A 57,671-nucleotide genomic window follows, 5' to 3' on the forward strand; every position below is an offset into this window, starting at 1 on the left:
ATCCGCGGCGGGGATCCGACTCCCCCCTGTCAGCCCCGCGCTTTATTGCGGGTTTGTTGCTGTATTCGATAACCGCTCCGGCGCCGCCGCCCGGGGGGCCCGCGGTCAAGACCAACCGCCAGACGATGCGCGGCTACGGCGCCTGAGGAAGAGACCATGATCCGCAAGCAAGACCGTCGCCTACGTGTCGGTGTGCTCGGCTGCGGGCCGATCGCGCAATTTGCCCATCTGGAATCCTGCGTGAAAGCCAGGAATGCCGACCTCTATGCGATCTGCGATGCCGCTCCCGACCTGCTGGCGCGCATGGGCGCGACTTATGAGCCCGAAAAAATGTATGGCGACTACGATGAGATGCTCGCCGACCCTGAACTGGAAGCGGTGATCGTTGCGACCTCGGACGCCTATCACGTTGCGATGTCGATCAAGGCGCTCGAGGCCGGCAAGCACGTGCTGTGCGAGAAGCCGATCGGCGTCTCGGTCGAGGAAGGTGAGACGCTCGCCGATGCGGTTAAGCGCTCCGGCAAGGTGCTGCAGGTCGGACATATGAAGCGCTTCGACCCGGCACTGGAAGCGGCGCGCGATTTCGTCCGCGACGAGATGGGCGAAATCCTGGCGCTGAAGGCCTGGTATTGCGATTCCACGCATCGCTACACCAACACCGACGCGGTGCAGCCGCTGCCCGTCACCAGCAAGCTGGCAAAGAAGCCGGCCGGCAATCCGAAGGCCGACCTCAGGCAGTATTTCATGCTCGCGCACGGCTCGCACCTTGTCGATACAGCACGCTTCCTCTGCGGCGAGATTGTCGCGGTGCGCGCCCGCCTCAATGAGCGTTTCGGCGCCTATTGCTGGTTCGTCGAAACTGAATTCGCCAATGGCGCGCTCGGCCATCTCGACCTCACCGTCGCCGTCCGCATGGACTGGCACGAAGGCTTTCAACTCTATGGCGAGAACGGCTCCGTGATCGCAAAGACCTTCAATCCCTGGTATTTCCGAGCGAGCGAGGTCGACATCTTTCACGAGAAGGATGCGACGGCGCGAAAGCCGCTTGGCGCTGACGGCCATTTCTTCAGGCGGCAACTCGAAGGCCTCGCCAACACGGTCCTCGACGGCGCGCCGCTGCGCGGCGCCGATGTCGAGGACGGCCTCGCCTCGATCCGCGCCATGGTGGCGATCGCCCGCTCGGTGGAGAGCGGGCTGCGCGTCGAGATCGCTGCCGTCACGGGAGCGGTCTGATGCAGGTCGGGGTGTTCGCCAGGACCTTCCCGGGCAGCGAGCCGGCCGGCGTGCTGGCGGCGGTGCGCGACGCGGGATTTGCCGTCACCCAGTTCAATCTTGCCTGCGCCGGCCTGCCGTCGATGCCGGACGCGGTACCTGACGGTGCCATCAGCGCCATCGCGGCAGCATCCGGTGCCTCCGGCGTCGCCCTGGTGGCGCTGTCGGGCACCTACAATATGGCCCATTCGGACAAAGCGGTGCGCGACGACGGCATGCGCCGGCTTGGCGTGGTCATCAAGGCCGCGGCGTCCCTTGCTGTTCCGCTCGTCACCCTGTGCACGGGAACGCGCAACGCGGACGATCAGTGGGCGTATCACCCCGACAACGCCGACCGTGAGGCATGGGACGACATGGCAGGCGAGATCGAAAAGGCGCTTCAACTCGCCGAGCGTCATGGCGTCGATCTCGGCATCGAGCCCGAACAGGCCAACATCGTAACCTCGGCGCAGGATGCGATGCGCCTCATCGCCGAGATGGGCTCGAAGCGGTTGCGCGTCGTGCTCGATCCGGCCAACCTGTTCGAACAGGCGAGCCCCGAGGAAGCAAGCGCCATCGTGGCCGCCGCCGTCGAACGCACTGCCGGCCACGTCGCCATGGCGCATGCCAAGGACCGCTTCGCCGACGGGCGCTTTGCCACCGCCGGCAGGGGCGTCGTCGATTTCCCGGATTTCGTCGCCAGGCTGAAGTCATCAGGCTTTGACGGGCCGCTGGTCACGCATGGCCTCTCGGCCGAAGAGGCACCAGGGGTTGCTCGCTTCCTGATGGGGCTGACCTGATGGCGCGCCTGGCCGCTCTGCTTCGCGACGACGCCACGCTTCGGATTTCTGATAATGGCAACGGGCTTGCCGTCGTCTTCCAGCATGGGCTGGGCGGCGGCGAGGCGCAAATCGCCCAGGCTTTCCCGGCCGGTGCCGACTTGCGGCGCATCACGCTGGAATGCCGCGGGCACGGCGCCTCCGGACTGGGCAGCCGCCGTCCGTTTTCCCTGAGCATGTTCGCGGACGATGTTGTTGCCGCCGCCGATCAAGCCGGTCTCGACCGTTTCGTCGCCGGCGGCGTTTCCATGGGCGCCGCCATTGCCTTGCGCCTTGCCTGTCGCCACCCGGACCGCATCGCGGGTCTGCTGCTTGTACGCCCGGCCTGGATTTTCGACAGCGCGCCGGTGAACCTGCGGCCGATCGCCGAGGTCGCCGGCCTCATCCTCGACCACGGCCCCGACAAGGCCAGGACGATCTTCGCGCAATCGGAAACCGCCGAGCGCCTGCAGCGCCACGCGCCCGACAATCTCGCCTCATTATTCGGCTATTTCGACCGGCCGGACGCCGCGCCATTCGCGCAGGTCCTCGCCGACATCGCCGCCGACGGACCGGGCGTTTCTGAAAGCAACGCCGCTGCCCTTGGCGTCCCCACGCTGGTTATCGGCAACGCCATGGATGCGGTGCATCCGCTGCCGGCTGCGCGCACGCTTGCCACGGCGATCCCCGGCGCAACCTTTGCGGAAATCTCTCCCAAGGCGCTCGACAGCGTCAGGCATTTCGCCGAGCTGCAGGCTGAGATCACGACCTTCCTTCGCGCTCACTTCAACATCCGGAGCCTTGTCCCGTTATGACGACCAAATCCCTGTCCGGCCCCGCTGCCATCGCCGCCCTTCCGCGCAACCGGCTGCTCGGCGAGTTTTCGCTGTGGTCGGCCGACCTCGCCAATATGGAGCGCGACCTGAAGCGCATAGATCCGTTTGTCGACCTCCACCACATCGACGTCGCGGACGCCCGCTTCACCCCCGGCTTCCTGTTCTTTCCGGACCTGGTGGCGCGGATTGCCATGCTGACGGCAAAGCCGATCCATGTGCATTTGATGGTTGAAGCGGAGATCGTCGAGGAGCAGGCGCGCCAATTCATCGAGGCCGGCGCCGATCTTGTCAGCGTCCATGCGGAAAACGGCGAGGCCGGCCTACGCGCCGTGCGGCTGGCGCGTGAGCTCGGCGTCGAGGCCGGGGTGGTGCTGAGACTGGAAACGCCGGTGGCCGCGGTCAAACCTTTCCTGTCGCAAGTGGCTTTCGTGACGCTTCTCGGCACATCCATCGGCGTCAAGGGCCAGAGCCTGTCCGACCAGGCCGGCCCGCGCCTGATCGAGGCACGGGCGCTGATGCGAAAAGCAGGTCGCGAGAACGAAATCATCTTGGCTGCCGATGGCGGCATCCGCCACGAAACGGTGCCCCGCCTGCGCGCCGCCGGCGCCGAAACCGTGGTGCTCGGATCGCTGGCATTCGGCGACCCCGACCTTGCGCAGCGCATGGCCTGGCTGCATGGGCTGGAGATTGCCGCCTGATGACAAAGGTTGCGCTTGCCTTCGATCTCGGCGGAACGGAGCTGCGCGGCGCGCTGGTCGAGAGCGGCGGCCACGTGATCGCCCATGTTTCGGCCCCGACGATGGCGATCGCGGGATCGGAAGCGGTGATCGGCCAGATCATCGCGCTGGCCGGGGACCTTCTGACACAGCACCCACAGGCCAAGGTTGCCGGCATCGGCGTCGGCGCACCGGGGCCGCTCGACCCCAAGGCCGGGATCGTGATCGCACCGCCGACACTGGCTGGCTGGCACGATGTGCCCTTGATCGACATTCTCGGCAAGTATTTCGGTCTGCCGGTGCGGCTGGAGAACGACGCCAATGCCGCAGCACTCGGCGAATGGCGCTTCGGCGCCGGGCGTGGCACCGGGTCGATGGTGTTCGTCACCGTGTCGACTGGCATTGGCGGTGGCGTCGTTGCCGAGGGTCACGTCTATCATGGCCGGCGCGGGCTGGCGGCCGAGATCGGCCACATGACCATCACCGGCGAAGGAGACCGCTGCTTCTGCGGCGCCGTCGGCTGCTTCGAGGCGGTCGCCTCCGGAACCGCGCTCGGGCGGCGCGCCACGGCGCTGACGGCGCCGGGCGACGGCTCGCTGCTGCGGCGCCTTTCGGCCGACGGCGACATCTCGGCCAGGCACGTGGTCGATGCCGCGCGTGCAGGCGACGGGCGCGCGCGCACACTCATCGAGGCGGAGGCGAATTGGCTGGGCATCGGCTTCACCAATCTGCTTCATCTCTATTCGCCGGACCTGATCGTAATGGGTGGCGGTCTCGCCAACGGTTTCGACCTCTTGGCTCCAAGCATCAGGGCGGTCGTCGAGCAGCGGGCGATGCCCGCCTACCGGGACGTACCCATCGTGCCGGCGCAACTCGGCAATCAGGCCGGACTGATCGGCGCCGCCAGCCTGATCCTGTGGGAAGGCGAACCAGGCGCGCCGCTGGCGATGGCGCAAGATGACGAAAACAACAACGACACGACCAAACGTGCCGGTGCCCGGGAGGCAAGCCATGGCTGAGCTCAAGCTGAGCGGCGTGCGCAAATCCTACAGATCCGTCGAGGTCATTAGTCCACGACCAGGCGACTCTGCTCGACTACACCGCTGGAGGTGCGCGCCATCGCAATGGGCGCATACAAGCCTTCTGGTAGTCGCGGCGAGACTGCGAACTGCCCAGCGGCGGCATGACCGTTCGAAGCAGGGCTCGGCCAGCGTCGCCCGTGCGGAGGCGTCATTAATTTTGCTGACAGATTGCCGATCTACATTGGTCGGCGGTGCCTGGCGGGCGGCTCGACTGTTGGTTGGGGACAAGGATTTCGACGTGGTTCGCGCTGGCTGCGATCGGCGCCGAGGTTACCTAAGGCGATGTGCCGGCGGCCGAAGCCGCATCCACCTTCTCGAGCTCGAGCTTCGGTGAGAGAAGTGACCGGGAGGAAACTCTTGGCTGCTACGGTCCTACCAGCACGTAAATCCCCCATCGACGGGTACGACGGCTCCGGTCATCAAACTGGCCGCGTCGGAAGCGAGGAACAGGACAGCGCTGGCGACTTCGTGCGCCTGGCCCATGCGGCCCATTGGCGTGTCTCGCAACCACGCTTCTATACGCGGCGCGTTTTCCGGAATCGCCAGGACCATCGGCGTTTCGATGTAGGTTGGCGCCACCGCGTTAACCCGCACGCCATGAGGCGCCCATTCGGCGGCGATCGAGCGGGTCATGTGATGCACGGCCGCCTTGGAGACATTGTAAGGTGTTTGCGGCTGCGGCCGGTTGCAGATCGTGCCCGACATGGAACCCAGATTGACGATTGAGCCGCGGCCGGCCGCGATCATGTGGCGGCCGAAAGCGCGCGAGCACCAGAAGACGCCGTTGATGTTGACGTTCATCATCCACAGCCAGAGTTCATCACTGATATCTTCCGACGAAATGCCGCTGCTGCCGACGCCGGCATTGTTGACGAGAATCGAAGCCGGCGTGCCCCGAGTGGCGAGCGTGTCAGCAATCTCGCTCATCCTTGTTGACGAAGTGACGTCACCGAGCATCAGCTCGGCCGAGTAGCCTTTCGCAGTCAGTGCATCCCTGCCAGCACTGCCGATCTGCTCGTCGGGCTCTATGATGACCACATGCGCTCCGGACTCGCCCAACGCTTCGGCGCATGCGAGGCCAATACCTCTGCCTCCGCCGGTCACCACGGCGATCTCGTTGTCCACCCTGAAGCGCGCTTGATACATGGCCTACCTCCCCGAATTTCGATGCCGAGACGCTACGTGTCAAATGTCGAAGTTGGTCGGCAGAATGACGATATCGCGAATTGTCACCGTTCTCGGCCGGGTCAGCATGAACAGCAGGACTTCGGCAATTTCCTTCGGCTCAAACAGATTTCCGGCCGCCATCGCCCGGTCGAGGTTCTCCTTCGGCCAGTCGGCGACGAGGGGCGTCAGTACCGGTCCGGGGGCGATCGCGCCGACACGGATGCCGTGCTTCGCCACCTGTCGCCTCAGCGCATGGACGAACGCTTGAACTGCGTGCTTGGAAGCGGTGTAGATCGGCTCCCATGGTATTGCGGTATGGCCGGCAACGGAACTGGTGACGACAATGTCTCCCGTGCCCCGCTCGATCATGTGCGGCAGGACCGCATGGACCGTTCGGAATACGGCATTGACGTTCAGGTTCAGCATCCCGTCAAAGGCGTCCGGATCACCATCAATGAAATCGCCGCCGATATAGGCGCCGGCATTGGCATGGAAGGCGTCGAGGTGACCGACCTTGTCCAGAATGCCGGGCATCATGCCTGCCACGCTTTCCGGATTGGTGAGATCCACCCTCAAAGGAATCGCGTTCTCGCCGAGATCAGCAGCCAGGCTGCGCAGTTTCTCATCCGCATAGTCGATCAGGACCACCCGCGCGCCAGCATCGAGACAACCACGGACACAAGCAAGGCCGATACCCGATGCCGCGCCCGTGATTGCAATGACCTTTCCAGAGAGTTGTTCGCTCATCTTCGTCCTCCAGCCGTCGGGTTGCTTTCGGTGTTGAGTGCCTCGCCCGTGCAGGCGAAGCGGTACTCGTCCAGGCTGCGCTGGATCGAGGCGATCAGTAACGAGGTAGGCTCGAGCGGTTTGCCTGCAAACGCCTCGAATGCGGGCAGATGCTGGCGAAACAGCGTGAGCGGCACCGTCTTGCCGTGCAGGGCCGCGGTCAGGCTCGCGACCGCTGCTTCCGCCTCCGGCTGGTTCCAGTAATACCGGATGCGGTCCGAGAACGAGTAGTGGCGCTGGATGCGCTGTTCGGCTTCCGAGCCGTGATAGTGGCCCTGCCAATTGCCGGGTTTGGCCAGCATCAATCGCTCCATGGCCTGATAGAGTGGACGGGCTCCGTAGTCAGGCAAAAGATCGGTCGCGATAAGGTCCAGCGCGTAGAGCGCCTCACGCAGGACGAAGGTCAATTCCGGCCCCACTTTCAGGATCGGGAAGCCGTCCTCGACCAATTGGCGCAAATATGTTCGTCCCTGGTAGTCGGTTGAATGCGCCTCGTAGACCAGGCCAGGCTCCTGCTCGAGCAGCCGCGTCAGCCCGCGTGCCCTGGCGGAATCGTAAAGGACCACATTCTCATTGCCGAACTCCACACCGGGCTGGACCACCAGTGCGATGACGCGTGAGAACGCATCGGCCAAGCCTTGCTTCAGGAACAGGTCGCGATGAACATCGATCGTGTGCGTCGCCGCCGCTACGCTGGTCGGCTCAATGTCGCTGATTGCATGGTTGGCGCCGCCGGGCGTCGGCACCTCGGTGCCGATGATGTAGACCGGGGCCTCATCTCCTGCGGCGCGCGCCGCGCGCTCTGCCGCCAAGGCCAGCCGCGCTGCACGCTCCGCCGTTCTGGCGTCGTCGAGCGCGGCAGGCTCGCCGGCGCATCCCATCGAAGCATCGAGGTGGATCTTTCGAAAGCCGGCGGACACGTACGCCGTGACCATCTCTTCTGCCTTCGCCATCGCTGCGCCGGCATGTTCCCCGCGCCACGGATTTGGCCCAAGGTGATCCCCACCGAAGATGATCCTTTCCATCGGAAGCTTTTCTTCTGCCGATATGTGCTGGACGAGACGAACAAAATCGCTGGGCAGCATTCCGGTGTAGCCACCGAACTGGTTGACCTGGTTGCAGGTTGCTTCGATCACAAGCATGTCGGAGAAGCGTGCAGCATTGCGCGCTGCTGCCCGAATGACCAATGGATGCGCTGAGCAGACAGACGTGACGCCTATCGGCGAACCATTGCGCCGCGCCGCCGCCAGGCTTTTGAGGAGACCGGTCATCGAGCGTTTCTCGGGGTCACGGCGATGAATTCGTCAAGCTGCCGACGCGAGGCGGCACCTTCCATCGGACCTTGAATAGTAACGTTGCGGGCTCCCGCGGCATTGGCATACTCTAGGGCTTTGAACACAGGCATGCCGAGACGGCGGCAAGCGACGTAAGCGCCGCCGAAACAGTCGCCAGCGCCCGTCGGATCAATTTCCGCAACCCTGAACGCCGAGCAATCAATACGCGAGCCGTCAGCACCGAAGAATGTTGATCCGTGTTCGCCGCGTTTAAGCGCAATCTCTGTCACACTGCGCCCAAAGAGCGCGATGACCGCGGCAGATTCACCATCAACTCCAGCTGCCATGAACAATTCGTCGCCGGAGGGCAGGATAAGGTCGGCGACATCGACGAGCTTGGCGAAGCGCTCCTGCGTCTGCCCGAGCCCGAGCAATTCCTTGCGCAAGTTCGGGTCAAGTGAAACGGAGCCGCCGCGCCGCTTGATGACGCCGATGGCATAATCCATCGTCTCCCAGATACCCGGGATGGCAAAAGCGCTACCCATGACGTGGAGGTGTCCAGCCCGCTCGAAGAGCGCCTTCGCTTCAACCGTCAGGCTCACCAGGGCCGCCGCCGATTTTCCGATGTTGAAGACAAAGTCGCGCGAGCCGTCATTGCGATAGCGAACAAACGCGCTTCCGGTCGGATAATCCTGGCTGACCGAGATGGCCGATACGTCCACGCCGTCAGACCGGAGCCGCTCGATGTTGATGCGGCCGAAATCGTCATCGCCGACCGAGGCGACAATTGCCGCCGACCCGCCGATCTTGGCGCATTGATCGATGAAAATCGCCGGCGCGCCGCTGGGAAAGGGGCCGATAAGCTCTATCGGCTCGAGAAAGCCGTCGCCGCGACTTTTAGCCATGATCTCCACCAGGATCTCGCCGATGACCACCGTCGGCCCTAGTGCGTTGGGTGCGAGCTTGGTCTGACTTAAAATCGCATCTGCGGGCATCATACAACTCGGCTAGCGCACATCTTTTGACTGGAGCACGCGCCTGGAGGTTGCGGCCGCTCGCTCCACAGCGAACGACAACCCGAGACGGCCACGATGGGAATGCGGGATGCTCCTCCAGAGGCTACATTAATTCTGTTTGTCGCTTTATGCAACATATTAATCAATCGAGACGGACACGCCACAATGGCGTTCTAAATCGCGATCAGACGGGTAGCCCGAGCAGCAGCATCGGTTCGGCAGTGCCGAACCTGGACATTAGTCTTCGTCTTCCTCTGCCCCTTCGAGTTCCGCCGTACCGTCGGCGAAACGCTGGCTTTGCAGAGACAAGTATCGCTGATGTAACATGCAGGCCGCACCGAAGGCGGAACCGACAGTTCCTTCATCATTCATTGTGATCGATGGGAACGGGAAACTGGATTCCTGTATGGCATGGATGTGTGCAGCGACCCTGGCAGCCATCAAGGGATAGAGTGCGGCGACCGAACCGCCTAGCACGATCTTGTCGGCGTCGATGATTCGGCAAGTCTGCACCAGGCCTATTGCCAAAGCCCTTGCCCAGTCCTCGGCTGTTGAGACGGCGCTGGGCAACCGGTTTTGGACATCGGAAAGGAAGTTGCCGAATGTCGGATCACTGAGGGCGGAGGTCTTGCGATAATCGGCCATAATGTTTTCAAGGCCGATTAGTTGTTCGAGATTGCGGCGCGGGCCTGGCGCGTCGCTGATAATCAAGTGCCCAATCTCCCCCGCCAGCCCGTTGGCGCCGCGAAAAAGGCTGCCGTCAACGATAATTCCGCCGCCGACACCGCTCTCCATAACGAGAAAAAGCGTGACGCCGGAATGCACCTCGCTGCGCCCGTAAGTCGCGCCGATCGCGAATGCGTTGGCATCGTTCTCGGCAAGGACCGGAACACGAATCGGCAGGGCGTCTCTCACCAGCTTTGCAAGGTGAACATTTCGCCAGCCGAGAAGCGGCGCAAAGTGGACGAAGCCATTCTTATCCATTTGCGCCGGGGTTGATACGCCAACGCCTTCACATCGCTCCAGTTTTGACACAGGAATAGATTGGAGAGCCAGCCTCACGGCGCGGTCGACCGCGGCCTCTACGCTGATCGACGGACCATCAAACGGTTCCACATTCGTCGAAACGATATTGGTTCCAAGATCGATCTCTACCGTACTGATATGCTCGACACCGATCTCGACCCCAAGGAAGAAAATAGCATCCGGCACAAGCTCCAGCATGATGCCGGGACGGCCGGCTCGGGCATAGCCCGCTTGTTCAGGCAGATCCTCAATTGCTTCGCGCACCAGACCGTCAGCCGTCAGGCTCGCGATGATATGCCCCGACGAAGAGCGGTTAAGCCGTAACTTGCGCGCGAGTTCGGCTCGAGTGAGACGTCCAAATTGATGAAGGGCTCTTAGAGCCGCCACTTCATTGTTTTGTCGAATCCTGCGATTTGAACTGGCGGTCAGCGCCGGGTCATTCACTTAGGTCTCTCCAGGTTACCTGCGGTCCGCAAGCCGAACGCAACCACAACGCGCTCACTTGGTACACGCCGCGCAGGCGTGCAGCAACTGGCGCGATCTTATTGAACGCGCATCCCCCGAAGCTTCTGTCTCACGGATCCGAGGCTGCCGATGAACAGCGAAAAAACCGCAGCACTACAGCGCTGAAGACCGCGGAGCAGGGCGCCTTAGGCAGAGGGTCCGCACTGCCGCACAATCAGATTATCCTCGACTTATGGACGGGCATTCGTCGTTCGCCGACGAACCGCCTCTTGCATTTTCAGGTCGATGAAGGCCTTGGCGTGCTTTGCCAACGGCATGTTCTCGGTCCAGGTATCGCGCCATATGGCGCATGCGAGGGACAGACCCTCATCGACCACGGCGCTGGAGAACGATTCAAAGGTGATGTCGCGGTTATAGCCGATGTCTAGCAGCGCGTCGAAGATGCGATCGAAATCGATCACTCCATCGCCGAGGTAGCCGCGATTGCTTTCGCCGATGTGAAAATAGCCGATCTTGTCGCCGGCCAGACGAATGGCCGCCGCTGGATTGGCCTCTTCGATGTTCATATGAAACGTGTCGAGATGGAGCGTGACGTGATCGGAGCCGGTCGCCTTGATGAAGTCGAGGCCCTGAGCCGCCGTGTTCAAGAGATTCGTCTCGAACCGGTTGACGACCTCCAGGACCAGATCGACGCCGGCCTTCTTTGCTGCGTCAGCCGTCTTGGCAATGGCTGCAATGCTGTTCTTGCGGCCGCGATCACTCGGCATTGTCGAGTATTTCGTATGCGCGGAATAGAGAATGCCCCCGAGCTTGGTGCCGCCGATGTCCCGCACCGCCGCGACTGCATTCGCGAGTAATTCCTCACCTGCCTTCACGACAGCGCCGTCCTCGCTCGACACATCGGCGCCCAAGGGCAGGCCCATGGTGAGGGCGATTCGAGATCTAACGACTGAGCCTTCTTGGCGAGGCGATGGATGTCGAACTTTTCGGGTTGAAGATACGCAAACTCGATCAGCCGGTAACCGCACGCAGCCGAATTCTCCATCGCTTCTTCAAGCATGGCCTGAGTGCCACCGCCGGTCCATACGAACGAATGAATGCCCAATCTGCGCATCGGCTGTTTCCTCCTGGGTACTGGCGACTCTATAAATGTTGACAATGACAACAAAAATGCCCCCATCGTGACAAATGTCAAGGTCCTCGACGGCGCAACCAATGCTTGTGCGCGCGGCAACTCCTAACCGGATCGAGCATCATTCACGCAAATATGCAGAGGATAATACGCGGAATCCCGGGGCCGTTGCCTCGGCGGGTTTTTTGGCTTGACAGAATTCCCGTACCGTTTAATTTGTTGCCAAGAACAACATATAACGCTGCCAACCAGCGAAACGTGGAGGAGGAAATTAACTTGCCCTGATCCAATTTCTCCGCTCTTCGCGACAGATGGGCTGATAGCGCTCTTCTGTGCTCGTTCGCATGAATATGGCCAACTCGGTCCGTGAGTTGAGACCAAGCCGGCAATTCGAAACAGCAGAAAATGTTGCCTCCCAAGGCCGGCACCTGAGGGGAGTTTTCTGCTCGGGTGCGGGCACGAAAAGCGATGAATCTTCATAGGGCCAGTGCCCGTGCGTTGGCGTCTTAAATTTGGATCAAGCCGGGAGGCGCCACCGGGCCGATTGGAGGAAATCGCGGAGGCGGGGCCCCCACAATGCCTTTGATGGCCAGGAGGTTTCCGGTCTGGCGAGAAGGAACATTGCCATGACTGCGAAATGACGGACTGACATTCAAGATTCTTTGGAGGAGTGAAAGATGAGACATGAACTCGGAATAGGCCTTGCCGCATTGGCAGTGGGGCTAACGACCAGCGTGATGCCTGCCATGACGTATCAAAGGTTACAATGAGCACATCATATTTTGACATAAAGATATGTTTATGTCACGGTGTATGATCTTGGAAGCCGAGGCTCACCGTGGTGCATTCTGAATCCTCCTTGGATTCCCTTTTCGGACCCGTTGTCGCCAAGGCGGATGGATCGGAGATTCGTTCTGCCTTGGAATCGGCCGCGCGCGAACGAATCCTCATCCTCGACGGCGCGATGGGCACGCAGATCCAGGGGCATGGCTTCAACGAGGAACAGTTCCGCGGCGACAAGTTCGTCGGCTGCGCCTGCCATCAACAGGGCAACAACGACCTGCTGATCCTGACGCAGCCGAAAGCGATCGAGGAAATCCACTACCAGTACGCGATTGCCGGCGCCGACATCATCGAGACCAACACCTTCTCCTCCACGTCGATCGCCCAGGCCGATTACGGCATGGAGGATGCGGTCTATGACCTGAACCGGGACGGTGCCCGTCTGGTGCGGCGGGCGTGCATTCGCGCCCAACAGGAAGACGGCAAGCGACGCTTCGTCGCCGGCGCGCTGGGACCGACCAACCGCACCGCCTCGATGTCGCCGGACGTCAACAACCCCGGCTATCGCGCCGTCAACTTCGACGATCTGCGCATCGCCTATGGCGAGCAGTTGCGCGGCCTGATCGACGGCGGCGCCGACATCATCCTGATCGAGACGATCTTCGACACGCTGAACGCCAAGGCGGCGATCTTCGCCTGCAACGAGATCTTCCTCGAAAAGGGCGTGCATCTTCCGGTCATGATCTCAGGCACGATCACTGACCTGTCGGGCCGCACGCTGTCGGGCCAGACACCGACGGCCTTCTGGCATTCGATCCGCCACGCCAGTCCGTTCACGGTCGGCCTCAACTGCGCGCTCGGCGCCAACGCCATGCGCGCACATGTCGCCGAGATTTCCGGCGTCGCCAACACCTTCACCTGTGCCTATCCCAATGCCGGCCTGCCCAACGAGTTCGGCCGCTACGACGAGAGCCCGGAATTCATGGCGGCGCAGATCGAGGGTTTTGCGCGCGAGGGACTGGTCAATGTCGTCGGCGGCTGCTGCGGCTCGACGCCGGATCACATCCGCGCCATCGCAGCGGCAGTGAGGAAATATCCGCCGCGCGCCATTCCGGAGATCGAGCGCAAAATGCGCCTGTCAGGTCTGGAACCCTTCACGCTCACCAAGGAAATTCCGTTCGTCAATGTCGGCGAGCGCACCAACGTCACCGGCTCGGCGAAATTCAGGAAACTGATCACCGCCGGCGACTACCCTGCCGCCCTCGACATCGCGCGCGATCAGGTCTCCAACGGTGCCCAGATCATCGACATCAACATGGACGAGGGCCTGATCGATTCGAAGAAGGCGATGGTCGAGTATTTCAACCTGATCGCCGCCGAGCCGGATATCGCCCGCGTGCCGGTGATGATCGACAGTTCGAAATGGGAGATCATCGAGGCTGGCTTGAAATGCGTGCAGGGCAAGCCGCTGGTCAATTCCATCTCGATGAAGGAAGGCGAGGAAGCTTTTCTCCACCATGCGAAACTCGTCCGCGCGTATGGCGCGGCGGTCGTCGTCATGGCGTTCGACGAGGAAGGCCAGGCGGACACGCAGGCGCGAAAAGTCGCCATCTGCACCCGCGCTTACAAGCTCCTGACCGAGCAGGCCGGCTTCCCGCCGGAAGACATCGTTTTCGACCCGAACATCTTCGCCATCGCCACCGGCATCGACGAGCACAACAATTACGGGGTCGACTTCATCGAGGCGACGCGGGAAATCATCCAGACCCTACCTCACGTCCACATTTCGGGTGGCGTCTCGAACCTGTCCTTCTCGTTTCGCGGCAACGAACCGGTGCGCGAGGCCATGCATGCCGTGTTCCTCTACCACGCCATCCAGGCCGGCATGGACATGGGCATCGTCAATGCCGGCCAACTTGCAGTCTACGAATCGATCGATCCGGAACTGCGCGAAGCCTGCGAGGACGTCGTCAACAACCGCCAGCCGGCGGGCGGCGGCAGCGCCACCGAGCGGATGCTGGAACTTGCCGAGCGCTTCAAGGGAACCGCCGGCAAGGAGGCCAAGGAACGCGATCTCGCCTGGCGGGAGTGGACTGTCGACAAGCGCATTTCGCATGCGCTGGTCAATGGCATCACCGAGTTCATCGACGCCGATACCGACGAGGCGCGGCTTGCCGCCGAGCGGCCGCTCCATGTCATCGAGGGCCCGCTGATGGCCGGCATGAACGTCGTCGGCGACCTGTTCGGTGCCGGAAAGATGTTCCTCCCGCAAGTGGTCAAGTCCGCGCGCGTGATGAAACAGGCGGTCGCCGGGCTGCTGCCGCACATGGAAGCCGAGAAGCTGGCCAACGCCGCCAACGGCATCGACACCGGCGAACGCCAGACCGCCGGAAAAATCCTGATGGCGACGGTCAAGGGCGACGTCCATGACATCGGCAAGAACATCGTCGGCGTCGTGCTCGCCTGCAACAACTACGAGATCATCGATCTAGGCGTCATGGTGCCAGCGACTAAGATTCTGCGGACGGCGCGCGAGCAAAACGTCGACATCATCGGCCTCTCCGGCCTGATCACGCCGTCGCTCGACGAGATGGCGCATGTCGCCTCCGAAATGGAGCGCGAAGGTTTCGACATTCCGTTGCTGATTGGCGGGGCGACGACCAGCCGCGTTCACACGGCGGTCAAGATCCACCCGCGCTATGAGCGCGGCCAGACGGTCTACGTCACAGATGCCAGCCGCGCCGTTGGCGTCGTCTCGTCATTGCTGTCCCACCAGGCAAAGGGCGACTATGTCGATATGGTACGCGCCGAGTACCGCAAGGTGGCGGACGCGCATGCGCGTAGTGAAGCCGACAAGCTGCGCCTTCCGCTCGCCAGGGCAAGGGCAAACGCCCACAAGATCGACTGGTCGGGCTATGTCCCGCAAAACCCCTCCTTCCTTGGGCTGAAGGTTTTCGAGACCTGGGACCTCGCCGAACTCGCCCGCTACATCGACTGGACGCCGTTCTTCCAGACCTGGGAGATGAGGGGGCGCTATCCGAAGATTCTCGAAGACGAGGCACAGGGGCCGGCGGCGCGCCAGCTGTTCGAGGATGCACAAGCGGTGCTGAAGCAGATCATCGCGGAACAATGGTTCGCACCGAAGGGCGTGATCGGCTTCTGGCCGGCCAATGCCGTCGGCGACGACATCAGGCTTTTCACCGACGACACGCGTTCGCAAGAGCTGGCGACCTTCTTCACGCTGCGCCAGCAACTGACCAAGCGCGACGGCAAGGCCAACGTCGCCCTGTCGGATTTCGTCGCGCCGCTCGAAAGTGGCAAGGCGGATTATCTCGGCGGCTTCATCGTGACCGCCGGCATCGAGGAAGTGGCGATCGCCGAGCGCTTCGAGCGGGCCAATGACGATTATTCCTCGATAATGGTGAAGGCGCTCGCCGACCGCTTCGCCGAAGCCTTCGCCGAGCGGCTGCACGAGCGTGTCCGAAAAGAGTTGTGGGGCTATGCGCCGGACGAGAACCTGGCCCCGGAGGATCTGATCGGCGAACCCTATTGCGGCATCAGGCCGGCGCCCGGCTATCCGGCGCAGCCCGACCATACCGAGAAGGCGACGCTGTTCAGGCTGCTCGACGGCGAACGCAACGCAGGGGTCACCTTGACCGAAAGCTATGCCATGTGGCCCGGCTCGTCGGTCTCCGGCATCTATCTCGCCCATCCGGAAAGCTATTATTTCGGGGTGGCCAAGATCGAGCGCGATCAGGTGGAGGACTATGCACGGCGCAAAGACATGTCAATTTCGGAGGTCGAGCAGTGGCTCGGGCCCATCCTGAATTACATCCCAGTGCAGGTCGCTGAGGCCGCTGAATAGATTGTCGGCGTACCAGCTTCAAAGTGGAATTCGTCCTGTATTCAAGCCTTGCCGGGCGCGCCGCTCACCCACTGGGCGGCAGGCGGCAAGAAGATGCAGAGATGGCGAAAATCCTAGGCATCTCCATAGCAGGAGTATGGGACGCGGTGAGCATTCCCGAGCGCGCCGGCGAGGTGTTCGATACGCTCGGCCTGTTGCGCCAAGAGGGCAAGATCGGCGGCTTCGGCTGGAGCACCGATCACCGCGAACGGCTTGCCGCCTACGCGCCGCGCGAAGGGTTCGTCGCCGTAGAGAACGACTTCAATGTGTTTACCCCGGCGAACGAGCTGATGGCCGTTGCGGCGCGCGAGAACCTCGTCTCGTTCAGCCGGCTGCCGCTGGCAATGGGGCTGCTCACCGGCAAATACACGCCGGCCATGCGGCTGCCCACCAACGATGTGCGCGGCGGGAATGCCGAATGGATGGTGTTTTTCAGGGATGGCGCCGCCAACCCGCACTATCTGTCAAGGCTCTCGGCAATCCGCGACCTGCTCACCTCGGGCGGACGCACGCTTGCGCAAGGCGCGCTCGGCTGGATACTCGCCAAGTCGGCAATCGCCTTGCCGGTTCCCGGCTTCACGCGCCCGAGCAGGTCGAGGACAATCTCGGTGCGCTGGAGAAAGGGCCGCTGCCGGCAACGGTGATGGCCGAGATCGACGCAGTGCTGAAAATTGCCGAGACTGCGTAGGGTGTGGTGAATCCGGAATTCGGACCACGTTGGAGCAAAACTGCACACGAAAGTTCCGTTTTCGTTCCTACGATGGGGCGGTCGACGGGTGTCGTGAGGCGCCGTTTGATGCTATTCGAGGGTGCGAGGCGATAACGGTTTCCGATATATTCGGTCGTCGGTCGCAGGACCGTACGGAACGATGCGGGAATACTGGCGATTCTGGTCCACGAAAACGCCAATGAAATCAATGTTTTTGGCGCATCCTCCGGGCCCACCATTGTCGTTATTTATCAATGACTTAGCATCATATTTTGGTTTGGTTGGCCAAGTCAATATTGGCGAACCACGGTGTATCGCGTTGATTTTATTGATTTATGGTAGGCTCCCGAGGACTGCCGATCGATTTGCTGCGCGAGCGTGGCGCATTCGTGCAGTCTTCCAGTCAACGGACGAACTTATGCAAATCCCTGCTCACACATCTGAACTTGGCTCGCACTTTCCGACCGTTGAGACTCACAACAACTGCGACCCTTCGGAGCCCGCTGTCGGCTTATTTTACCCCATTCCCTACACGCGCCATAGATAGGTCCATCCCAAAGCTGGCTCGATTGGCGGGCCGCGCCTCACGCCAGACGATCTATTAGGCTGCGCACGGCCTTCAGACCCACAAGGACGACAAAGGCGCTGCCGCAAGCTCGTCGCCGAAGGGCACGAGATCGGAAATTCAAGCGTGCATGCCGCCCACTGGCAACAAATGATGTGGTCGGACGTTTGGGCACAAGCGGTGTCGGGCACCTGAAGGCGCACTAGCCAGGCGGAAGGTATTCCGAGGCCGGCGGACCTGAAGATTTCCCGCTTCTTAGCCGTCCAGGCGATTTGACACTGTATCGCCAAGGGAGAAGAAAATGGCTGAAGGTCATTCCAAATTAGACGGGCCGGATCTGGTCCAGGGCGTCGCGTTCGCCGATCTTCCCGATGGCGGCAAGTTCGTCGGCCATTGTGGCAGCGAGCAGGTACTGCTGGTGCGCCGCGGGGCTGAGGTCTTCGCCATCGGGGCGGCATGTACACATTACGGTGGGCCGCTCGTCGACGGTCTTGTGGTGGGGGATACTGTCCGGTGTCCGTGGCATCACGCGTGCTTCGATTTGCGCACTGGCGAGGCCTTGCATGCCCCCGCCTTCAATCCAATCGCATGCTGGTCGGTGGAACTACGCGATGAACGGATATTTGTGGGCGAGAAGCGCAAGCGGACGGCACCGAAGCAGCGCGATAGAGGCTCCGGCCAGGTTCCCGAGAATATCGTCATTGTCGGCGGCGGCGCGGCCGGTTTCGCAGCGGCCGAAAAACTGCGGCGCGAACACTATCATGGCAGCATCGTCATGCTCAGCAACGACGAAGCGCCACCCGTTGATCGGCCCAATCTTTCCAAAGATTACCTCGCCGGCAAAGCACCGGAGGATTGGATCCCGCTCCGCCGGGAGAGCTTCTACTCAAAGAACGATATCGATCTGCATCTCAATGCGGACGTCGTCAGCATCGATGCACGTTCTGGCGAGGTTGTACTCGCTGATGGCGCCCGGACCCCCTATGACAGGCTGCTGCTTGCGACCGGAGCCGAACCGGTCCGCCTCACTATCCCCGGCGCCGACCAGCCACAGGTTCACACGCTGCGCTCGCTCGCAGATTGCAAGGCGATCATCGAGCGAGCCACGACTGCGCGCCGCGCCGTCGTGCTTGGCGCCAGTTTCATTGGCCTGGAAGTTGCCGCGGCCCTGCGCTTGCGCGACATCGAAGTTCATGTCGTGGCACCGGAGAGACGGCCCATGGAGCGGGTCCTTGGTCCGCAAATGGGCGACTTCATCCGCGCCCTCCATGAGCAGAATGGTGTCTTATTCCGTCTCGAAGATACCGCGAGCAGCATCGACGGCACCAACGTGAAACTAAGTAGTGGCAATACGTTGACGGCAGATTTCGTCGTCGTCGGCATCGGCGTGCGACCGCGGACTGGGCTTGCCGAGAAGGCAGGGCTGACCGTTGACGACGGGGTCGTCGTGAACGCGTTTCTGGAGACGAGCGCGCCAGGGATCTTCGCCGCCGGTGACATTGCGCGGTGGCCCGATCCTCACACTGGCGAGAACATTCGGGTCGAGCATTGGGTGGTAGCAGAGAGGCAGGGGCAAACCGCAGCACTCAACATACTCGGCCATCGCGAGAAATTCGTCGCCGTGCCGTTCTTTTGGAGCCAGCATTACGATATTCCCATCAACTATGTCGGTCATGCCGGACAATGGGACGAGATCGCGGTCGATGGAGACATCATTGCCAAAGATTGCCTGCTGCGCTTCAAGCGCAAAGGGCGCACGCTGGCTGTCGCTTCGATCTCCCGCGACATCGAAAGTCTAGAGACAGAGGTGGAAATGGAGCGCCAATGACCTAGCGAAGTGCAAGCTGTTATCCGCCTTCCGTGGCGATCAACATCCAATTGCGCTTCCTCGAGGATATCACAGGCGAACGTCCACGCATCGATCACCTTAATGATCTCCTGGGGATCGCCAGCAACGATCGCATCATTGGGCCGAGCGTGTAACGCTGGCCAGGTCGGAAACGAAGCGAACAGCAATCTCAGCGGTATCATCTCCTTGAGAACGTTGACGACCCGTCGCTTCGCTCGTTCCGATGGACGTCAGCCGCAGCATCTCCTACCGACCCCGGCGTTCTGCAATCGCTCGCGACCTAATCCGCGCGCTGCGTTCGCTCGGCTTCGTCACCTCTTCCTCTCTACCTAGGCGGAAATCAGAGTCGCCGCCGCTCCGGGCGGGAGAGTCGCAAGAGACCCTGTTGGCCTCCTCGACGGCAAATCGACGTCGGCATAGCGCGACGAGGGTGCGGGTGGTGGACAGTACGACAGCATCGGACGCTAAATCCGCAAGCGTTCCTTCGCACACCTTGCGCACGATTGTATACGAAAATGAAGAATAATGTTGACAATTTTCCAATCCAGGTTTCCCTTTAAGGCATCCGCGCAGCCGATGAGCAAAACACAAAGCGCGATAACCAGAAGGGGAATGCAGAATGATCAACCGACGCGCGACTCTCAAATCGATGGCGCTTGGCGCCGTCTCGACCCTGGCCATCGCCGCCATGGGTATCCCGTCCGTGCAGGCCCAGAACAAGGAACTGAAGATCGGATTCGTCGGTGTCACAAGCGGCTCCGCCGCCGCCTGGGGCACATCGAATGTGCGTTCAATGCAGACGCGTGCCGCCTGGCTCAACGAAACCGGCGGCGTCAAGATCGGTGACAGCACCTACAACGTCAACATCGTTACCTTCGACGATCAGAAAGACCCAAAGCGCGCCATCGCCGGCATGGAGAAGATGGCTCAGGAGGGCATCCACTATGTGGTCGGCCCGAATGTCGATGACGGTGCCGCCGCCGTGCGTCCGGTCGCCGAGGCCAACGGCATCATTTATTTCCCGTACGCTTTCCCGAAGGCGCTTTATCAGAAGCCTGCCTCGAATGCCGTGCTCGGCATGATCGCCAACTATCAATCGGGCCCGGCGATCTACAAATATCTCAAGGAAAAAAAGGGGGTGAAGACGATCGCCTTCGTTGCCGCCAATGAATCGGATCCGTTGAGCCAGCGCGATGGTGGCGTCGAGGCAGCCAAGGCATTGGGCCTCGAGATTGTCGCCCAGAACGACACCTATCAGAACGACACGCGCGACTTCACGCCGGTGCTCACGCCGATCGTTTCGCTGAAGCCCGACCTGCTGGTGCTATCCGGCGTCGCGCCCGCCAATGCGCCGCTGCTCATCCGCGCCGCCCGTGAGCTCGGTTTCGAGGGCCTGATCTCGACCGAAACGGCGCAGGACGCCAAGGTTCTGGAGGAGGGCGCTGGCGAGTACGCCAACGGCTTCATCTCCGTCGGTGGCGCCTCCACGCCGGAAATCGCCTCCGACACGATGAAGGAATTCGTCGACCGCTACACCAAGATGTTCGGCGAATACAATGACGAGTCCAATACCAAGGTCTATGCGCTCGAATACATCCTCGAAACGCTGAAGGCCAATCCGGCGGCAATCGACAATGTCGAGGAGTTCAAGAAGACCATCGACACCTTCTCGGCTCCCAACCCTTACCTGAAAGGCGACGCCAAGCTGAGCTATGTTGGGACGACCTCTTTCGGCCAGAAGCGTCAGCTCGCGGTGCCGATGGTTGTCAATGAGTACAAGGACGGCGCCTTCCAGACCCTGTTCGTCGGCTCGGTTGATTAGGGTTAGGTTCCTGCGGTTATTTCCTCCCGCGTTGCCGGGGGCCCGGAGCATGTTCCGGGTCTCTCGGAAGATCGAAGGCGTCAATGGAACAGGTCATCGCCAACGGATTCTACCTCGGTGCCCAATATGCACTGATCGCACTGGGGCTCACGCTTATCTTCGCCTTGATGAACGTGCTCAACTTCGCCCATGGGCAGATGTATGTGCTGGGCGGGTTCATCACCTACACAATCTACGGACAACTCGGGCTGCCTTTTGTTGTGGCGCTGCTGGCGTCCGGCGTGACGCTCGCTGTCGTCGGCGCGCTGATGGAGAAATTCCTCTTCCGAACTGTCATCAGGCGAAGTCTACGCGAAGAAAGCACAATGCTGCTCGCGGCGGCAACGGCATTCTTTTTTGACGCGGTCATCCTGCTGTTGTTCGGTGAAAAACAGCGCGGTGTCCCCAAGATCGTCAAGGGCGTGTTCAACGAGGGCGGCATCATCATGCCCTATGACCGTATGGTCGTCGGCGTGCTCGCACTGGTCTTCATCGCGGCCTTTGTCCTCTACATGCAGTACAGCAGGGTCGGGCGAGCCATGCGGGCGCTGGCCCAGGATCGGGTCGCCGCCCAATTGATGGGCGTTCAGGTCGATCGCTATTCGATGATCGGCTTCGCCATGGGCGCCATGCTGGCGGGCATCGTCGGCGGTCTTTTGGTCACCATCACTGGCGTCAATTCCGGCATCGGCGGGCCGATCTCGATCAAGGCCTTCATGATGGTGATGATCGGCGGCGCCGGCGTTGTCGGCGGTGCGATCGCCGGCGGCTTCATCCTTGGCATGATGGAGTCGGTCGGCCTCACCGTGCTGCGCCAATATGGCGACGTCACTTACCTCGTCATCTTCGCCGCGCTGATGGTGTTCCTGTCGATCCGCCCCAACGGGCTGATGGGCAAGCCGTGGGGTTGATGGTGCCATGACGCGTAGCGTGAAAATCGCCCCGGTTGCCGCCTTTCTGGCGATCGTCTTCATCGCCGTGCCGGTTCTGATCTCGGCCAGCGGCCGGATCGACCTCTATTACACGCTCACCTCGGTGGCGTTGCTTAGCATCGCCAGTGCCGGCGTGTGGCTCACTTTCTACATCGGCCGGATCAATATCGGCCAGGGCGCGTATGCGCTGATGGGTGGCTACGTCTCGGCCATACTTGTGGTGACCTATGGCTGGTCGTTCTGGCTGACGCTGCCGGTCGCCGGCCTGTTTTGCGCGGCCGCAAGCGTGCTTATCGGCCTGCCGATCCTGCGCCTACGCGGCGTCTACTTCGCCATGGTGACGCTGGTGCTGACCGAGGTTGCGCGGCTTCTGGCGCTGGCGCTGCCGATCACCAACGGTGCCAAGGGCATGGTCAGCATCCCGCTGCCTGGGGCGCTCACGATTCTGGGCCTCACCATCATCCCGGATTTCGCCACGTTGCATAATTCTCGGCTGGCCTTCTACCTGCTGGCGGTCGCGCTTATGCTGGTCTGTTTCGCGGTGGTGTACCGGCTGGTTCATTCGCGCGTCGGCAAGCTCTGCCAGTCGCTCCAGCAGAACGAAGATCTGGCCTCGTCGATCGGCGTCAATATCGCCTATCTGCGCGTCATAGCCTATGCCGTCTCGTCCTTCTTCGGCGGCGTCGCCGGTGCGATCTTCGCCGCCATCTCGCAGTCGATCTATCCGTCGAGCTTCACGGTCACCGACTCTGTCAACTTCATGCTGAACTGCTTCCTCGGCGGGCTCGGCTACGTATTCGGGCCGATGCTCGGCACGCTGGTGCTTTATTTCGGCTGGGACCTCCTGTTCCAGACTGGCCGGTTCCAGCTTCTGATCTACTCGACCTTGATGATCGTGCTGATGCTGTTTCTGCCCAATGGGCTGCTCAGCCTTGCGGCCACGACCCGCAAGAAGGGTTGAGCCATGGCCGATCTGCTTGAGGTCTCGGCTCTGACGAAACGCTTCGGCGGTCTCGTCGCGGTCAACAACATCTCCTTTTCGGTGCGCGAGAAGGAGATTCTGTCGGTCATCGGTCCCAACGGCGCCGGCAAGTCGACGCTATTCAAGCTGATCTCGTCGTTCCTCAGGCCGACATCGGGCGAAGTGCGCTTAAAGGGCGAGCGCATCTCCGATCTCGCGCCGCACATAGCCGCACGCAAAGGCGTCGTCCGGACGTTTCAGGAAACGACGATCTTCAAAAACATGAGCGTGCGCGACAACGTCATCATCGCTCACCATCTGCGCTCCACCGCGAGCCTGCTTGGCTTCTTCCTCGGTACTGGCACGGCTAAGGCTGACGAGGCAGCCTTTGGCGCATCAGCCGACGAGATTCTGGCGTTGCTTGGCCTGTCGTCGCTCGCCGGCGAAATCGCCCGAAACTTGCCGCACGGTCACTTGCGGGCTCTCGGCATCGCCATCGGCCTCGCCACGAGCCCGTCGATCCTGCTGCTTGACGAGCCCTTCGCCGGGATGAACCACGACGAGACGATGAGAATGGTGGCGATGGTCAGACGGTTGCGCGAGCGCGGCCTCACCATCCTTCTGGTCGAGCACGACATGCCTGCCGTAATGAAGATTTCTGACCGCATCGTCGTCTTGAATTTCGGCCAGAAGATCGCCGAGGGAACGCCAGCGGAAATCCAGAACAATGACAAGGTGATCGAGGCTTATCTCGGCAGCGAAGACGAGGCCATCGGGCTATGAACCAGATCCTGAAATTTGCTGATGTCCAACTCTACTATGATCACGTCTACGCGCTGAAGGGCGTGTCGCTGGAAGTCAATGAGGGCGAGACCGTCGCGTTGGTCGGCGCCAATGGCGCCGGCAAGTCGTCGATCCTTCGCGCCATTACTGGGCTGCGCAAGATCAAGTCCGGCGAGATCCACTACAATGGCCGGCGCATCGACGCCGCCGCCCCCGATGCGATCGTCAAGATGGGCATCGCCATGGTGCCGGAGGGACGCCGTGTCTTCCCTTACATGTCGGTCAAGGACAATCTCCTTATGGGCGCCTTCACCCGATCCGACAAGGCCGAGATCGCTGGCTCGCTGGAAATGGTGCTTGGCCGCTTCCCCCGCCTCAAGGAGCGCTATTCGCAAGCCGCCGGCACGATGAGCGGCGGCGAGCAGCAGATGCTGGTCATCGGCCGCGCGCTGATGGCCAAGCCGCGTCTGCTGCTGCTCGACGAGCCGTCGCTGGGCGTCGCGCCCAAGCTCGTCCAGGACCTTGCCCGCTCGATCGTGGCGATCAATCGCGACGAGAAAGTCAGCGTTCTGCTGGTCGAGCAGAACTCACGCATGGCGCTGCGCATTTCCCAGAGAGCCTATGCGCTGACTACCGGCAGCGTTGCGCTGAGTGGGAACTCCGCTGATTTGCTGACCGACGAACGGGTCAAGCATCTTTATCTCGGCGGCGAGATTTGAGGCTGATCGGCATGCGCATACTCGTCATCAATCCCAACACGACCGCATCGATGACCGCCAAGATCGGCAAGGTCGCGACGAGCGTCGCTTCTGCCGGGACGGAAATCGTTTCGGTGAATCCCGGCGATGGTCCGCCGAGCATCGAAGGCTATTACGACGAAGTCTTCGCTATTCCGGGTATCGTCGCCGAAATGAGCAAGGCGGCCGCTATCGATGCCTATGTCATCGCATGTTTCGACGATACCGGGCTGGACGCGGCACGTTGCGCCGCCGAGGCCCCGGTCATCGGCATCGGCGAGGCCGCCTTCCACCTCGCTAGTCTCGTCGCCGGCAAGTTCAGCGTCGTGACGACGCTCGCCCGCTCCGTCCCCGCGATCGAGCACAACCTGGCGAAATACGGCCTCGCGTCGCGCTGCGCGAAAGTCAGGTCGTCGGAAGTTGCCGTGCTCGATCTCGAACTGCCGGGCTCGGACGCCAGGGCCAGAATCTCGGACGAGATCGCGCGCGCCATCAACGAGGACAGGGCGGAGGCGATCGTTCTTGGCTGCGCAGGCATGGCCGATCTGGCAAGCAGCCTATCGGAGGAACACGGCGTTCCCGTACTCGACGGTGTCGCCTGCGCGGTCACCTTGGCAGAGAGCCTTTTCAGAGTCGGTCTGAGGACATCGAAGATTGGTGGCTACGCTGCTCCCCGCGGCAAACGGTTTTCGGGCATCTATGAATCGCTGTCTCCGGCGGGCGCTGCGGCAGCTATACCGCCGACCCAGAACGCGCCTGGCCCCACAAATTGAGATACTGTGTCCCGGGATTGACCGCCACGTAAGCGATACTAGATTGCATCGACCGTTGAGCTGTTTGGGATGAATCAGGCAGTATCGTGCCTGCGCGTTGAGAAGCATGTTGACAGTGCTCAGAGAAGAAGACCGCGACGAAAAACCGGCAGCCCGCTGGTCGCCGATTTACTATGGTCTGAGAGATGCCATCGTCAGCCACCGTCTCGCCCCTGGCACCAAGCTGCCGGAAGATGAGCTGGCGTCGATCTATTCGGTGAGCCGAACCGTCATTCGTGCCGCCCTGCAAGCTCTGGCTCATGACCGGTTGGCGCGGCTGGAGCCAAACCGCGGCGCCTTCGTGGCCCAGCCATCGACGGTGGAAGCGCGAGAGGTATTCGAGGCACGAGCGCTGATTGAACCAAAGGTGGCTTGGCTTGCCGCGAAGGCAGCAGTGCCATCCGACATTGCGCAGTTGCGGCAGCATCTCGAGAGGGAGCATGAAGCACTTCACGCCGGCCGGGACAGTGAGGCGATCATGCTGTCGGCACGTTTCCACGTAGGCGTCGCCGAAATCGCTGCACATTCGGTGTTCACCAAATTCGTTCGCGACCTTGTCTCTCATTCTTCTCTCATCATCGCACTCTACTGGAAACGGCGCGACGCGACCTGTGAGAAACACGCCCATCACGCTCTGGTCGATGCAATCGAAGCAGGGCGTAGTTCCCAAGCGGCCGACCTGATGACCAGCCATCTGGTCGACCTCCTGTCGGGGCTCGACCTCACAGACAAAATAGAAAAGTCAGACAACCTCTCGGATTTGCTTCGTCCGTAGAACAGGAGAGGACACAGCACTGCTGTACCCGAACAGCGCCAATTGCCGGCGCTGCCCGGATTATGGTCTCACGAGTTTTCGGCGCTTGATGCAGTGGGAGTGACGCCCAAGGAAACGGATCGAAAGAAGCGGGATTGGCAAGCGCGCTCCGCGCTAGCATAGTCCAGGCTCGTGAGATGGCGGTAGTTCAGGTCGCCGACCAAGTCCAGTGCCCAGATGTATTCCGCCCCCAATTGCTTCATTGACTAAGCTTGGGAAGAGGGCACTTCAATGAAGGGAAAGGTTCGGTCCCTGCGCAGGCTTACCTCGATGTGACGCGATTACTCCAATTGAAGAGGCTAAATGACTGAAGTGGTGGACTTTTTTGCGGACAGAATGACCGAGAGTGAGCGGGCAGGATCGAAGCGGATCGTAGCGTAGGGAAACATCGGATGCCGGCGCGCAGCATCGTGTCATGGCGTAGAAAAGGCGGGGCTCGCCGGGCTGAACGAAACCGCGAACTTATGTGTTGCAGATTGCCCTCAAAGCTACGCCAGAGCCCTCCGTCAGGATGCGGAAGCGTGATCGCGACCGCGCCGAGCGGATCCGGCTTGCCGGTGGCCCAAAGCCGACATTGAGGGAACGCGCCGTCTCGCTCGCTCTTGAGAACGGCGAAGTCCGGACAAAAGACCTGACCGACATCGGCGTTCCTCGCTGCTACCTCGCCCGCATGTGCAAGGAAAGCTTGCTCGTGAAGGTGGGCTATGGGAGCTACCGTGTGGCAGTTCCCAAACAGGGCCTCAAGCTAGTCCGCCATGCAGCTTAATTCGGGCTGCCGCATCTGCTATGTCGTTGACGATCGCTGCGCGCGCCTCGGCGCTGTCGCGCTTATCAAGTGCTGCAAGAAGCTTCTCATGATGCCTCACCGGGCGGCCGCGGAATACTGGCGCGCGCTGTGCCATTTGGTGCTGACGAAGCGGTTGTGACATGTTCGGCAGCCCGCGGGATAGGGCCGCGATGTTCGACTGTCTGGCTGTCGCGGTACCATACGGAACGATACGGGAAGATTTCCGACTTTGGCCCACGAAAAAGCCAATGAAATCAACAATCTTGGTACATCCTCCGGGCCCACCATATTATTACATATCAATATGTTACGCTTAATTCTTCGGGTTTGAATTGAGCGCTGTCGGGTAAATCCGTGACTTTTAGCGAAATGATTTTGGGCCCGTTCGTCGATTTTCTCCGTCTCGTTGATGGCACCCGTCACAGGTAGCTCAACACTCCCGGCTTCAAAAGACCCTTCAGCGATGCGTACGGCAATCGGCGGCAACGACGTGCAATTAGGCGGGTTCTGAACTCGGCCGTAGTCTCAAAATGCCCTTGTGCGGAGCAAAGTGTGGATCCATCCGCTTGCAGGTTCATGACCCTTCGCCAATCGCCGCTCCAGTCGCGAGCGGAATACCGGCACCAATTGCACCGGCCGCGGCGGTCCGTAGACCGCGGCTGCGGCCCGGTCATCCGCTGGCCGGGTAGTATCGCGTCTCCTGGAAGCTCCGATCTCCATTTGCCCGATGGCGCTCCCGATTGTGAAATCGGATGCAAGTGAAAAAAACTACCGGGCAATCAAAGCAGACATTTCTGGACTGTTTGCCGACTGGGGCGGAGTTTGGCGCGACGCTTGAACTTCAGCCGGAGCCCAAATGGCTTTACCATCCGATCCAGATTTCCACGCCCATGAAACACTTCGGCTGATCGGCCCTGATCCGCAGAACTGGGTGCCGGACCGCGAGGGCATCAACCACAATGTCTTCATCGTCGGCGGCGGGCAGACGGGCGCCACCTTTGCCTTCGCGTTGAGGCGCGCCGGCATCGGCAAGGTTACGGTCATCGATGCCGCGCCGGACGAGAGCAAGGCTGGCATCTGGCTCTCCCATGCGCGGATGAACCGGTTGCGAACGCCAAAGGGCTTGCCGGGGCCGGAACTCGGCTTGCCGGGCTTGAGTTTTCAGTCCTGGTACGAAGCCCGCCACGGTGCGGAAGCCTATGCCGGTTTCGACCGCATCGTACGGACGGATTGGGCGAACTACCTGAAATGGTATCGCGACTTTCTCGGCATCGGCATTCGTTACGGCACACGTCTCATTCGCATCGAGCCGGCTGGCGGGCATTTTCGCCTGCACCTCGAAGCCGACGGCACGCCATCGGTCGAAACGGCGCGCAAGATCATTCTGGCCAATGGATTTGGCGGCAGCGGCGGTCCAGTGATACCGGCGGTACTTGCCGCCTTGCCGCAGGGCCTTGTCGCACACAGTTCGGCGGCAATCGATTTTGCCTCGCTCAAGGGAAAGGCAATCGCTGTCGTCGGGTCGGCGGCTTCGGCATTCGATGCGGCCGGAGCTGCCCTTGAGGCCGGCGCGAAATCGGTGCGTCTGTTCGCCAGACGCACCAGCATCGCCAGCGTGCCGATCAACCGCGTGCGCGGCTATCCCGGGGCCTATGACAATTATCCGCTGCTGCCCGTTGCGGTGCGCTGGCGCCAGGCGCTGCGCTTCCGCGAGGCCGGTTCGACGCCACCGCTCGATGCGGTGGAGCGGGCGGTGCGGCACCAGAATTTTCATCTCCATCTCGGTGCCCCCTGGACAAATGCGGATGTCGAAGACGGCAAGGTCGTCACCGAGATCGCCGGCGAAACATTTGCCTTCGACTTCGTCATCGCCGGTACCGGCTATTTTGCCGACCCGACCCGCAAGCCGGAACTTGCCGATTTCGCCACCGCCATCCGGCTATGGCGCGACCAGTACGCGCCGTCGGAAGCAGAGCGGGATGAGTTTTTCGGCGCCCATCCTTATCTCGGCCTCGGCCATGAATTTCTCGAGAAGGCGCCGGGGGAGGCGCCATTCCTGAGGAATATCCATGTCTTCAATCCCGGCGGCTTTGTCAGTTTCGGCCTGCCGATCGGCGATGTGCCGTCGATCAGGCGCGATGTGCCGGCTGTGGTCGCGCGCATCAGCCGCGATCTCTTCCTCGCCGATCTCGACAGCCATGAGAGTCGCATAACCGGGAGCCATCCGGCCGAGTTCGGCGAAGACGCCTATGCCGCTTCCGTCTGGCGGCCGGCGCGGACGATCGCGGCGGAATAGACGCATTTCCATGGACAAACGCCGATGACCTTCAGCCCTGACCTTTCCGACCCGTTCGTCGCCACGGCGGTCGAACTGCGCGATATCTTCAATCGGGATGCCGTGGCGCGCGACAAGGCCGGCGGGCGGCCGGTCGAGCAAATCCGTCTGCTGAAGGAAAGCGGCCTGCCGTCGGCGCAGATTCCCAAGCGCTATGGCGGCAAGGGCGCACCCTGGCTGTCGGTGCTGCGCGTCGTGCGCGAATTCGCCCGCACCGACGGCTCGCTCGCCCATCTCTACGGATACCATCATCTGCCGCTCAATGGCGTGCTGTTCCGTGGCACGGAGGCGCAGAAGGACCGGCTGCTGACACGCTCGGCAAGGGAGAACTGGGTCTGGGGCAATTCCGGCAACGCCATGTCGAAGACGTCGACGGCCAGGCGCAACGGCACGGGCTGGATCCTGAGCGGCTTTCGGCCCTTTTCTTCCGGTTCGCACATCGCTGACTATATCCAGGTCGCCTGGGAGGACGGTCAGGACCGGCTGGCAGCCGCAATCCCGGCTGACCGTGAGGGCATCGTCATTGAGGACGACTGGGACGGCGTCGGACAGCGCCAGACGGGTTCCGGCAAGGTCACCTTCAAGGACGTGCATGTCGGTGATGACGAACTGATTGGCTCGCCCGCGGTGCCGCTGACGCCATTCCAGACGCTGACGTCACTGTTCCAGCAGGCGGTCCTGCTCAACCTGTTCGTCGGCAGCGCGCAAGGAGCGCTGAGCGAAGGCCGCGACTATACGGTCTCGCAATCGCGCCCCTGGGTCTATTCCGGCTATGAGAAACATACCGACGATCCGTTCGTGCAACGCAAATATGGCGACCTCTATATCCGCACGCTCGCCGCGGCCGAACTGGCCGATATAGCGGCATGCAGCCTCGATGCCGCCTATGGCCAGGGCGAGGCGTTGACCCTGGAGCAGCGCGGGCAGACGGCGATCGATCTCGCCACCGCCAATGTCTACGCTGGACAAATCGGCCTCGATGCGTCGAGCGAGGTTTTCGAGGTGATGGGCGCCCGCTCAGCCACCAAGGCCAACGGCTACGACAGGTTCTGGCGCAACGTGCGCACGCACACGCTGCACAATCCGGCCGAATACAAGAAGCGCACGATCGGCACCTGGTTGCTGACCGGGGAATTCCCGGTCGGCGGATTGTATCGCTGAGGAGGCGCGGAACATGGCCAGCCGCAAGGACAAGGTCAAGCTTGGAGCCTTTCTTCTCTTCACCGGCCACCATGTCGCAGCCTGGCGCCACCCGGAGGCAGGAGAAGGGACCAGCCTCAACGACTATGTCGAGCTGGCCCGGCTGGCGGAAGCAGCCAAGTTCGACACGATCTTCTTCGCCGACGGCGTGGCGGCGCGGCTGAAGGATCTGGAGGCCGCCAGCCGCAAGGCGCATAGCGGCGTCTATCCGTTCGAGCCGATCACGCTGCTGTCGGCACTGTCGGCTGTGACCAGGAATATCGGCCTCATCGCCACGGCGTCGACCAGTTTTTCCGATCCCTACAATCTGGCCCGCCAGTTCGCGTCGCTCGACCATCTGAGCGGCGGGCGGGCCGGCTGGAATCTGGTCACTTCGTCCGATCCGGAGGCAGCGTTCAATTTCGGTCACGAGACGCATATCCAGCATGGCGAGCGCTACGACCGCGCCGAGGAATTCGCCGATGTCGTGCTCGGCCTGTGGGACAGCTGGGAAGATGACGCCTTCCCGCGCGACAGAGCAAGCGGGCGCTATTTCGACAAGGACAAACTGCATGTGCTGAACCACAAGGGCCAGCACTTCAAGGTGCGTGGTCCCCTGAACACGCCGCGAACGCCGCAAGGCCATCCGGTCGTGGTCCAGGCCGGGGCGTCGGGTCCGGGCAAAGAGCTGGCGGCTCGTACCGCGGAAGCGATTTTCGCGGCGCAGATCACGCTCGACGAAGCCACCGCCTTCTATGCCGACGTCAAGGGCAGGCTCGGCAAATATGGCCGCTCGGAGGATGACCTGAAAGTCCTGCCAGGCATTTTCCCGGTCGTCGGCCGCACCGAAGCCGAGGCGCGGGAGAAGTTCGAACAGCTGCAGGATCTCATCCAGCCGGAAGTCGGCCTCGGTCTGGTCTCGGCGCTGGCCGGCGGCTTCGACCTCAGCGCCTATCCGCTCGACGGGCCGGTGCCGGATTTGCCGGAGACCAATGCCGGCAAGAGCCGGCAGGCTCTGGTGATCGATCTGGCGCGACGCGAGAATCTGACGATCCGGCAGCTCTATCTGCGCATCGCCGGCGCCCGCGGCCACTGGCAAGTGGTCGGCACGCCGCAACAGATCGCCGACATCATGGAAGAGCGGTTCGAGAATTACGGTGCCGACGGCTTCAACATCATGGCGCCGATCATGCCCGGCGGCCTGAAGGATTTCATCGAGCTGGTGGTGCCGGAACTGCGCCGCCGTGGCCTGTTCCGCGATGAGTATGAGGGCAGCACCTTGCGCGACAATCTCGGCCTGAAGCGGCCGGCAAACCGCTTTTCGCGGCATGCCGCGGCGGCTGCGGAGTAGGCCGGCAATGGCGCGCGACACGCTCTTTCTCATCCAGCCGGGTTTCGCCGACCCAAAGCAGCCGGGCCAGACGTTCGTCTGCCCCTATTGCAACCAGGTTGAGGGATTGCTCGCTGCCTTTCCCGATCTCGCCAGCAGACTAGACGTCGAACGCGTCCCGTTCGCAAGGCCGAGGGGCAAGGTGATCGACGCGCTCGGCGAACGGCACCAGTCGCTGCCGGTGCTGATCATCGGCAGCGATCCGCCCGCCGACTTGCCGACGGCCAAGGGCAAGGTCTTCGCCGATGACACCAGGCGCATTCTTGCACTGCTTGCCGAGCGCCACGGCTTCCCGCATCTGCATGAGTGAGACGATGACCTTCGATCCCGATACGTCCAATCCATGGATCGCCAAGGCGGTCGAGCTGCGCGACATCTTTGCCCGCGATGCGGTCGAGCGCGACCAGCTTGGCGGCAGGCCTACCGAACAGATCCGTCTGCTCAAGCAAAGCGGCCTGCTCACCATCGTGATCCCCAAGGAATTCGGCGGCGCCGGGGAACCCTATTCGACGGCGCTGAAGATCGGCCGCGAGTTCGCCAAGGTCGACGGCTCGATCGGCCATATCTACGGCTACCATTTCAGCGCGCTGATCGCCGCCAGGCTCAATTCGGACGAACCGCGCTCAGCCGATCTGCTACGGCGTTCGGCTGCCGGCGACTGGTTCTGGGGCAACACCGGCAACAGTTTTTCCAAAACGCTGTTCGGCCGCAAAGATGGCGAGTGGACGATCGTCAACGGCTTCAAACCCTTCGCCTCCGGCTCGCATGTCGCCGACTATCTTTCGACCTCGTGGGAAGACGAGGTCAGCGGCGAGAGGAAATTCGCGGCGATCCCCGCGAACCGCGAAGGCATCACCGTTCTCGATGACTGGGACGGCATCGGCCAGACGCAGACCGGCAGCGGCAAGGTCGCCTACAAGGACGTCAGGATCCACGACAGCGAGTTGGTGCGCGGTTGGGTCGACGCGTCACTGCCGATCCGCACCATCGGCCCGCTGCAGCAGCAAAGTGTACTGCTCAATGTCTTCATCGGCACGGCCCAGGGCGCGCTGCTGGCGGCACGAGACTACACGCTCAATAGTTCGCGGCCGTGGATGTATTCCGGCGTCGAGCGCCATATCGACGATCCATGGATCAAGCGGCAGTATGGCGAACTCTGGGTCAAGACGCGGGCAGCGACAGTGCTGGCCGATCGGGCTGCGGCGGCGATCGATCATGCGATCGCGCGCGGCAAGGCGCTGACCGAGCAAGAACGCGGCGAGGCGGCGGTTGCCGTCGCCGCGGCCAATGTGCTGGCAGGCGATGTCGCGCTCGAAGTCACGACCGAGATATTCGAGGTGATGGGTGCCCGCTCCGCAGTGCGCAAATACGGCTTCGACCGCTTCTGGCGCAACGCACGCATTCACACCTTGCACAACCCTGCCGAATACAAGACCCGCACTGTCGGCACCTGGTATCTGACCGGCGCTTATCCCGAGCCCGGCGTCTTTCGATGAGCGGCCGGCAGCTCCATCTCAACGTCAACATCCTGCATGCCGGCTTCTCGCCGGCGGCATGGCGGATGGACGGCGTCGACCCCTATGCCGCCTTCACCGTCGACCACTATGTACAGGTGGCGAAGATCGCAGAGCGCGCAAAGCTCGACGCCGTATTCCTTGCCGACCAGGCGGCGATATCGGACCGCATTGACTATCGTCCGATCACGTCGCTGGAGCCGACCATCGTGCTGGCGACGGTAGCCGCCGCAACCGAGCGCATCGGCCTGATCGCCACCGCTTCAACCAGCTTCAACGAGCCCTACAATATCGCCAGGCGCTTCGCGACGCTCGACCATGTCAGCGGCGGACGCATCGGCTGGAACATCGTCACCACGGCCGATCCCGCCTCGGCCCGCAATTTCGGCCTCAACGGTGCCATCGATCACGGCCGGCGCTACGAGCGGGCGGCGGAATTCGCTGACATCGTCAAGGCATTGTGGGACAGCTGGGAGGACGATGCCTTCATCGGTGATGTCGCCAGCGGGCGCTTCGTCGATGCCACCAAGGTTCACGCCATCGACCACAAGGGCGCACATTTCTCGGTGCACGGGCCGCACAATGTGCCGCGTTCGCCGCAAGGGCATCCGGTGGTCGTCCAGGCCGGCGGGTCCGATGACGGCAAGGACCTCGCCGCCCGCCACGCCGAAGCCGTGTTTTCCGCATCGCAATCTTTCGAGGAAGCGCTCGGCTATGCGCGGGAACTTAAGGCGCGTGCCGTCGCCTATGGCCGCACCGGCGGCGTGCCGCTCAACCTCGCCGGCCTAGCCACCATCATCGGCAGCACAGAGGCGGAAGCGGAGCGGCGGCAAGAAGAGCTGTGGGATCGCATTCCGCTCGACTACAGCCTTGGGCGGCTGTCCGGCGTGCTCGGCATCGACCGCGAGCGATTGAAGCTGGACGAGAAGTTGCCGGAAGGGACTCAACTGCCCCCCAACGGCGGCCACACCTTCTTCAAGGCCACGCTCGCGCTCGCCCGCAGCAATGATTTCACGGTTCGCCAGCTGATCCGGGCGCTGAACGGCAGCACTGGCCACCGCACCATCGTCGGCACGCCGGAGCAGATCGCCGACGATATCGAAAGATGGTTTGTCGCCGGCGCCGCCGACGGCCTCAACCTGATGCCGGACGTGCTGCCGACCGGACTGGAGGTCTTTGTCGATACGGTGGTGCCGATCCTGCGCCGGCGAGGGCTGTTCCGAACGGAATATGAAGGGCGCACGCTGCGCGACCATCTCGGCCTTGCCCGGCCCGAAAGCCGCTTTGCACCGCAGCCGAGCAAGGCGCCAGGGCTGCTAGGGGCAGCCCTTTGAGTGATCATCAAAATACAACGGAGCGGAAGGTCCTGCCATTGACCTCCATGCCCGGCCAAAATACAGGCCCGACAATGAGCGCTGATACCGAATTTCTTTGGTACATCCCGAACCAGGTCGATCCCGGTCACCGCGGCGAGCCGGCCGTCGAGGACCACAACAGCCTGGAGACGCTGACCAGCCACGCGAAGGCGCTTGAGGAGCATGGCTGGAAGGGCGCGCTGATCGGTACCGGCTGGGGTCGGCCCGACACTTTTACTGTCGCGGCCTCCCTCGCCGCGCGGACCACCTCCTTCGAGCCGCTCATCGCGATCCGCCCGGGGTACTGGCGGCCGGCGCACTTCGCATCCGCCGTAGCCACGCTCGACCAGCTGACCGCCGGTCGCGTGCGTATCAACATAGTGTCAGGCAAGGACAACCTCGCGGCATATGGAGATAGCGAAGGCGACCAGATACATCGCTATGCCCGCACCAGAGAGTTCATGCGGCTGGTTCGCAGACTTTGGACCGAAGAGAACGTGACCTTTGCGGGCGAGCACTTCCGGGTCACCGGGTCGACCGTCATGCCCCGCATCCATGTCTGTGGCGATCGTCGCCATCCCAAGCTCTACTTCGGCGGCGCGTCGGAGGCGGCCGAGTGGGTGTCGGCCAGCGAGGCGGATGTCCAGCTCTTCTGGGGAGAGCCGCTCGACGGCGTCCGGGAGCGGATCGAGCGGCTCAAAGCCTTGAGCAGGGAACTTGGCCGAGACCTCCCGCCTCTGGAATTCGGGTTGCGGGTCACCACGCTGGTCCGCGACACCACCGGGCAGGCCTGGGCGGACGCCGAGGCGAAGGTCGACGAGATAGCCAAGGGCAAGGGCGCCGGCTGGAACGATCACGGTCGGGCGGTAGCGGTGGGTCAGCAGCGGCTGCTCGATCTGCACGCGCGCGGCGAGGTGCTGGACGACAACCTCTATACGGCGCCGGGCAAGTACGGCGGCGGCGGCGCCGGCACCACCTGGCTGGTCGGCTCGGCCGCCGACGTCGCCCGCTCGCTCGGCAGGTACCGGGATCTGGGCATCACACACTTCGTGCTCTCGGACACGCCGTATCTTTCCGAGATCAAGCGGCAAGGCGATCAGTTGCTTCCGCTATTGCGCAATGGGGCCTAAGCCGCGCTTCTTGAATGACCTGGGGTCGTCAGAACACCGAATAAGCCAGATTGCCAAATAGGGAAGAAAATGTCACAGCCGGCCGCCTTCAGCATCCGCCCTTCCGACGCCGACCTACGTGGTGAAGCGGCGCTACGGCGGCGTTATCGAGCGCCGCAAAGCGCGCATACCGGCAACTGGAACGAAGCCCTCGAGGCGATCCTTTCGCATCGCTCGGTCCGCAACTATCTCGTCGAGCCGCTGCCGGATGGCACGCTCGAACTGATCGTCGCTGCCGCCCAGTCGGCCCCGACCTCTTCCAATCTCCAGGCGTGGAGCGTCATCGCAGTCGAGGATCCGGCGCGCAAGGCGCGGCTTGCCGGACTGGCGGCGGTCAATCGCCATATCGAGCAGGCGCCGCTGGTGCTGGTCTGGCTGGCGGACCTGTCGCGCCTGCGCGCTATTGCCGAGGCAAACGGACGGGTGGGCGAGGGCCTCGACTACCAAGAGAGTCTTCTGCTGGCCGTGATCGACGCCGCACTTGCCGCACAGAATGCGGTGGTGGCGATCGATGCGCTCGGGCTCGGCTCCTGCTACATCGGCGCGATGCGCAATCATCCGCAGGAGGTGGCGCGCGAACTCGGCCTCCCGCCGGAAACCGTGGCGGTGTTCGGCCTGACCGTCGGCTATCCCGATCTCCTGGCTGCGACTGACATCAAGCCCAGACTGCCCCAGGCTGTGGTGCTGCACCGCGAGCGCTATCAGTCAGACCTCGATCCGGACGATCTTGCAACCTACAACCGGACGCTTCGTTCATTCCAGCAGGAGCAGGCGATGCCTGTGGTCGACTGGACGGAGTTGATGTCGAACCGCATCGGCAGCAAAGCAGCGCTGAAAGGCCGTGATCGCCTGGGCGAAGCGCTTAAAGCGCTCGGCTTCAAACTCAAATAGGGGCGCGCGCCTGCTCGCGAGAGACCGAGGTGAGACTATTCCGCAGCGACGATGGCGATGCGAGCCGGCAGCGGCACCGGCGGCGTGAAGTCGAGCGCGCCAAGCCGACGCGCCTCGGCCTTCAGCCAGGCATGAAAGCGCTCGACCGTCGCCAGCTTCGCCTTGTGCGGCGTCGTCGCGAAATAATAGGAAAACTCGACCGGCTGCGGCGAGCCGAATGGGCTGACCAGACGCCCCGCGGCAAGGTCGGGTTCGGCCAGCCGAAATTTGCCAAGACCGATGCCCTTGCCGGCAGCAGCGGCGTCGAGAACCAGCGAGGACTGGCTAAGCCGTATGCCGCCCTCGACAAGCCGGCCGGACAGGCCGTTGGATCTCAGCCAGCCCTTCCAGTCGGGGCAGCTTGGATCGCGTTCCGGTCCGTCCTCATGCAGGATCGGCGCTTCACGCAGGCCCTCCGGCCCGCGATAGAGACCGTGCATGCGAGCAAATTCCGGGCTGCAGACGGGCAGCACCGCTTCCGAAAAAAGCCGTTCCGTCAGCAGGCCGCTATAGGCGCCCGACCCGTAGCGGATGACGCAGTCGACGTCTTCGCTGGCAAAGTCGGCAAGCCTGGTCGATGCGTTGACCAGCACTTCTAGGCCGGGTACCGCGTCGCGCAGTGCGTCGAGGCGCGGGATCAGCCATTTGCTGGCGAAGGAGGGCGCGACCGACACTTTGATCGGCGCATCCTCCTCGTCGCCGGAAATCCGCGCGACCGACTCGACAACGACGTCGAAAGCCTCGGTGAGGCCGGGCATCAGCGCCTGGCCGGCCGACGTCAGCAGAAGCTCGCCGCGGTTGCGATGGAACAGCGGTTGACCGAGGTGATCCTCGAGCAGGCGGATCTGCTGGCCGATGGCGGCAGGCGTCACATGGAGTTCTTCGGCCGCCCGCGTAAAGCTCAGGTGGCGGGCGGTTGCGACAAAAGCGCGAAGCGACGTCAGCGGCGGAAGCCTCGCCAGCGTCGGCCGCAGCTTCCTTGATTTTGCGCGAATGAGATCGACCATGGAGCGCATTCAACACGTTCAGGCCGGGCGCGACGAGGGCGGGCTTTGCGCCAAAGTGCCCGGTGGAAAATTTCGTTTGCCGCAGCGTCGCGGCAGCGGGAACGGAAATCTAAAAAATCGTAATGTCTACAATTCTTGTAGAAATAAGATCGGAGCGCTGATTTGGGCGTCGAGCAGCTTTGCCAGATCCTGGAATGAAACGGTCGTGCGAAGCGGTGCTTTCGGCAGACGATAGAAAATCATTCTTCCGGTTTTGCGGCGTGGCAGAGATCATCGCGTCGAGGCGCCGGAGTGTGTTCGGCCGCCGGATGCCATCGAAGCCGTTTTCCGGAGCTCAAGGCCATGTCTGTCAATCGTCGTCATTTCAACCAGCTCTTGCTGCTTGGCGGTGCGAGCTTCGCATTGCCCGGTCTTTCCTTTGCCGCCGAAGGCACGCCGGTTCAGGGCGGTACGCTCAACTGGGCCTACTATCCCGACCCCACGTCGCTGATCGCCATCAACACCTCGTCGGGCACCGGCCAGGCGATCGGGCCCAAGGTCAATGAGGGCCTGCTGGATTTCGACTATGATCTCAACCCGAAACCGCTGCTGGCGACGGAATGGTCGACCAGCGATGACGGCCTGCGCTATACCTTCAAGCTGCGCGAGGGCGTCAAATGGCACGATGGCAAGGATTTCACCTCGCAGGACGTTGCCTTCACCATCTTTCGGCTGAAGGAGGCGCATCCGCGAGGCCGCATCACCTACCAGAACGTGACGGCGGTAGAGACGCCTGATCCGCACACCGCCATCATCGTGCTTTCAAAGCCGGCGCCCTATTTGATCACGGCGCTGAGCAGTTCGGAATCGCCGATCGTGCCGAAACACGTCTATGAAACGTTCAAGCCGGCGGAGCAGCCCAAGCTGGAGCAGACGATCGGCACCGGTCCCTTCGTGCTCAAGGAATGGGTGCCCGGCAGCCATCTGATCTTCGACCGCAACCCGGACTATTGGGATGCGCCCAGGCCCTATCTCGACCGTGTCGTGCTGCATGTTATCCTCGACCCGGCCGCACGCTCGGCGGCTCTTGAAACCGGCGAGATCGATATCGGCGCCAATCCCGTGCCGCTGGCCGATATCGAGCGGCTGAAGGCAAACCCAGCTCTGGTCGTCGACACCAACACCTACGCCTATTCCGGCCCGCAGCAGCAATTGTTCTTCAATTACGAAAACGAAATCCTGACTAAGCGCGATGTGCGCCTAGCCATTGCCCACGCCATCGACCTGCAGAAGCTGGTCGACATCGCGCTCTATGGCTATGCGCAGGTGTCGCCAAGTCCGATCAGCACGGCACTGCCAAAATGGTATGACCCCAGCATCAAGGCGCGCGAGCCCGATACCAAACTGGCGGAGAAACTGCTCGACGACGCCGGCTATCCGCGTGGCGCCGATGGCACGCGCTTCAAGCTGCGGCTCGCCTATAACGCGTTCCTGCCAGCGTCCTATGCCGATTTCATCAAGCAGTCGCTGGCAGTGGTCGGCATCGACGCCGAGATCCTGAAGCTCGACCTGTCGACGTTCCTGAAGACCGTCTACACCGACCGCGCCTGGGACCTGGTGGTCGAGTCGCTCTCGAACACCTTCGATCCGACGCTCGGTGTTCAGCGCGCCTACTGGTCGAAGAACTTCAAGATCGGCCTCGTCTTCTCCAACGCCAGCCACTATGCAAACCCCGAGGTCGACCAGATCCTAGAAGCGGCGGCGATCGAGCCCGATGAGACCAAGCGGCGCGAGCTCTGGTACAAGTTCCAGCACATCATCCATGACGACGTGGTGTCGGTCGATCTCGTGGCGGCCGGCGCGCAGATTGTCGCCAACAAGAAAGTCCGGGATTTTGCGCCTGGCGCGCAAGGGATCAACAACAGCTTTGCACAGATCTGGCTCGCGCCAAACGCCTAAGTGCAAGTCCCTTTGGTTGGGATCGGCGCGTGAAAACGGCGACCCCGACTTCTCCACTAAAGGATAAATCGCGCCAACGCGGAGTACCGACCATGACCATCAACCGACGCCTGTTCAACCAGTTCCTGCTGCTGGCCGGCGCGAGCGCCGCACTTCCCGCCGGGGCATTCGCAGAAGACGCAAGGCCGGTGGCCGGCGGCACGCTCAATTTCGTCTACTATCCCGAGCCCAACCAGATCGTTTCCATCAACACCAGCGCCGGCGGACCGGCCACCATCGGTCCGAAGATTTTCGACGGCCTGCTCGCCTACGACTACGATCTCAATCCGCGACCGCAACTGGCCACCGAATGGTCGATCAGCGACGACGGGCTCGAATATGTCTTCAAGCTGCGCCAGGGGGTGAAGTTCAGCGACGGCCATGATCTGACCTCCGAGGACGTGGCCTTTTCGATCTCGCGGCTGCGCGAAGCGCATCCGCGCGGGCGCATCACCTTCCAGAACGTCACCGACATCGACACGTCGGACCCGTATATCGTGAAGATCAAATTGTCGAAGCCATCCGCCGCGCTGATCTCGGGGCTGGCCGCGACGGAATCGCCGGTCGTGCCCAAGCACGTATACGAGAAACTGAAGCCGGCTGACGATCCGTCCTTCGAGCAGATCATCGGCAGCGGGCCGTTCGTGCTGAAGGAATGGGTGAAGGGCAGCCACATCCTCGTCGAAAAGAACCCGACCTATTGGGATGCGCCTAAACCCTATCTCGACCGGATCATTTTCCGCTTCATCACCGATCCGGGTGCACGCGCCGCGGCACTGGAGGCCGGCGAGGTCGACATCGGACCGAACCCGGTGGCGTTTGCCGACCTGGAGCGTTTCAAGGCGCTGCCGCAATTCGTAGTCGACAGCACGGTCTTCGCCTACAGCGGCCCGCTGCACCAGTTGATCATCAATCTCGAAAACCCGATCCTGAAGGAGAAGAAGGTCCGCCAAGCAATCGCGCACGCGATCGACCTCGACGCGGTCAATGCAATCGTGTTTTACGGTTATGGCCAAGTCTCGCCGACGCCGATCAGCGTCGTCAACAAGAAGTATTTCGATCCCGACGTAAAGGCCGCGACCGTCGATACGGCATTGTCGGAAAAACTGCTCGACGAGGCCGGCTTCAAGCGGGGAGCGGACGGCGTACGCTTCAAGCTCAGGCTCACCAACAATCCCTACAACCCTTGGGGCTATGCCGATTTCCTCAAGCAGGCATTGGCCAAGATAGGCATCGATGCCGAGATCGAAAAATTCGACTTCGGAACCTATGTCAAAACCATCTACACCGATCGCACCTGGGACCTGTCGACGGAATCCTGCGGCAACATCTTCGATCCGAGCGCCGGCGCGCAGCGGCTCTACTGGTCGAAGAACATCAAGAAAGGGCTGCCGTTCTCCAACGGCGCGCACTATGAGAACCCGGAGGTTGACCGGTTGCTGGAAGCCGCATCGGTCGAGCTCGACGAGGCCAAGCGCAAGCAGCTCTTCTTCAAGTTCCAGGAGATCATCGCCGATGAGTTGCCGATCATCAATCTGATCGCGCCGCCGACCATCATCATCGCCCGCAAAACCGTCAAGAACTACGCACCGGGTGCCGAAGGCCTGTCGGCCAGTTTCGCCGACGCCTATATCGATCCGAACGCCTGACCCTGCAGGGCAATCGGAATGAGAAAGGGCTGCATCTCGATGCGGCCCCTTTTTGTGTTTCTGTCGCCTTGATGTGCAGCATGCTCAGGCCAGAGCACGCAGCCTTGGGCTGGCCTTGACCAGAAGGTCGGCAAGGGCGATGGCCTGAGCCAGCTGTTCGCCGATGGAACTCGATTCCCAGGCAACGCCGCGCAGCGGATGGCCGACGGCAAACAGATTGCCGTGGGTCCTGCCGTTACGGGAAATTACCTGACCTTCGCGCGTGGCATCGATGCCGAAGCTGGTCGCATGCGGCCTAACGATGCCGTTCTCGAGCAGGCTTTGGACGAATGGATCGGCGATCCGCCGCCAGTCGTGCTCCTGATGGCCGCGGCAGTTGACGACACCATCGAAACGCAGGCGTTCGACCGCGCCGCTATCGCGCCAGCGGATCTCGGCGGCAATGCCGTCGGCTTCCGGATTGAGCGCCAGCACCCGTCCCGCTCCACCCGTCCAACGGCCTTGGCTTCGCGCCAGTGCCACGCGCTCAAAGCTCGGTGGCGCCGCGCGGTGCGCGGTGACATCCCAGAAGGCGCGCAGATGGCGTGCGAACTTCAAGCGCTCCCTGTCGGTGGCGCCTTGCCACAAGGCCAGGATCCACGGCCGGATCGTCAGTGGCAGCCCTTGCCAGTCCAGGCCGGTGGTTTCGATTGCCCGGCGTTCGGCCTTGACCAGTGCGAGAAGCGCCCTGGTGGTTTTCGGCAGCGGCCGCCCGGTGAGGAAATCGCGCCACGCTTCCGCGTTGCGCCGAGGTTCGACGATCTGTCCGCGCCGCGACACGACGCGATAACCGCCCTTGAAGCCGCGCGCTTCCATGCTGGCGACGACGTCGACCATGCTGAGGCTGGAGCCGATCAGCAGCAGTTCCTTGCTGCCGGCGAGCCGATCGAGCGCCGCCGAATCCCAGGGATTGGCGACATAACGGGGATCGCTGACGACGGCTGCTTCCGTGGTGGACGGCTGGCTCTGGAACACCCCGGTTGCCAGCACGGCCTCATCGGCCAGCAATTGCTGGCCGTCGCCGGTGCCGACGCATACCCCTGACGGGCCGGTCAGCATGTCGACGGCGGATGCCTTGATGTGGCGCAGCGACGAACGCCCGTCTGCTTCTCTGATCGCTCTCGTCAGTTCGGACTGGACATAGCTGCCGAACAGCCAGCGCGGCGGGCTTGAGTCCGGGACATCCTCGGGCGGTGTCCAGCCGTGCTCCGGCCCATTCGCCATAAGCCAGCGAACGAGGTGATCGGGATCGTCCGGATGCAGCGAGAAGATGCGCGCCGCGCCGTTGACGAGGTGTTGTGGATCGACGGTGCTATAGGCAACGCCGCGACCGAGCTCGGCCCGGCGCTCGATGATGGTGATTGCCAGCGGCTCAGTTGAACGGTCGAGCAGCTTGATCGCGGTAACCGCGCCGGCAAAGCCGCCGCCAACGATGATGATTGAACGAGGGATCGAGCGTAGCGGGGAGGAAGGGGTATGAAGCATCAAGAACCTTTGCGACGCCGGTGGTCGTGGCTCTAGCCCATCGCCCCGGCAACGATCATCGTGCTTTCCCGTAACCCGATGTCAAAAAACAATAATTGCCAGCTGGCGAAAGGCATTCTTTCACTCAGCGGGTTTGGCAGGCGCTAGATAGGAACGCCCTTTGCGACCAGCCCGAGAACCGCTGATGACTGAAAATCGAAAGATAAGGCTTGGAGCCTTTGTTCGCGGACCGGGCCATCATGTCGCTGCCTGGCGCCATCCCGATGTGCCTGCCAATCCGGGCCTGAGCTTTCAGCACTATGCGGACGCCGCGCGCACTGCCGAGCGTGGCCTGTTCGACATGGTGTTTCTGGCCGACAGTCTCAGCGCGCGCAATGGCGAGCAGCCGATCGAGACCTTCGAGCGCACCGGCCATGTCGTGCATTTCGAGCCGCTGACGCTTTTGTCGGCGCTCTCGACCATCACGCAAGGGATCGGGCTCGTTGCGACCGCCTCGACCACCTATTGGGAGCCGTTCCACTTGGCGCGGCTGTTCGCTTCGATCGATCATCTCAGCGGCGGCAGGACAGGCTGGAATGTCGTCACCTCAGCCGATGCGCCGGCGGCGGCGAATTTCAGCCTCGACCAGCATCCCGTTCATGCCGACCGTTACGCCCGCGCCGAGGAATTCGTCGCTGTCGCGCAGAAGCTTTGGGACAGCTGGGACGACGATGCCTTCGTCGCCGACAAGGCTTCGGGGATCGCCATCGACCGGCGGGGCATCCACGCCCCGGACCATGCCGGCCGGCATTTCCGCGTCAAGGGACCGCTCAACGTCGCTCGCCCACCGCAGGGCCATCCCGTCATTGTCCAGGCCGGTTCTTCCAATGCCGGCCAGCACTTGGCGGCGCGAACGGCGGAGGTGGTTTTCACCGCCCACCCGACCATCGAATCGGCGCGCGGCTTTTACGGCGAACTGAAAGGCCGGCTGGGCTCGTTTGGCCGCTCCGCCGACAGCTTGAAGATCATGCCCGGTGTCTTCCCGGTCGTCGCGCCGACACGCACGGAGGCCGAGGGCAAGTTCGATGCGATCCAGCGCCTGGTCGATCCTGTGGTTGGTGTGGCGCTGGTTTCAGGATTGCTCGGCGGTGTCGATCTTTCCGGCCATTCACTCGACGGACCGTTGCCGGAACTGGGCAGTTCCGATGCCGTGAAGAGCCGCCTGAAAGTCGTTTCCGAATTGGCCGCGAGCCGGAACCTGACCATCCGCCAATTGTATCTCGCCGTTGCCGGCGCGCGCGGCCATTTCCAGATCGTCGGCACGCCAAAGGATGTGGCCGACATGATGGAGGAGTGGTTCGCCGGTGGCGCGGCGGACGGCTTCAACGTCATGCCGCCGATCCTGCCGACGGGCCTCACCGATTTTGTCGACCTCGTCATTCCGGAGCTGCAGCGGCGGCGTCTGTTCCGGACTGCTTACGAAGGCGGGACGTTGCGCGAGAACCTCGGCCTTGCGCGTCCGATCCGTGGCGCCGCTGAACAGCAAGAGAGGAAAGCATCATGAGCGACAGGACGATCGATTCGAAAATGTTTCGCCAATGGCTGGCGGATGGCGAAGAACTGGCGGTGCTAGACATTCGCGACAGCGCGACTGTCGGATACGCATCGCCGCTGTTCGCCACCAACCTGCCCGCGGCTCAGGTCGAGGCCGAGATCGACCGCTTCATCCCGCGCAAATCGGTGCGCACCGTGCTGGCGGACGACGGCAGCGGCGTTGCCGAGCAACTTGTCGAACGACTGGTGGGGTATGGCCGTACCCAGCTGTTTTCGCTGAACGGTGGAATTCCGGAATGGACGCAAAGCGGCGTTGAAGGCCTGCCGACCTTCGATACGCCGGGCGTCGATTTTTCGCTGGCGATCCGCGACGAGAAGGGGACCCCGGTCGTCAGCGTTGAAGAGCTCGCGGTGCTCAGAGGCCGAGGCGCCGACGTGGTGGTGCTCGACAGCCGCACGGTGGCGGAGTTCGAAAAGGACCATGTGCCGGGCGCCATCAGCGTGCCGGGCGCCGAGCTGGTGCTGCGCTTCGCCGACCTGGTGCCGTCACCGGAGACGCAGGTTGTCGTCTCCTGCGCCGGCCTGCCGCGCGCCATCATCGGGGCGCAGACACTGATCGATGCCGGCGTGCCCAACCGGGTCGCCTATCTGCACGACGGCACCAAGGCATGGCGCGAGGCCGGTCTTGCACTCGAAACCGGCAAGACCGCAATCTATGGTCCGGCAAGCGAGGATGCCAAGCGTTTCGCCGGGGAGCACATCGCAAAGCTTGCCGAAGGCGACAGCTTTCCCCGCATCAATGCGGCCAGGGCCGCGAACTGGGCGAAGGACGAAAAGCGGACGACCTACCTGCTTGACGTGCGCACGCCCGACGAGTTCGCCGAAGCGCATATTCCGGGGTCGATCGCGTCTGAGGGCGGGCAGTTGCTCGGTGTCGCCTATCGCACCATCGCCGTGCGCGGCGCCCGCGTCGTGCTGATCGACGATCTGCTCGGTGTCCGCGCGGCGACGACGGCGCATTGGCTGCAGCGGCGCGGCTTCGAGATCGCGATCCTCTTGTATGACTTCCAGTCGGCCAGCCTGGTGGAAGCGGCGTAGGGCAGGCGCACTGTCAGGCGATTTTTTCGGAGCCACTATTCGGCGGCTTCCGATTGGCGGCGACGGCCCGCCAGCACGTTCTTCTGCATCGCCGTCAGCGAAGACCGCACGGCTTTGGCGCCGTGCTCCAGCATCTTGGCCTCATACTCCGACAGCGCCTGGAGAAGCGGCTTGTCGCCGCGTTTGGCGGCCACCAGCTCTGGCACCAGCAGCCCGGCGTCGTAGATCGCGGTGTTGCCGCCAAGCGCGCGAAAATAGGTCATGGCGTGGATGGCATCGCCAAGCAGCGTCACCGGTTTCGTCGGCCAGGGATCGACAGGTTCGGAGCTGTGGACATGAAGCAGCGCCACCGTCGATGGGTCGGTGTAGCGGATGAGGTTGAGGATTTCCGGGTGCCAGTGGGCGATCTTCGAGATCAGCAGGTCAATCAGTTCTGAACCGGAGAGCTTTGCCAGCGCGTCGTCCGTGGCAAGTTCGTCCTTTTCATAGGCGGTGTTCCACCAGACATAGCTGGTGGTGTTGTTGAAATGGAAACCGGAAAAATCCTTGTGGGTGGCGTCGTCCAGCCCGATCAGTCCATGCTTTCGTAATGCGTCGACATTGACCCTGTGGCTGGTGACCATAAGCCCATGACCTTCGGTTGGCCTGACGCCGGCATTGTAGTCGAGTAGCAGCGGCGAGATCTGGTGAAGGGCTGCGGCATGCAGCGTCATCTTGCCGGCCAGGCGCCTGACGCCGGTGTCGAAGCTTCGCGCATGCGGCACCAGTTGCTGGCGCACGCGCGAGCGGGCGCCGTCGGCTCCGACCAGCACATCGGCATGGATTGCCGAACCGTCCTCGAAATGCGCGACGACCGAACCATCCGGCTGCTCGTCGTAGCGTGAAAAGACCTTGCCATAGCGCATGATGCCGTCGAGGCCAGAGAGCAGCACCTGGCGCAGCGTGATACGGCTTACCGATTTTTCGATATGCGTGTCGTCGGCCTCGCCCAGCGCGTTGCCGCCGCCCCAGGCATCCTCGCCCAGGATCTTGAAATTCTCGTCCAGCAGGATGTTGCGATCCGGCGCCTGGCCGAGCGTGGCGACAAAAGCGTCGTAGAGTTCCGGCGGCAAATTGGCGATCAGCGAATCGATGCCGCGCTGGCGGATGCGCAGACGAAAACCCTGGACATAGTCGGTGCGGGCGCGGTCCTTCTCGAAGACCGCGACACTGATGCCGTTCTTCTTCAGGCCTTGCGCCAGTGTCAGGCCGCCGGGGCCTCCGCCGATGATGGCGACTTCGACATGTTCTGTTGTCATGGCGCTCAACCGACCGCCGCGAGCCTGGGCTTGCCAGCGGCAATAGCCGGTGTCTCGGCCAGCTGCCGGGCGGTATGGCGGCTGAGCGTCGCCTTGGCGGCGATCGTGCGGATCATGTGGTTCTGCGGTGCGTGGGAACGGGCGGTCAGCGCATCACGGTGGTGGCGCTCAAGCTGGAAATCTCTGTTAAGGCCTGGATTGCCGGCAAGCTCCAGCGCCAGCGAGGTGACGGCAACGGCATTGTCGATGACGACATGCCTGACCGTCATGCCGTCGGTGCCCACAGGCCGGCCGGCGTCGACATCTTCGGCGAGCGAACGCAGCAGCCGCGTGCTGCTCGCAAGCCTGACCTCGATCTCACCGAGCCCTGCCTGGATGTGCGGCACGGTCGACAGCGGCGCACCAAGACTTGCCGGCGCGTGCGTGCTGACAAAGGAGACAAGCCGGTCACGGGCAGCACGGGCGGCACCGTGGTAGACAGCGCCGATCAGCGAAAAGAAGAACGCCGTCGCGCCTTCCTCGCGCCTCAGCGGCTCGGATGCCGGCTGCGCCTCGGTGATGTCTTCGGCAGGAACCGCAACATTATCCAGAATGATGTCGTCGCTGGCCGTCGCCCGCATGCCGGCGGCGTTCCATGTCTTTTCGACGCGCAATCCGGGCGCGTCGGTCGGCACCAGGAATGAAGCCAGACGCGGCTGCGGCTCGTCGGTCAGCGCCAGCAAGTTCACCCATTTCAGAATAGGAATGCCGGTGACGTAGTTCTTGTGGCCGGATATCCGCCAGACATTGCCGTCGCGCCGGGCAATGGTTTCGGGCGGCTTGCCATGGGCGGGCGAGCCAATCCGCGGCTCGGCTTGCGCGGCGTTGATCAAAGCAGGGCCAAGACGGCCGGCCTCTACAATCCGCTGAACCAGATGGCGCGGCCATTTTCCGGATTTCCGCATCGCATACTGGCTGTTGTAGTGCATGGCCAGCACCAGCGCCGTCGACGGCTCGCCACGGCCAATCTCGGCGATCACCGCCTGTGCTTCCGTCAGCCCGCCACCGAAGCCGCCATGTTCGCGCGCCGTGACCAGGCCAAGCAGCGCCGCCTGGTGAAGCCGGTCGAAATTGGCGAATGGGAATTCCCCGGTCGCGTCGTGATGCGCGGCGGTCAGCGCGAGATTGTCGGCAAGGCTGGCCACTCTGTCGAGGAGTTCCGGAAATCCTGAAATCGTGGAGGTCATGATGCTGGCTTTCCTCTCAGGCGGCGGCGCGCGTATCGACCAGATCGAAGGGTCGTCGATCGACCCAGGCCTCGACGTCGAAGTCGCCGGCGAGGAAGCCCCAGTCGCGCAGGAAATCCTTGTAGTGGGAAATCGCGCCGACCAGCTCAGGCTGCAGTCCGAGGCCGAGATGTTTGTGGACATCCGGGCCGTTGGCGGCCAGCACCTGCTCCTCGGTGGCACCGGCTTCGCGGGCGACGAAGCGCCTCGTCTCTTCCGGATGCGCCTCGGCCCAGGCGCTGGCGCGCAGGATGGTCTCGATCAGTCGCGCGACCAGATCGGGGCGTTTCTCGGCCAGCAGGTCATCGACGGTCAACACCCGCGGCGAACCGGAATTGATGCGGATGTTCGGGTCGGGGTGGAAGCCGAATTCGGCGACCTGGATGGCGCCGATCAGATTGGCGACGTTGATGCCGGCCGTGCCCTTCACATAGATGGCGTCGACCTCGCCCCGGATCAGGGCTGCGGCTTCCTCGCCATAGGCCTGCTTGCGCTTGAGGCCGAACAGCGACGGTCCTTCCTGGCTGTCGAGAACGCTGTCGGCCAACGCTATGTCGACGATCTCGACGTCGCCATGGCTGAGGGCTTCGAGCGAGAGGGCCGAGACCAGGCCCTTCAGCGCCGTCGCCCGCATGAAGTCGACGATGCCTTCGGGGCGCCGGGCGATGCCGAAGCGGCGGCCTTTCAGGTCCTGGGTTGTCCTGATGCCGCAACCGGGCAGGGCGATAATTGCCTGGAATTCGTCGGTCCAAGTGATGCCGACGAGACGCGTCTTGCGCCCTTCGGACCGCGCGCGGATCGGCGGCACGTTGCCGCCGTGGCGGAACGACCAGTCGAGCGTGTGGTTGAAATGGCTCTGGCGGATGTCGCGATTGGCCGAATCGATGATCGACTTCAATTCGATCCCCTCCTTGCGAAAGGTCTCGTCGAGAAGCCCGAGCTGTGCGGCGAGCCCGACAGGCGTCGGCACCGGGCAGCGTGTGTACCAGATTTCGGAGATCGCAGTCGCGGTCATGATTGCTCCTTAGGCGTTGCGCAGGCCAGCCTGCTTCATCAGCGGCAGGATGTTCTCGCCGAAGAATTCGAGGTCAGGCTTGAAATCGAAGAAGGACAGTTGCAGGCCGTCAATGCCGGCGTCCTTGAGCTTGACGAACTGGTCGACGATCTGTTCGGGCGTGCCGATGAGATAGATGTTGCCGCCGACCTTGGCGTAGGGATCGTCGCGGCCCTCGCGCCCCTTCCAGGCCTGGGCATCGCTGTTGAAGGTCTGGAAGCCTTTCGGCGTGCGGCTGTCGGCATGGGCGACGATCTCATCGGCGACCGCCCAGGCTTCCTTCTCGGTCGGCCTGCTGATGACCAGCGGGTTGAGCAGCGTGCGCACGGTGCGGCCGACGCCGAGGGCTGCGTCCTTCACCTTCTTCGTATGCGCCGGCAGCGCTTCCAGCGCGCTGGCGATATCGGAGCCGGCCGGGCTGGTGACGAAGACGATGTCGGAATAACGGCCGGCAAAGGAAATGCCGGCGTCGGAGCCGGTGGCATTGACCAGGATCGGCCGGCCGTAATTCGGCTTGGGCGTGACGAAGCCGCCATTGAGCTTCCAGCTCGATTCTCCGGAGAAAGAGAAATTCTCGTCATCCTGCCACAGCCGCTGCAGCACCTCGACGAATTCGGCGGCGAGTTCGTAGCGGCGGTCGTGCTCGATACGGTTCCAGCCGAACATTTCATGTTCGACGGCGCGATGGCCGGTGACGACGTTGATGCCCCAGCGGCCGCCGCAGATGTGGGCGAGCGTCATGGCGAACTTTCTCGGGTGGAGGAAGGGAACCCGTGCGAAGGACCGCGCACGGGTCAGGCTCAGGCGACGATATGGGCGGTTGCGAGGGAGCCGGCATTGCCCTCGGCGCCCACCGTGTGACCGGCTATGCGCCTGTTGTAGAGGGTGATTTCCGGTTGGCTGACGATGCCGATGTCGGGCAGGTCCTCGACAAGGATCTGCTGGATCGCGGCCCATTGCTCGAAGCGCTTTTCGTGGTCGACCTCGACGGCGGCCGCTTCAAGAAGTTCGTCGACCTTGGCATTGCTGTATTTCGAACCGTTGGAGAACGGCACGCCGGGCTTGAAATTCTTCGACCAGTAGAGCCGCTGTACGCCTACCGTCGGGTCGAATAGATTGCTCATGCCGTTGAAGGTGAAGTCGAAATCGCGGTCGGTGTAGATGCGCTTGGTGTAGGTGGCAAAATCCTGGCTGCGCACGGTGACCTCGATCCCGACCGCGGCCAATGCCTGCTTGATGTAGTCGGCGCCGCGCTTGTAGGTTTCGCCGCTCGGGACATAGTCGTGGACAAGCTTGAGCCGGGTACCGTTGGCGTCGCGCGGCAAGCCTGCTTCGTCGAGCAGTTTCTCGGCAGTGGCAATGTCGACCGGATAGGTCTTCAGGTCGGCGACGTACCACTTCTTCAGATTGGGGTTGATCGGGCCTGGAATGGTCGCGCCATAGCCATAGTTGATCGTCTCGCGGATGACGTTGCGGTCGATAACATGGGCGAAGGCACGGCGGACGCGAACATCCTGGAAATAGGGTTTCTCCAGGTTGAACTCGACCCGGCTGATGCCATTGGAATACTGATAACCCTGCTTCTCGAAGCCGATATGCGGCAGCGTTTCGAAGCGCTGCAAATCGCTGTACGGAATCGGCGTTGCCGGCGCCAGATCGATCTCGCCGGTCTCCAGCGCCAGCGCGCGCGCCGAAGCGTCCGGGATGAAGCGCACGATCAACCGGTCGAGATAGGGGCGCGGTGCGTCCCAGTAGTCAGGATTGCGTTCGTAAACGATGTGGCTGCCGCGCAGCCATTCCTTGAAGACGAACGGGCCGGTGCCGACCGGAGCGACGTTGACCGGATTTTCGGCTGCCTTTGTGCCGTCATAGAGGTGCTTCGGCACGATTGGCGTTTCGGCCGCAGCCAGGGCCGTGATCAGGTAAGGCGCCGGCCTCGACAGCACCAGCGTTACCGTCAGCGGATCCGGCGTCTGGATGTCTACAAGGTTGAGGAAGGTGTTGCGGCCGCGCGGATGAACCTCTCTGATCGTGGTGATCGAATAGGCGACGTCGGCGGCGGTGAACGGCTGGCCATCATGCCACTTCACGCCTTCGCGCAGCTTGAAGGTGTATTGCAGCCCATCGTCACTGACTGACCATTGTCTGGCCAGGGATGGGCGCGGCGTGAGATCGAAATCATAGGTCAGCAGGCCCTCGGTGGTCTTTGCCGAGACGTAGACCGAATTGAATGCCGTGTGGGCGATAGTCGTCAGCACAGGCGGCTCAGCCGAGAGCACCAGCGTCGCCGTTCCACCCTGTTTCGGCTCGGCGGCGTGGGCGCTACGCGATGCAGGCAACAGGGTCGCTCCGAGCGCGGCTGCCGAGATGCCGAGGAACCTGCGGCGGTTCGGAATGAGGAAATGAGACATCGCGCCCTGGTCCTTTTTTGCTGCCGGCTCCGATCGGCCGATCGTCGGCCACCGAGTTGAAAATCCGTTGTTCCAAGAGCGGGCCCGTTTGCGGAAAGATTTGGCCAACCCGCTCCCGCGCTTAAGATTTCATACTTCAAACAGCTAATTTTGTAGCATGAAATAAAATTCTATTCTGCAACGTAACCATTTGCAGGATAAAATTTCTTAAATCAGGTTTGACAATGTCTATAAATCTTGTCAACTAAAAAGCACGGAACTTTCCGGGAAACAGCAAACCCGCATCGTCAGCCACAGCCGGGATAGCGAAAACGATGTCGACCCTGACGCGCATTGGCAGAACCTTCCGGCGCACCGCCATCCAGGCGGTGCCGACCGTTCTGGGCATCGTCATCCTGAACTTCTTCCTGCTGCAGCTCGCGCCCGGCGATGCCGCCGATGTCATGGCCGGCGAGGCTGGCTCGGCCACTGTCGAAACGATGGCGGCGCTTCGCCAGCGCTTCGGGCTCGACAATCCGCTTCTCGTCCAGCTGTTCAACTATCTCTACAATCTGGCGCATTTCAGCCTCGGCTTTTCGCCACGCTACGGCATGCCAGTCGCCGACCTGATCGGCCAGCGGCTGCCCGGCACGCTGGTGCTGATGGCGGTGGCTCTGGCCGTCGCCATTGTGCTCGGCCTCGCCCTTGGATCGGTGATGGCGGTGTTTGCCGGGCGCCTGCCGGATCGTGTGCTCTCCGTTATTTCGCTGCTGTTCTATTCAATCCCGGGTTTCTGGATCGGCTTGATGCTGATCGTGCTGTTTTCGGTCAAGCTCGGCTGGCTGCCGAGCGGCGGCTCGGGAACCATCGGCAGCAACCTGACCGGCCTTGCCCGGCTCTGGGACAGGGCGCGCTACATGATCCTGCCGGCACTGTCGCTGGCGCTGTTCTACGTGGCGATCTATGCGCGGCTGACACGAGCGGCGATGCTGGAGGTCCAGTCGCAGGACTACGTGCGCACCGCCGCAGCCAAGGGCCTGCCGCCGGCCATCATCACCATTCGCCATGTCCTTCGCAACGCGCTGATCCCCATTACCACCATGGCCGGCATGCATGTTGGCGGCATGCTCGGCGGCGCCGTGGTTGTCGAGACTGTCTATTCCTGGCCCGGCCTCGGGCGTCTCGCCTTCGAAGCGGTCATGGGCCGCGATTTCACCGTGCTGCTCGGCATCCTTCTGTTGTCGTCGCTGCTGGTCATCATCGCCAACGCGACCGTCGATCTTCTGCACGCCTGGCTCGATCCCCGCATCGGAGTACGCTGATGGCTTCCACCGATTTCGCCGCGGGCGATGCCCGTTCCCGCCGTCTCCATGCCGATGCCCGCGGGCCTGCGGCACCGCCTGAACCCGAGGCAAAGAGCTGGAGCAATCTCCACGCGCCCGACGCACGCTCAGCTCCGGCAGCGTCGGTGCCGATAGCCGCTGGAGGGCGTGCGCTGAAGGTTTTCCTGAGCAATCCCAACGCCATGTTCGGCGTGGTGTTCCTGTCGTTGGTCGTGCTGGCCGCACTGCTGGCACCAGTCCTCTATCCGGCCGATCCGCTATCGATGGTGGCGCGGCCCTTCCTGTGGCCGGGCCAGAACCCAGCCTTCCCGCTGGGCACGGACTCCATGGGCCGCGATGTGCTTTCCGGCATTCTGCATGGCGCGCGGATTTCGCTGTTCGTCGGCCTGGTGGCGACCGCGCTCGGCCTCAGCTTCGGCATCCTGGTCGGCGCCGCCGCCGGCTACTTCGGCGGCTGGATCGACGACCTGCTGGTGCGCCTGATCGAGATCTTTCAGACCATACCGAGCTTCGTGCTTCTGGTCGTCATGGTGGCGATCGCGCAGCCGACCGCGCCGGTGGTGACGGTGGCGATCGCCGTCATCACCTGGCCGACGGTGGCGCGGTTGACCCGCGCCGAATTCCGAGCCATTCGCGAGAAGGATTTCGTCGTGGCCGCCCGCAGCCTCGGCTACGGCCATTCCCGCATTATCTTCCGCGAGATTCTGCCCAATGCGCTGCCGCCGTTGATCGTGACCTCGTCGGTGATGGTGGCGACCGCGATCCTGATGGAATCGGCGCTGTCCTTCATGGGCCTCGGCGATCCCAACGTCGTCAGCTGGGGCTCGATGATCGGAGCGGGCAGGGAATTGATCCGCACCGCTTGGTATCTGACAGCGCTTCCGGGACTGGCGATCGTCTTTACCGTGCTGGCGCTGAACCTGATCGGTGACGGCCTCAACGACGCGCTCAACCCGCGCTTCTCGCAAGAGCGATAGAGATGGCGGCTCCTTTGCTCAGGGTCGACAATCTGACGGTTCGCTTCCCGACCACCGAGCCGGTCAGCCGGCTGAGCTTCGAGGTCGGTGAGGGCGAGACGCTGGCGATCGTCGGCGAATCAGGCTCGGGCAAATCGCTGACAGCACTTGCCCTGATGCAGCTTCTGCCGCGCTCGGCGAAAATCCCTAATGGCAGCATCGAGTTCGGCGGCAGGAATCTGCTCGATCTCGACCAGAAGGCGATGCGGACCTTGCGCGGACGCGAGATCGCCATGATCTTCCAGGAGCCGATGACGTCGCTCAATCCGGTCCTGACCATCGGCCGGCAGATCACCGAGGTGCTGACCCTGCACGAAGGCATACGCGGCAAGGCAGCGCGGAACCGTGCCATCGAGCTTCTCAATCTGGTTCGCATTCCCGATCCGCAGCGGCGTATCGACGACTATCCGCACCAGCTTTCCGGCGGCATGCGCCAGCGCGTCATGATTGCCATCGCCGTTGCCTGCCGACCGCGCCTGCTGATTGCCGACGAACCGACGACGGCGCTCGACGTGACCATCCAGGCGCAGGTGCTCGACCTGCTCGATACGCTACGCCGCGAACTGTCGATGGCAGTCGTGCTCATCACCCATGATCTTGGTGTCGTCGCACAATGGGCCGACAAGGTCGTCGTCATGTATGCCGGCCGCAAGGTTGAACAGGCGCTGCCGGACGCACTGTTCAGAACACCTCTTCACCCCTATACGCGCGGCCTATTGGCCGCTTCGCCAAGGCTGAAGACCAATCTCCACTACCGCGACGCCAGGCTGACCGAGATTCCCGGCAGCATCGTCTCGGCCGCCGGCGAGAAGGGCTGCCCGTTCCGCCCGCGCTGCACGGTGGCGCGCGACAGCTGCGCCCATTTCGTACCCGCCCTCGTCGAGGTGAGCGAGGATCGTCTAGTCGCCTGCCCCTACAGCTTCATTCCGGAGGTTGCGCATGGCGCTGCTCTCGGTCTCTGACCTTTCCACCCATTTCCACGCCCAGGGCGGCACGCTGCGCGCCGTCGATGGCGTATCCCTCGAAGTCGGACGCGGCGAGACGGTTGGTCTCGTCGGCGAAAGCGGTTGCGGAAAATCGACGCTAGGCAAGACCATCATGCGGCTCGTCGACCCGACTAGCGGCAGGATCGAGTTCAACGGCACCGACATCACCGTTCTCGACGCGCGCCGGCTGAAGGCGGCGCGCCGTAATATCCAGATGATCTTCCAGGATCCGTTCGCATCGCTTAATCCGCGCCACACGATCGGCGACATCCTGACAGCACCACTGAAGGTCCATGGCATCGGCAACACGGCCGAGCGGCGCACCATCGTCGAGGACATCATCGAGCGTGTCGGTCTGCCGAGGGATTCGCTTGGCCGCTACCCGCATGAATTTTCCGGCGGCCAGCGCCAGCGCATCGGCATCGCCCGGGCGCTGATCCTCAATCCGGAACTGGTCGTCTGCGACGAGCCGGTGTCGGCGCTCGATCTCTCGATCCAGGCGCAGATCCTCAACCTGTTGGTCGACATGAAACGTCAGCTCGGCCTGTCCTATCTCTTCATTTCGCACGATCTATCAGTCGTCCGCTATTTCGCCGACCGGGTGCTGGTCATGTATCTCGGCCGCATCGTCGAAAGCGCCGACAATTCGATGCTGTGGACCTCGCCCCAGCATCCCTACACGCGCGCGCTGATGGATGCCGTGCCGGACCCGTCGCGGCGCCGCCAGGCCGCGCCGATCCATGGCGATCTGCCGAGCCCGCAGAACATCCCGAACGGTTGCCGCTTTCACACGCGCTGCCCGCTGGCGACGGATCTATGCCGTTCGCAGGAGCCGGCATTCCGGGCGATCTCGCCCGGACACCACGTCGCCTGCCACTACGCCGAACCAACCCTCAATTGAAAGTTCAACGGAGCAGAAAAATGTCCGATTACCGCTATCTTGGCCGCAGCGCCCTGAAGGTTTCGCCGCTCAGCCTGGGCACGATGATGTTCGGCGGGCCGACCGAGGAGACGGTCGCGCATCGCATCATCGACAAGGCGCGCGAGCAAGGCATCAACTTCATTGACACCGCCGACGTCTACCACAACGGCAAGTCCGAGGAAGTCGTCGGTCGCGGCATCAAGGCGACGCGCGATCATTGGGTCGTGGCGACCAAGTTCGTCAACTCGCATGACAAGGGGCCTAATCTCGGCGGCCATTCGCGCAAATGGGTGATCCAGACGGTCGAGAACAGCCTGCGGCGCCTGGGAACAGACTATATCGACCTGTTCTACTTCCACCGCGCCGTCTTCGATGCGCCGCTGGAAGAGCCGGTGCGGGCGATCGCCGACCTGATCCGCCAGGGCAAGCTGCGCTATTTCGGCGTCTCCAACTTTCGTGGCTGGCGCATCGCCGAAGTCGCGCATCTGGCCGATGAACTCGGCATCGACCGGCCGGTGGCCAGCCAGCCGCTCTATAACATCGTCAACCGCACCGCCGAGGCCGAACAGCTGCCGGCGGCCGCCTATTACGGTCTTGGCGTCGTCTCCTACAGCCCGCTGGCGCGCGGCGTGCTGACCGGCAAATACGAGCCGAACCAGGCGCCTGCCGCCGACACGCGGGCCGGCCGTGGCGACAAGCGCATCGCCGAGACCGAGTGGCGCCCGGAATCGATCGAGATCGCCAGGCAGATCGCGGCGCACGCAAAGTCACGCGGCATCTCGGCCGCCGATTTCGCGCTGGCCTGGGTGTTGAACAACCGGCTGATCACGGCGGCGATCGCCGGCCCGCGCACCGAGGAACAGTGGGACAGCTATGCGAAGGCGCTGGACTTCAGGCTGAGCGCCGAGGACGAGGCCTTTGTCGACCGCCTCGTCACCGCCGGCCATGCCTCAACGCATGGGTTCAATGATCCGAGCCATCCGGTCGAAGGCCGCGTGCCGCGTTCGGAGCCGGCCGCGCCGATCCCGCTGACACGGCCTCTGCGCGCCGCCTGACGGTCGCCGACGAAATGGCGGGGCCGGCGGCCCCGCCCGCGTTTCCCATTGCTTTGGACAGATGAGAGAGCCCATGAATTTCCACGTCGAACGGCTGCGCCAGAACATCGTCGTGCTTTCGGGCAACACCCACAGGCCGTCGAAGTCGCGGACGCTGGCGCATCATCTCGGCGAGGCGCTGCGCGAAAGATTGTCTGTCACAGTAAATTTCCTCGATCTTGTCGATGCCGGCCGTGGTCTGGGTGCTGCGTTTACGCGAAGGGAATTGACGCCGGAGGCGCTGAATGTGGTAAACGCGGTCGAACAGGCCGACGCGCTGATCGTCACGACGCCGGTCTACAACGGCTCCTATGCTGGCCTGTTCAAGCATCTGTTCGACCTCATCGATCCACTGGCGCTCGTCGACCGGCCGGTCCTGATCGGCGCGACGGGTGGTGGCCAGCGCCATGCATTGGTGGTCGAACACCAGCTCCGCCCGCTGTTCGGCTTCTACTCGGCGCTGACCGTGCCAAGCGCCGTGTACGGCAGCGACAGCGATTTTTCCGATGGCAAGCTTGTGGATCCGCTGGTCCTGGCGCGGGCCGGGCAGGCCGTGGATCAATTCGTTGCCCTGCTT

The 57,671-nt window shown here is 62.7% G+C and carries 44 protein-coding genes and 2 pseudogenes (1 of these 46 running past the window's edge); 33 read left to right on the plus strand and 13 right to left on the minus strand.

The features are described 5' to 3' along the window. The first annotated feature begins 156 nt into the window (after window positions 1-156). The 5 genes from NKI29_RS28480 to NKI29_RS28500 are packed head-to-tail and all read left to right on the plus strand — an operon-like array spanning window position 157 to window position 4,640. Window positions 157-1,233: a Gfo/Idh/MocA family protein gene (locus tag NKI29_RS28480; RefSeq protein WP_352457863.1), complete on the plus strand. Its 1,077-nt coding sequence runs from the start codon at window positions 157-159 to the stop codon at window positions 1,231-1,233. Then, window positions 1,233-2,051, plus strand: a complete 819-nt coding sequence (locus NKI29_RS28485; protein WP_352457864.1) for a sugar phosphate isomerase/epimerase family protein — start codon at window positions 1,233-1,235, stop codon at window positions 2,049-2,051. The genes NKI29_RS28480 and NKI29_RS28485 overlap by 1 nt, the downstream gene beginning before the upstream one ends. Beyond that, window positions 2,051-2,884 carry an alpha/beta fold hydrolase gene (locus NKI29_RS28490; RefSeq protein WP_023680303.1) on the plus strand — a complete coding sequence of 278 codons (834 nt, stop codon included), beginning with the start codon at window positions 2,051-2,053 and terminating at the stop codon, window positions 2,882-2,884. The genes NKI29_RS28485 and NKI29_RS28490 overlap by 1 nt, the downstream gene beginning before the upstream one ends. Further along, a complete protein-coding gene (locus tag NKI29_RS28495; RefSeq protein WP_352457865.1) occupies window positions 2,881-3,603 on the plus strand; it encodes a ribulose-phosphate 3-epimerase in 723 nt (240 codons plus the stop codon). Before NKI29_RS28490 ends, NKI29_RS28495 begins: the two co-directional genes overlap by 4 nt. Next, a complete protein-coding gene (locus tag NKI29_RS28500) occupies window positions 3,603-4,640 on the plus strand; it encodes an ROK family protein (protein WP_352457866.1) in 1,038 nt (345 codons plus the stop codon). Before NKI29_RS28495 ends, NKI29_RS28500 begins: the two co-directional genes overlap by 1 nt. Window positions 4,641-5,075: 435 nt before the next feature. Here NKI29_RS28500 and NKI29_RS28505 read toward each other — a convergent pair whose 3' ends face one another. The 6 genes and pseudogenes from NKI29_RS28505 to NKI29_RS28530 form a co-directional block, all read right to left on the minus strand. Further along, window positions 5,076-5,849 carry an SDR family NAD(P)-dependent oxidoreductase gene (locus NKI29_RS28505; protein WP_352569005.1) on the minus strand — a complete coding sequence of 258 codons (774 nt, stop codon included), beginning with the start codon at window positions 5,847-5,849 and terminating at the stop codon, window positions 5,076-5,078. A gap of 39 nt (window positions 5,850-5,888) precedes the next feature. Next, entirely contained in the window at window positions 5,889-6,617 is a 729-nt protein-coding gene (locus NKI29_RS28510; protein ID WP_352569006.1) for an SDR family oxidoreductase, read from the minus strand. Next, window positions 6,614-7,927, minus strand: a complete 1,314-nt coding sequence (locus NKI29_RS28515; RefSeq protein ID WP_352457868.1) for a D-tagatose-bisphosphate aldolase, class II, non-catalytic subunit — start codon at window positions 7,925-7,927, stop codon at window positions 6,614-6,616. The genes NKI29_RS28510 and NKI29_RS28515 overlap by 4 nt, the downstream gene beginning before the upstream one ends. Further along, on the minus strand, window positions 7,924-8,925 hold the full coding sequence (locus tag NKI29_RS28520; RefSeq protein WP_352569190.1) for a tagatose kinase: 1,002 nt from the start codon (window positions 8,923-8,925) through the stop codon (window positions 7,924-7,926). Before NKI29_RS28520 ends, NKI29_RS28515 begins: the two co-directional genes overlap by 4 nt. A 258-nt stretch (window positions 8,926-9,183) precedes the next feature. Next, a complete protein-coding gene (locus NKI29_RS28525; RefSeq protein ID WP_352726273.1) occupies window positions 9,184-10,416 on the minus strand; it encodes an ROK family transcriptional regulator in 1,233 nt (410 codons plus the stop codon). 251 nt (window positions 10,417-10,667) lie between these two features. Further along, window positions 10,668-11,551 (minus strand): annotated as a pseudogene (locus NKI29_RS28530) (sugar phosphate isomerase/epimerase family protein). 856 nt (window positions 11,552-12,407) lie between these two features. Between NKI29_RS28530 and metH the strand changes: the two are divergent. From metH to NKI29_RS28620, 18 genes are all read left to right on the plus strand, one after another. Continuing rightward, complete coding sequence (metH, locus tag NKI29_RS28535) at window positions 12,408-16,217, plus strand: methionine synthase (RefSeq protein WP_036239289.1); 3,810 nt, start codon at window positions 12,408-12,410, stop codon at window positions 16,215-16,217. 101 nt (window positions 16,218-16,318) lie between these two features. Then, window positions 16,319-16,900: an aldo/keto reductase gene (locus NKI29_RS28540; protein ID WP_352798020.1), complete on the plus strand. Its 582-nt coding sequence runs from the start codon at window positions 16,319-16,321 to the stop codon at window positions 16,898-16,900. Window positions 16,901-17,831: 931 nt separating this feature from the next. Beyond that, window positions 17,832-19,358 carry an FAD-dependent oxidoreductase gene (locus tag NKI29_RS28545; RefSeq protein WP_352647874.1) on the plus strand — a complete coding sequence of 509 codons (1,527 nt, stop codon included), beginning with the start codon at window positions 17,832-17,834 and terminating at the stop codon, window positions 19,356-19,358. 640 nt (window positions 19,359-19,998) lie between these two features. After that, window positions 19,999-21,201: an ABC transporter substrate-binding protein gene (locus NKI29_RS28550; protein ID WP_352621169.1), complete on the plus strand. Its 1,203-nt coding sequence runs from the start codon at window positions 19,999-20,001 to the stop codon at window positions 21,199-21,201. Window positions 21,202-21,284: 83 nt separating this feature from the next. Continuing rightward, window positions 21,285-22,151, plus strand: coding sequence for a branched-chain amino acid ABC transporter permease (locus tag NKI29_RS28555; RefSeq protein ID WP_023679424.1), 867 nt, complete (start codon window positions 21,285-21,287; stop codon window positions 22,149-22,151). A gap of 7 nt (window positions 22,152-22,158) precedes the next feature. Further along, entirely contained in the window at window positions 22,159-23,133 is a 975-nt protein-coding gene (locus NKI29_RS28560) for a branched-chain amino acid ABC transporter permease (protein WP_023679425.1), read from the plus strand. 3 nt (window positions 23,134-23,136) lie between these two features. After that, window positions 23,137-23,916, plus strand: a complete 780-nt coding sequence (locus NKI29_RS28565) for an ABC transporter ATP-binding protein (RefSeq protein WP_023679426.1) — start codon at window positions 23,137-23,139, stop codon at window positions 23,914-23,916. Further along, on the plus strand, window positions 23,913-24,635 hold the full coding sequence (locus tag NKI29_RS28570) for an ABC transporter ATP-binding protein (protein WP_023679427.1): 723 nt from the start codon (window positions 23,913-23,915) through the stop codon (window positions 24,633-24,635). The genes NKI29_RS28565 and NKI29_RS28570 overlap by 4 nt, the downstream gene beginning before the upstream one ends. An 11-nt stretch (window positions 24,636-24,646) precedes the next feature. Next, window positions 24,647-25,426: an aspartate/glutamate racemase family protein gene (locus NKI29_RS28575; RefSeq protein WP_352647876.1), complete on the plus strand. Its 780-nt coding sequence runs from the start codon at window positions 24,647-24,649 to the stop codon at window positions 25,424-25,426. 106 nt (window positions 25,427-25,532) lie between these two features. Next, entirely contained in the window at window positions 25,533-26,240 is a 708-nt protein-coding gene (locus tag NKI29_RS28580; protein WP_352621166.1) for a GntR family transcriptional regulator, read from the plus strand. A 1,682-nt stretch (window positions 26,241-27,922) separates the two neighbouring features. Next, a complete protein-coding gene (locus NKI29_RS28585; RefSeq protein WP_352637657.1) occupies window positions 27,923-29,362 on the plus strand; it encodes an NAD(P)-binding domain-containing protein in 1,440 nt (479 codons plus the stop codon). Window positions 29,363-29,386: 24 nt separating this feature from the next. Further along, entirely contained in the window at window positions 29,387-30,562 is a 1,176-nt protein-coding gene (locus NKI29_RS28590) for an acyl-CoA dehydrogenase family protein (RefSeq protein WP_352798022.1), read from the plus strand. A gap of 13 nt (window positions 30,563-30,575) precedes the next feature. Beyond that, window positions 30,576-31,931, plus strand: a complete 1,356-nt coding sequence (locus NKI29_RS28595) for an LLM class flavin-dependent oxidoreductase (RefSeq protein WP_352637661.1) — start codon at window positions 30,576-30,578, stop codon at window positions 31,929-31,931. 7 nt (window positions 31,932-31,938) lie between these two features. Further along, a complete protein-coding gene (locus NKI29_RS28600; RefSeq protein ID WP_352783388.1) occupies window positions 31,939-32,280 on the plus strand; it encodes a DUF3088 domain-containing protein in 342 nt (113 codons plus the stop codon). Window positions 32,281-32,284: 4 nt separating this feature from the next. Continuing rightward, window positions 32,285-33,466, plus strand: a complete 1,182-nt coding sequence (locus NKI29_RS28605; RefSeq protein WP_352747522.1) for an acyl-CoA dehydrogenase family protein — start codon at window positions 32,285-32,287, stop codon at window positions 33,464-33,466. Beyond that, on the plus strand, window positions 33,463-34,818 hold the full coding sequence (locus NKI29_RS28610) for an LLM class flavin-dependent oxidoreductase (protein ID WP_023679437.1): 1,356 nt from the start codon (window positions 33,463-33,465) through the stop codon (window positions 34,816-34,818). The genes NKI29_RS28605 and NKI29_RS28610 overlap by 4 nt, the downstream gene beginning before the upstream one ends. A 74-nt stretch (window positions 34,819-34,892) precedes the next feature. Further along, window positions 34,893-35,969 carry an LLM class flavin-dependent oxidoreductase gene (locus tag NKI29_RS28615; protein ID WP_023679438.1) on the plus strand — a complete coding sequence of 359 codons (1,077 nt, stop codon included), beginning with the start codon at window positions 34,893-34,895 and terminating at the stop codon, window positions 35,967-35,969. A gap of 69 nt (window positions 35,970-36,038) precedes the next feature. Further along, the gene (locus NKI29_RS28620; protein WP_023679439.1) at window positions 36,039-36,899 is read left to right on the plus strand and encodes an NADPH-dependent oxidoreductase; all 861 of its coding nucleotides are present in this window, start codon (window positions 36,039-36,041) and stop codon (window positions 36,897-36,899) included. 35 nt (window positions 36,900-36,934) lie between these two features. Here NKI29_RS28620 and gcvA read toward each other — a convergent pair whose 3' ends face one another. Continuing rightward, window positions 36,935-37,945, minus strand: coding sequence for a transcriptional regulator GcvA (gene gcvA, locus NKI29_RS28625; protein ID WP_023679440.1), 1,011 nt, complete (start codon window positions 37,943-37,945; stop codon window positions 36,935-36,937). 342 nt (window positions 37,946-38,287) lie between these two features. On the opposite strand from gcvA, the gene NKI29_RS28630 reads away from it, so the two are divergent. Beyond that, window positions 38,288-39,883 carry an ABC transporter substrate-binding protein gene (locus NKI29_RS28630; RefSeq protein ID WP_352783401.1) on the plus strand — a complete coding sequence of 532 codons (1,596 nt, stop codon included), beginning with the start codon at window positions 38,288-38,290 and terminating at the stop codon, window positions 39,881-39,883. Between the two features lie 92 nt (window positions 39,884-39,975). Further along, window positions 39,976-41,571, plus strand: a complete 1,596-nt coding sequence (locus tag NKI29_RS28635; protein WP_352647901.1) for an ABC transporter substrate-binding protein — start codon at window positions 39,976-39,978, stop codon at window positions 41,569-41,571. 84 nt (window positions 41,572-41,655) lie between these two features. On the opposite strand, the gene NKI29_RS28640 is transcribed toward NKI29_RS28635, so the two are convergent. After that, complete coding sequence (locus tag NKI29_RS28640) at window positions 41,656-43,095, minus strand: FAD/NAD(P)-binding protein (RefSeq protein WP_352647904.1); 1,440 nt, start codon at window positions 43,093-43,095, stop codon at window positions 41,656-41,658. Between the two features lie 181 nt (window positions 43,096-43,276). Here NKI29_RS28640 and NKI29_RS28645 point away from each other — a divergent pair, with 181 nt between their 5' ends. Together NKI29_RS28645 and NKI29_RS28650 are read left to right on the plus strand one after the other, a co-directional pair. Beyond that, window positions 43,277-44,638 (plus strand): LLM class flavin-dependent oxidoreductase, encoded by a 1,362-nt coding sequence (locus NKI29_RS28645; RefSeq protein ID WP_352798045.1) that lies wholly within the window; start codon window positions 43,277-43,279, stop codon window positions 44,636-44,638. Then, on the plus strand, window positions 44,635-45,726 hold the full coding sequence (locus NKI29_RS28650) for a rhodanese-like domain-containing protein (protein ID WP_023679447.1): 1,092 nt from the start codon (window positions 44,635-44,637) through the stop codon (window positions 45,724-45,726). Before NKI29_RS28645 ends, NKI29_RS28650 begins: the two co-directional genes overlap by 4 nt. A 35-nt stretch (window positions 45,727-45,761) precedes the next feature. On the opposite strand, the gene NKI29_RS28655 is transcribed toward NKI29_RS28650, so the two are convergent. The 5 genes and pseudogenes from NKI29_RS28655 to NKI29_RS28675 form a co-directional block, all read right to left on the minus strand. Beyond that, window positions 45,762-47,024, minus strand: a complete 1,263-nt coding sequence (locus NKI29_RS28655; protein WP_352798027.1) for an FAD-dependent oxidoreductase — start codon at window positions 47,022-47,024, stop codon at window positions 45,762-45,764. Between the two features lie 5 nt (window positions 47,025-47,029). Further along, the gene (locus NKI29_RS28660) at window positions 47,030-48,250 is read right to left on the minus strand and encodes an acyl-CoA dehydrogenase family protein (RefSeq protein ID WP_352798029.1); all 1,221 of its coding nucleotides are present in this window, start codon (window positions 48,248-48,250) and stop codon (window positions 47,030-47,032) included. Between the two features lie 16 nt (window positions 48,251-48,266). Continuing rightward, window positions 48,267-49,304: an ABC transporter substrate-binding protein gene (locus tag NKI29_RS28665; protein ID WP_352798030.1), complete on the minus strand. Its 1,038-nt coding sequence runs from the start codon at window positions 49,302-49,304 to the stop codon at window positions 48,267-48,269. 9 nt (window positions 49,305-49,313) lie between these two features. After that, window positions 49,314-50,105, minus strand: a pseudogene (locus NKI29_RS28670) (LLM class flavin-dependent oxidoreductase); the annotation flags it as partial. A 38-nt stretch (window positions 50,106-50,143) separates the two neighbouring features. Next, window positions 50,144-51,754, minus strand: a complete 1,611-nt coding sequence (locus tag NKI29_RS28675) for an ABC transporter substrate-binding protein (RefSeq protein WP_352756605.1) — start codon at window positions 51,752-51,754, stop codon at window positions 50,144-50,146. Between the two features lie 314 nt (window positions 51,755-52,068). Here NKI29_RS28675 and NKI29_RS28680 point away from each other — a divergent pair, with 314 nt between their 5' ends. The 6 genes from NKI29_RS28680 to msuE all read left to right on the plus strand — a co-directional run. Continuing rightward, complete coding sequence (locus NKI29_RS28680; protein ID WP_352798033.1) at window positions 52,069-53,055, plus strand: ABC transporter permease; 987 nt, start codon at window positions 52,069-52,071, stop codon at window positions 53,053-53,055. Next, entirely contained in the window at window positions 53,055-54,053 is a 999-nt protein-coding gene (locus NKI29_RS28685) for an ABC transporter permease (RefSeq protein ID WP_352798037.1), read from the plus strand. The genes NKI29_RS28680 and NKI29_RS28685 overlap by 1 nt, the downstream gene beginning before the upstream one ends. A 2-nt stretch (window positions 54,054-54,055) precedes the next feature. Beyond that, on the plus strand, window positions 54,056-55,054 hold the full coding sequence (locus NKI29_RS28690) for an ABC transporter ATP-binding protein (protein ID WP_352756602.1): 999 nt from the start codon (window positions 54,056-54,058) through the stop codon (window positions 55,052-55,054). Further along, complete coding sequence (locus tag NKI29_RS28695) at window positions 55,032-55,979, plus strand: ABC transporter ATP-binding protein (protein ID WP_352756600.1); 948 nt, start codon at window positions 55,032-55,034, stop codon at window positions 55,977-55,979. Before NKI29_RS28690 ends, NKI29_RS28695 begins: the two co-directional genes overlap by 23 nt. Before the next feature lie 20 nt (window positions 55,980-55,999). Next, a complete protein-coding gene (locus tag NKI29_RS28700) occupies window positions 56,000-57,055 on the plus strand; it encodes an aldo/keto reductase (RefSeq protein ID WP_352619568.1) in 1,056 nt (351 codons plus the stop codon). Between the two features lie 73 nt (window positions 57,056-57,128). Then, on the plus strand, window positions 57,129-57,671 hold the 5' portion of the coding sequence (gene msuE / locus NKI29_RS28705; RefSeq protein ID WP_352647926.1) for an FMN reductase. Its footprint extends 48 nt past the window's final position; the window shows 543 of its 591 coding nt (coding positions 1-543); its start codon is at window positions 57,129-57,131; its stop codon lies off the right edge, out of view.

Source organism: Mesorhizobium sp. M0678, from assembly GCF_040320505.1.
Classification (GTDB): Bacteria; Pseudomonadota; Alphaproteobacteria; order Rhizobiales; family Rhizobiaceae; genus Mesorhizobium.

Coding starts and splice junctions, on each gene's coding strand:
- NKI29_RS28480 (WP_352457863.1), top strand. CDS start 157: ATGATCCGCAAGCAAGACCGTCGCCTACGTGTCGGTGTGCTCGGCTGC.
- NKI29_RS28485 (WP_352457864.1), top strand. CDS start 1,233: ATGCAGGTCGGGGTGTTCGCCAGGACCTTCCCGGGCAGCGAGCCGGCC.
- NKI29_RS28490 (WP_023680303.1), top strand. CDS start 2,051: ATGGCGCGCCTGGCCGCTCTGCTTCGCGACGACGCCACGCTTCGGATT.
- NKI29_RS28495 (WP_352457865.1), top strand. CDS start 2,881: ATGACGACCAAATCCCTGTCCGGCCCCGCTGCCATCGCCGCCCTTCCG.
- NKI29_RS28500 (WP_352457866.1), top strand. CDS start 3,603: ATGACAAAGGTTGCGCTTGCCTTCGATCTCGGCGGAACGGAGCTGCGC.
- NKI29_RS28505 (WP_352569005.1), bottom strand. CDS start 5,849: ATGTATCAAGCGCGCTTCAGGGTGGACAACGAGATCGCCGTGGTGACC.
- NKI29_RS28510 (WP_352569006.1), bottom strand. CDS start 6,617: ATGAGCGAACAACTCTCTGGAAAGGTCATTGCAATCACGGGCGCGGCA.
- NKI29_RS28515 (WP_352457868.1), bottom strand. CDS start 7,927: ATGACCGGTCTCCTCAAAAGCCTGGCGGCGGCGCGGCGCAATGGTTCG.
- NKI29_RS28520 (WP_352569190.1), bottom strand. CDS start 8,925: ATGCCCGCAGATGCGATTTTAAGTCAGACCAAGCTCGCACCCAACGCA.
- NKI29_RS28540 (WP_352798020.1), top strand. CDS start 16,319: ATGGCGAAAATCCTAGGCATCTCCATAGCAGGAGTATGGGACGCGGTG.
- NKI29_RS28545 (WP_352647874.1), top strand. CDS start 17,832: ATGGCTGAAGGTCATTCCAAATTAGACGGGCCGGATCTGGTCCAGGGC.
- NKI29_RS28550 (WP_352621169.1), top strand. CDS start 19,999: ATGATCAACCGACGCGCGACTCTCAAATCGATGGCGCTTGGCGCCGTC.
- NKI29_RS28555 (WP_023679424.1), top strand. CDS start 21,285: ATGGAACAGGTCATCGCCAACGGATTCTACCTCGGTGCCCAATATGCA.
- NKI29_RS28560 (WP_023679425.1), top strand. CDS start 22,159: ATGACGCGTAGCGTGAAAATCGCCCCGGTTGCCGCCTTTCTGGCGATC.
- NKI29_RS28565 (WP_023679426.1), top strand. CDS start 23,137: ATGGCCGATCTGCTTGAGGTCTCGGCTCTGACGAAACGCTTCGGCGGT.
- NKI29_RS28570 (WP_023679427.1), top strand. CDS start 23,913: ATGAACCAGATCCTGAAATTTGCTGATGTCCAACTCTACTATGATCAC.
- NKI29_RS28575 (WP_352647876.1), top strand. CDS start 24,647: ATGCGCATACTCGTCATCAATCCCAACACGACCGCATCGATGACCGCC.
- NKI29_RS28580 (WP_352621166.1), top strand. CDS start 25,533: ATGTTGACAGTGCTCAGAGAAGAAGACCGCGACGAAAAACCGGCAGCC.
- NKI29_RS28585 (WP_352637657.1), top strand. CDS start 27,923: ATGGCTTTACCATCCGATCCAGATTTCCACGCCCATGAAACACTTCGG.
- NKI29_RS28590 (WP_352798022.1), top strand. CDS start 29,387: ATGACCTTCAGCCCTGACCTTTCCGACCCGTTCGTCGCCACGGCGGTC.
- NKI29_RS28595 (WP_352637661.1), top strand. CDS start 30,576: ATGGCCAGCCGCAAGGACAAGGTCAAGCTTGGAGCCTTTCTTCTCTTC.
- NKI29_RS28600 (WP_352783388.1), top strand. CDS start 31,939: ATGGCGCGCGACACGCTCTTTCTCATCCAGCCGGGTTTCGCCGACCCA.
- NKI29_RS28605 (WP_352747522.1), top strand. CDS start 32,285: ATGACCTTCGATCCCGATACGTCCAATCCATGGATCGCCAAGGCGGTC.
- NKI29_RS28610 (WP_023679437.1), top strand. CDS start 33,463: ATGAGCGGCCGGCAGCTCCATCTCAACGTCAACATCCTGCATGCCGGC.
- NKI29_RS28615 (WP_023679438.1), top strand. CDS start 34,893: ATGAGCGCTGATACCGAATTTCTTTGGTACATCCCGAACCAGGTCGAT.
- NKI29_RS28620 (WP_023679439.1), top strand. CDS start 36,039: ATGTCACAGCCGGCCGCCTTCAGCATCCGCCCTTCCGACGCCGACCTA.
- gcvA (WP_023679440.1), bottom strand. CDS start 37,945: ATGGTCGATCTCATTCGCGCAAAATCAAGGAAGCTGCGGCCGACGCTG.
- NKI29_RS28630 (WP_352783401.1), top strand. CDS start 38,288: ATGTCTGTCAATCGTCGTCATTTCAACCAGCTCTTGCTGCTTGGCGGT.
- NKI29_RS28635 (WP_352647901.1), top strand. CDS start 39,976: ATGACCATCAACCGACGCCTGTTCAACCAGTTCCTGCTGCTGGCCGGC.
- NKI29_RS28640 (WP_352647904.1), bottom strand. CDS start 43,095: ATGCTTCATACCCCTTCCTCCCCGCTACGCTCGATCCCTCGTTCAATC.
- NKI29_RS28650 (WP_023679447.1), top strand. CDS start 44,635: ATGAGCGACAGGACGATCGATTCGAAAATGTTTCGCCAATGGCTGGCG.
- NKI29_RS28655 (WP_352798027.1), bottom strand. CDS start 47,024: ATGACAACAGAACATGTCGAAGTCGCCATCATCGGCGGAGGCCCCGGC.
- NKI29_RS28660 (WP_352798029.1), bottom strand. CDS start 48,250: ATGACCTCCACGATTTCAGGATTTCCGGAACTCCTCGACAGAGTGGCC.
- NKI29_RS28665 (WP_352798030.1), bottom strand. CDS start 49,304: ATGACCGCGACTGCGATCTCCGAAATCTGGTACACACGCTGCCCGGTG.
- NKI29_RS28675 (WP_352756605.1), bottom strand. CDS start 51,754: ATGTCTCATTTCCTCATTCCGAACCGCCGCAGGTTCCTCGGCATCTCG.
- NKI29_RS28680 (WP_352798033.1), top strand. CDS start 52,069: ATGTCGACCCTGACGCGCATTGGCAGAACCTTCCGGCGCACCGCCATC.
- NKI29_RS28685 (WP_352798037.1), top strand. CDS start 53,055: ATGGCTTCCACCGATTTCGCCGCGGGCGATGCCCGTTCCCGCCGTCTC.
- NKI29_RS28690 (WP_352756602.1), top strand. CDS start 54,056: ATGGCGGCTCCTTTGCTCAGGGTCGACAATCTGACGGTTCGCTTCCCG.
- NKI29_RS28695 (WP_352756600.1), top strand. CDS start 55,032: ATGGCGCTGCTCTCGGTCTCTGACCTTTCCACCCATTTCCACGCCCAG.
- NKI29_RS28700 (WP_352619568.1), top strand. CDS start 56,000: ATGTCCGATTACCGCTATCTTGGCCGCAGCGCCCTGAAGGTTTCGCCG.